45 protein-coding genes and 1 tRNA gene (1 of these 46 running past the window's edge) are annotated in these 57671 nt (G+C 44.5%); 26 read left to right on the top strand and 20 right to left on the bottom strand.

Annotation, left to right across the window (positions count from 1 at the left end; translation table 11 throughout):
* From nuoE to ACYVRA_RS17105, 4 genes are all read left to right on the top strand, one after another.
* Nucleotides 1–218 carry the 3' end of an NADH-quinone oxidoreductase subunit NuoE gene (gene nuoE / locus ACYVRA_RS17120; protein ID WP_461253949.1) on the top strand. 277 nt of this gene lie to the left of the window's left edge, so only the last 218 of its 495 coding nucleotides appear in the window; its start codon lies beyond the left edge, outside the window; the stop codon is at nt 216–218.
* Nucleotides 219–225: 7 nt separating this feature from the next.
* A complete protein-coding gene (locus ACYVRA_RS17115) occupies nt 226–2028 on the top strand; it encodes an NADH-ubiquinone oxidoreductase-F iron-sulfur binding region domain-containing protein (protein ID WP_461253948.1) in 1803 nt (600 codons plus the stop codon).
* Between the two features lie 9 nt (nt 2029–2037).
* Entirely contained in the window at nt 2038–4200 is a 2163-nt protein-coding gene (locus ACYVRA_RS17110; RefSeq protein WP_461253947.1) for an FAD-dependent oxidoreductase, read from the top strand.
* 669 nt (nt 4201–4869) lie between these two features.
* Nucleotides 4870–5055: a DUF6440 family protein gene (locus ACYVRA_RS17105; RefSeq protein ID WP_461253946.1), complete on the top strand. Its 186-nt coding sequence runs from the start codon at nt 4870–4872 to the stop codon at nt 5053–5055.
* Nucleotides 5056–5125: 70 nt separating this feature from the next.
* Here ACYVRA_RS17105 and ACYVRA_RS17100 read toward each other — a convergent pair.
* Nucleotides 5126–5199, bottom strand: a tRNA-Ala gene (locus ACYVRA_RS17100).
* A 304-nt stretch (nt 5200–5503) separates the two neighbouring features.
* Between ACYVRA_RS17100 and ACYVRA_RS17095 the strand changes: the two genes are divergently transcribed.
* Entirely contained in the window at nt 5504–6325 is an 822-nt protein-coding gene (locus ACYVRA_RS17095; protein ID WP_461253945.1) for an Rpn family recombination-promoting nuclease/putative transposase, read from the top strand.
* A 23-nt stretch (nt 6326–6348) separates the two neighbouring features.
* Here ACYVRA_RS17095 and ACYVRA_RS17090 read toward each other — a convergent pair whose 3' ends face one another.
* A complete protein-coding gene (locus ACYVRA_RS17090) occupies nt 6349–6531 on the bottom strand; it encodes a hypothetical protein (RefSeq protein ID WP_461253944.1) in 183 nt (60 codons plus the stop codon).
* Nucleotides 6532–6708: 177 nt separating this feature from the next.
* Here ACYVRA_RS17090 and ACYVRA_RS17085 point away from each other — a divergent pair, with 177 nt between their 5' ends.
* Both ACYVRA_RS17085 and ACYVRA_RS17080 read left to right on the top strand, forming a co-directional pair.
* Nucleotides 6709–9504 carry a formylglycine-generating enzyme family protein gene (locus tag ACYVRA_RS17085; protein ID WP_461253943.1) on the top strand — a complete coding sequence of 932 codons (2796 nt, stop codon included), beginning with the start codon at nt 6709–6711 and terminating at the stop codon, nt 9502–9504.
* Nucleotides 9505–9520: 16 nt separating this feature from the next.
* Nucleotides 9521–11899, top strand: a complete 2379-nt coding sequence (locus ACYVRA_RS17080) for a leucine-rich repeat domain-containing protein (protein WP_461253942.1) — start codon at nt 9521–9523, stop codon at nt 11897–11899.
* Between the two features lie 275 nt (nt 11900–12174).
* On the opposite strand, the gene ACYVRA_RS17075 is transcribed toward ACYVRA_RS17080, so the two are convergent.
* Together ACYVRA_RS17075 and ACYVRA_RS17070 are read right to left on the bottom strand one after the other, a co-directional pair.
* Complete coding sequence (locus ACYVRA_RS17075; protein ID WP_461253941.1) at nt 12175–12561, bottom strand: type II toxin-antitoxin system VapC family toxin; 387 nt, start codon at nt 12559–12561, stop codon at nt 12175–12177.
* Nucleotides 12562–12777 (bottom strand): DUF2281 domain-containing protein, encoded by a 216-nt coding sequence (locus tag ACYVRA_RS17070; protein ID WP_461253940.1) that lies wholly within the window; start codon nt 12775–12777, stop codon nt 12562–12564.
* A gap of 518 nt (nt 12778–13295) precedes the next feature.
* Here ACYVRA_RS17070 and ACYVRA_RS17065 point away from each other — a divergent pair.
* Genes ACYVRA_RS17065 through ACYVRA_RS17045 form a run of 5 tightly spaced genes read left to right on the top strand, consistent with a single transcriptional unit; the run spans nt 13296 to nt 21525 of the window.
* Complete coding sequence (locus ACYVRA_RS17065; RefSeq protein ID WP_461253939.1) at nt 13296–16700, top strand: formylglycine-generating enzyme family protein; 3405 nt, start codon at nt 13296–13298, stop codon at nt 16698–16700.
* 59 nt (nt 16701–16759) lie between these two features.
* Nucleotides 16760–18730, top strand: coding sequence for an adenylate/guanylate cyclase domain-containing protein (locus ACYVRA_RS17060; protein ID WP_461253938.1), 1971 nt, complete (start codon nt 16760–16762; stop codon nt 18728–18730).
* On the top strand, nt 18727–19560 hold the full coding sequence (locus ACYVRA_RS17055) for a hypothetical protein (protein WP_461253937.1): 834 nt from the start codon (nt 18727–18729) through the stop codon (nt 19558–19560). Before ACYVRA_RS17060 ends, ACYVRA_RS17055 begins: the two co-directional genes overlap by 4 nt.
* Nucleotides 19512–20633 carry a hypothetical protein gene (locus tag ACYVRA_RS17050; RefSeq protein ID WP_461253936.1) on the top strand — a complete coding sequence of 374 codons (1122 nt, stop codon included), beginning with the start codon at nt 19512–19514 and terminating at the stop codon, nt 20631–20633. The genes ACYVRA_RS17055 and ACYVRA_RS17050 overlap by 49 nt, the downstream gene beginning before the upstream one ends.
* On the top strand, nt 20623–21525 hold the full coding sequence (locus ACYVRA_RS17045) for an autotransporter outer membrane beta-barrel domain-containing protein (RefSeq protein WP_461253935.1): 903 nt from the start codon (nt 20623–20625) through the stop codon (nt 21523–21525). The genes ACYVRA_RS17050 and ACYVRA_RS17045 overlap by 11 nt, the downstream gene beginning before the upstream one ends.
* 152 nt (nt 21526–21677) lie before the next feature.
* On the opposite strand, the gene ACYVRA_RS17040 is transcribed toward ACYVRA_RS17045, so the two are convergent.
* Together ACYVRA_RS17040 and ACYVRA_RS17035 are read right to left on the bottom strand one after the other, a co-directional pair.
* A complete protein-coding gene (locus ACYVRA_RS17040) occupies nt 21678–23093 on the bottom strand; it encodes a bifunctional folylpolyglutamate synthase/dihydrofolate synthase (protein WP_461253934.1) in 1416 nt (471 codons plus the stop codon).
* 23 nt (nt 23094–23116) lie between these two features.
* A complete protein-coding gene (locus ACYVRA_RS17035) occupies nt 23117–24532 on the bottom strand; it encodes an MBL fold metallo-hydrolase RNA specificity domain-containing protein (RefSeq protein WP_461253933.1) in 1416 nt (471 codons plus the stop codon).
* Between the two features lie 98 nt (nt 24533–24630).
* Between ACYVRA_RS17035 and ACYVRA_RS17030 the strand changes: the two genes are divergently transcribed.
* The 4 genes from ACYVRA_RS17030 to ACYVRA_RS17015 all read left to right on the top strand — a co-directional run bounded on the left by ACYVRA_RS17030 (nt 24631) and on the right by ACYVRA_RS17015 (nt 28926).
* Nucleotides 24631–26043: a mechanosensitive ion channel family protein gene (locus ACYVRA_RS17030; protein WP_461253932.1), complete on the top strand. Its 1413-nt coding sequence runs from the start codon at nt 24631–24633 to the stop codon at nt 26041–26043.
* 74 nt (nt 26044–26117) lie between these two features.
* Complete coding sequence (locus ACYVRA_RS17025) at nt 26118–27770, top strand: peptide ABC transporter substrate-binding protein (RefSeq protein WP_461253931.1); 1653 nt, start codon at nt 26118–26120, stop codon at nt 27768–27770.
* On the top strand, nt 27767–28243 hold the full coding sequence (gene ispF, locus ACYVRA_RS17020) for a 2-C-methyl-D-erythritol 2,4-cyclodiphosphate synthase (protein ID WP_461253930.1): 477 nt from the start codon (nt 27767–27769) through the stop codon (nt 28241–28243). The genes ACYVRA_RS17025 and ispF overlap by 4 nt, the downstream gene beginning before the upstream one ends.
* Nucleotides 28243–28926 (top strand): endonuclease III domain-containing protein, encoded by a 684-nt coding sequence (locus ACYVRA_RS17015; RefSeq protein WP_461253929.1) that lies wholly within the window; start codon nt 28243–28245, stop codon nt 28924–28926. Before ispF ends, ACYVRA_RS17015 begins: the two co-directional genes overlap by 1 nt.
* A 48-nt stretch (nt 28927–28974) precedes the next feature.
* Here ACYVRA_RS17015 and ACYVRA_RS17010 read toward each other — a convergent pair whose 3' ends face one another.
* Complete coding sequence (locus tag ACYVRA_RS17010) at nt 28975–29268, bottom strand: HigA family addiction module antitoxin (protein ID WP_461253928.1); 294 nt, start codon at nt 29266–29268, stop codon at nt 28975–28977.
* A 57-nt stretch (nt 29269–29325) separates the two neighbouring features.
* Nucleotides 29326–30210, bottom strand: coding sequence for a histidinol-phosphatase (locus tag ACYVRA_RS17005; RefSeq protein WP_461253927.1), 885 nt, complete (start codon nt 30208–30210; stop codon nt 29326–29328).
* 69 nt (nt 30211–30279) lie between these two features.
* Here ACYVRA_RS17005 and ACYVRA_RS17000 point away from each other — a divergent pair, with 69 nt between their 5' ends.
* A complete protein-coding gene (locus tag ACYVRA_RS17000) occupies nt 30280–32409 on the top strand; it encodes an adenylate/guanylate cyclase domain-containing protein (protein WP_461253926.1) in 2130 nt (709 codons plus the stop codon).
* Nucleotides 32410–32426: 17 nt separating this feature from the next.
* Here the strand turns inward: ACYVRA_RS17000 and ACYVRA_RS16995 are convergent, their stop codons facing one another.
* From ACYVRA_RS16995 to ACYVRA_RS16965, 7 genes are all read right to left on the bottom strand, one after another.
* Nucleotides 32427–32630, bottom strand: a complete 204-nt coding sequence (locus tag ACYVRA_RS16995; RefSeq protein ID WP_461253925.1) for a hypothetical protein — start codon at nt 32628–32630, stop codon at nt 32427–32429.
* A gap of 23 nt (nt 32631–32653) precedes the next feature.
* A complete protein-coding gene (locus ACYVRA_RS16990; protein WP_461253924.1) occupies nt 32654–33070 on the bottom strand; it encodes a PIN domain-containing protein in 417 nt (138 codons plus the stop codon).
* Nucleotides 33067–33390 (bottom strand): hypothetical protein, encoded by a 324-nt coding sequence (locus ACYVRA_RS16985; protein ID WP_461253923.1) that lies wholly within the window; start codon nt 33388–33390, stop codon nt 33067–33069. Before ACYVRA_RS16985 ends, ACYVRA_RS16990 begins: the two co-directional genes overlap by 4 nt.
* Before the next feature lie 39 nt (nt 33391–33429).
* Entirely contained in the window at nt 33430–34566 is a 1137-nt protein-coding gene (locus tag ACYVRA_RS16980) for a small ribosomal subunit Rsm22 family protein (RefSeq protein ID WP_461253922.1), read from the bottom strand.
* A 7-nt stretch (nt 34567–34573) separates the two neighbouring features.
* A complete protein-coding gene (locus ACYVRA_RS16975) occupies nt 34574–36853 on the bottom strand; it encodes a polysaccharide deacetylase family protein (protein WP_461253921.1) in 2280 nt (759 codons plus the stop codon).
* A 17-nt stretch (nt 36854–36870) separates the two neighbouring features.
* Nucleotides 36871–37158: a hypothetical protein gene (locus ACYVRA_RS16970; protein WP_461253920.1), complete on the bottom strand. Its 288-nt coding sequence runs from the start codon at nt 37156–37158 to the stop codon at nt 36871–36873.
* Nucleotides 37159–37317: 159 nt separating this feature from the next.
* Nucleotides 37318–38598, bottom strand: a complete 1281-nt coding sequence (locus ACYVRA_RS16965) for a peptidoglycan DD-metalloendopeptidase family protein (RefSeq protein ID WP_461253919.1) — start codon at nt 38596–38598, stop codon at nt 37318–37320.
* Nucleotides 38599–38646: 48 nt separating this feature from the next.
* On the opposite strand from ACYVRA_RS16965, the gene lepB reads away from it, so the two are divergent.
* From lepB to ACYVRA_RS16950, 3 genes are read left to right on the top strand one after another with little or no spacing between them, the layout of a single operon-like run.
* On the top strand, nt 38647–39024 hold the full coding sequence (gene lepB, locus ACYVRA_RS16960) for a signal peptidase I (RefSeq protein ID WP_461253918.1): 378 nt from the start codon (nt 38647–38649) through the stop codon (nt 39022–39024).
* Entirely contained in the window at nt 39025–40851 is a 1827-nt protein-coding gene (locus ACYVRA_RS16955; protein WP_461253917.1) for a penicillin-binding protein, read from the top strand.
* A gap of 29 nt (nt 40852–40880) precedes the next feature.
* Complete coding sequence (locus ACYVRA_RS16950) at nt 40881–42818, top strand: motility associated factor glycosyltransferase family protein (protein ID WP_461253916.1); 1938 nt, start codon at nt 40881–40883, stop codon at nt 42816–42818.
* 80 nt (nt 42819–42898) lie between these two features.
* On the opposite strand, the gene ACYVRA_RS16945 is transcribed toward ACYVRA_RS16950, so the two are convergent.
* The 4 genes from ACYVRA_RS16945 to ACYVRA_RS16930 form a co-directional block, all read right to left on the bottom strand.
* The gene (locus ACYVRA_RS16945; RefSeq protein WP_461253915.1) at nt 42899–45019 is read right to left on the bottom strand and encodes an adenylate/guanylate cyclase domain-containing protein; all 2121 of its coding nucleotides are present in this window, start codon (nt 45017–45019) and stop codon (nt 42899–42901) included.
* A gap of 419 nt (nt 45020–45438) precedes the next feature.
* On the bottom strand, nt 45439–45870 hold the full coding sequence (locus ACYVRA_RS16940; protein ID WP_461253914.1) for a PIN domain-containing protein: 432 nt from the start codon (nt 45868–45870) through the stop codon (nt 45439–45441).
* Nucleotides 45854–46096, bottom strand: a complete 243-nt coding sequence (locus ACYVRA_RS16935) for a hypothetical protein (protein ID WP_461253913.1) — start codon at nt 46094–46096, stop codon at nt 45854–45856. The genes ACYVRA_RS16940 and ACYVRA_RS16935 overlap by 17 nt, the downstream gene beginning before the upstream one ends.
* Nucleotides 46097–46188: 92 nt before the next feature.
* Complete coding sequence (locus tag ACYVRA_RS16930; RefSeq protein WP_461253912.1) at nt 46189–46521, bottom strand: helix-turn-helix domain-containing protein; 333 nt, start codon at nt 46519–46521, stop codon at nt 46189–46191.
* 222 nt (nt 46522–46743) lie between these two features.
* Here ACYVRA_RS16930 and ACYVRA_RS16925 point away from each other — a divergent pair, with 222 nt between their 5' ends.
* Nucleotides 46744–47436: a FecR domain-containing protein gene (locus ACYVRA_RS16925; protein WP_461253911.1), complete on the top strand. Its 693-nt coding sequence runs from the start codon at nt 46744–46746 to the stop codon at nt 47434–47436.
* A gap of 28 nt (nt 47437–47464) precedes the next feature.
* A complete protein-coding gene (locus ACYVRA_RS16920; RefSeq protein ID WP_461253910.1) occupies nt 47465–51373 on the top strand; it encodes a beta strand repeat-containing protein in 3909 nt (1302 codons plus the stop codon).
* Between the two features lie 189 nt (nt 51374–51562).
* On the opposite strand, the gene ACYVRA_RS16915 is transcribed toward ACYVRA_RS16920, so the two are convergent.
* The gene (locus ACYVRA_RS16915; RefSeq protein WP_461253909.1) at nt 51563–51802 is read right to left on the bottom strand and encodes a hypothetical protein; all 240 of its coding nucleotides are present in this window, start codon (nt 51800–51802) and stop codon (nt 51563–51565) included.
* Nucleotides 51803–51859: 57 nt separating this feature from the next.
* On the opposite strand from ACYVRA_RS16915, the gene ACYVRA_RS16910 reads away from it, so the two are divergent.
* The 4 genes from ACYVRA_RS16910 (at nt 51860) to ACYVRA_RS16895 (ending at nt 57534) form a co-directional block, all read left to right on the top strand.
* Entirely contained in the window at nt 51860–52294 is a 435-nt protein-coding gene (locus tag ACYVRA_RS16910; RefSeq protein WP_461253908.1) for a hypothetical protein, read from the top strand.
* A 53-nt stretch (nt 52295–52347) separates the two neighbouring features.
* Complete coding sequence (locus ACYVRA_RS16905; RefSeq protein WP_461253907.1) at nt 52348–53493, top strand: hypothetical protein; 1146 nt, start codon at nt 52348–52350, stop codon at nt 53491–53493.
* Between the two features lie 238 nt (nt 53494–53731).
* The gene (locus ACYVRA_RS16900) at nt 53732–55906 is read left to right on the top strand and encodes a methyl-accepting chemotaxis protein (protein ID WP_461253906.1); all 2175 of its coding nucleotides are present in this window, start codon (nt 53732–53734) and stop codon (nt 55904–55906) included.
* Between the two features lie 116 nt (nt 55907–56022).
* Nucleotides 56023–57534 carry a transposase gene (locus tag ACYVRA_RS16895; protein ID WP_461251302.1) on the top strand — a complete coding sequence of 504 codons (1512 nt, stop codon included), beginning with the start codon at nt 56023–56025 and terminating at the stop codon, nt 57532–57534.
* Nucleotides 57535–57671: the final 137 nt, after the last annotated feature.

The raw sequence follows: 57671 nt of genomic DNA, 5'->3' as shown, positions 1-57671 counted from the left end.
GCGCGGAAACGATAGCGGACGCGATATGCAGGGAGCTTGGCATAGAGCTTGGCGGAACGACAAACGATAAGCAGTTTACGGTAGAGTCAGTCGCCTGCCTCGGGTGCTGTTCTCTTGCCCCCGTCATCATGATAAACAGCGAAACTCACGGAAGGCTGACGCCTGATACCGGTCGAAGCGTTATCAGGGAATTCGCAAAACAGGAAATAAAGGAATAACGATAACATGAGAAAAATAATAATCGGACTTGGTTCCTGCGGTATCGCTGCCGGCGGACTAAAAGTAAAAGAAGCTTTAAAAACTCTTATCGAAGAATCAAAACTTGATATTGAGTTAAGCGAAACCGGTTGTATGGGAAAGTGTTACAAAGAACCCATGATAGAAATTGCGGAAAGCGATGTTCTATCCGGCGATGGCCCGCCTGGCGAACAGACAATAACAAGAACAATTTACGGCGATGTTGACGTAAAAACGGCGAAGAAAATTTTTGAAAGCCATATCATCAACAACAAGCCTTTAACAGAAAACATCGTTTTAGATTTCAAAGGCGGCGGCTCGGAAATAGATTTTATGTCACGTCAAGAAAGAATTGTTCTGATGCGTTGCGGTCATATAAACCCTGAATCGATAGACGACTTTTTAAAAACGGACGGTTACAAGGGACTGGAAAAAGCGATTAAAACCATGACTCCGGCGCAGGTAATTGAAGAAGTGCAAAAATCGGGATTAAAGGGCAGAGGCGGCGCGGGTTTCCCAACCGGCACAAAATGGAAATTCGCGGCGGATAGCAAAGCCGATCAAAAATACATTATCTGCAACGCCGACGAGGGGGATCCGGGAGCGTTCATGGACAGAAGCGTCCTTGAAGGCGATCCGCACAGTGTGATAGAAGGGCTAATTATCGGCGGTTACGCGATTGGCGCGACAGAAGGCTACGTTTACGCGCGCGCCGAATATCCCATCGCCATTCGCAGGTTAAAAATAGCCATCAAGCAGGCGGAAGAGCGCGGCTTTTTAGGCAATAACATTTTAGGCACAGGTTTAAAATTTAATTTGCACATTAAAGAAGGGGCGGGCGCGTTTGTCTGCGGCGAAGAAACCGCTCTAATTGAATCTATCGAAGGACACCGAGGTATGCCTCGTATACGTCCGCCATTCCCAGCAGTCCGAGGGCTTTTTGGAAAACCGTCTAACATCAACAATGTTGAGACATTGGCAAACATCGGCTGGATAATTAGAAAAGGATACGCCGCTTTTGCCGCCTTTGGAACGGAGCAAAGCAAGGGAACAAAAGTGTTTGCGTTAGCCGGAAAAATTAAAAAAGGCGGATTGGTAGAAATACCGATTGGAATGACTATTAAAGAAGTAGTCATGGACATAGGTGGCGGAACCAAATCGGGCAAGGCGTTTAAAGCGGTTCAAATGGGCGGCCCTTCCGGCGGTTGTATTCCGGCAAGCAAAATGGACACAATCATTGATTATGCGCCGTTAGCTGAAACCGGGGCTATTATGGGTTCCGGCGGCATGATTGTCATGGACGAAGACAACTGCATGGTTGATATTGCGCGGTACTTTTTAAATTTTACGCAGTCCGAGTCGTGCGGCAAATGCACTTTCTGCAAAATCGGCACAAAACGGATGTTGGAAATACTGGAAAGAATTACAAGCGGCAAGGGCAAAGACGGCGATGTGGAAAAACTGGAGATGCTTGCCCATCAAATAAAAACAAACTCTTTATGCGGGTTGGGACAAACCGCTCCAAATCCCGTGCTTACAACGATACGCTATTTCAAAGATGAGTACATCGCCCATATAAGAGATAAAAAATGCCCGACTCATCATTGTAAGGCGCTTATTAAGTTTCAGATAACGGATGAGTGTACGGGCTGTACCTTGTGCGCGAAAAAATGCCCTGTAAACGCTATCAGCGGCAAAGTAAAAGAAAAGCATACTATTGACGAAAGCAAATGTACAAAATGCGGAATATGCAAATCCGCATGTAAGTTTAAGGCTATTTTAGTGGATTGAGGTTTTAACATGAATTTAAATATAACGATTAACGGAAAAAAATGCGAAGCAAAAAGCGATCAGTCGGTTTTGGACGCTTGCAAGGAAAACGGCGTCATTATTCCAACACTGTGCCATGATCCGCGCTTAAAGCCGTTCGGTTCGTGCATGATCTGCAGAGTAGAGATTCAAGGGGAACGGGGCGTGCCGCTCTCCTGCGGAGCGCAGGTTAGGGACGGCATGGTCATCACCACAGAATCTGACGCGATAAAAACATCAAGAAAAACCTGTCTTGAACTTTTGCTCTCACAGCATTACGGCGACTGTACCGCTCCCTGTGTCCTGGAATGTCCCGCTCATACCGACGTTCAAGGTTATATCTACCATATCGCTAACGGCAGATACGATGAAGCGTTAGAGTTGATTAAACAGACAAATCCCCTGCCAGTTGTCTGCGGAAGAATTTGTCCAAGACCGTGCGAAAAAAAATGCCGCAGAAATATTTTTGAAGGCAAAATAGGCATTGCAAATTTAAAACGCTTTGCCGCCGACATTGATTTAAGTAAAGACGCTCCCTACCTTCCCCCAAAAAAATCAGCTACCGGAAAAAAAGCGGCTATTATCGGCGCGGGGCCAGCAGGCTTGACGGCGGCTTGGTTTCTGGCGCAGGAAGGTCACAGCGTAACAATTTACGAAAAGCATGAAAGTCCCGGCGGAATGTTGCGTTACGGGATTCCCTCCTATCGCTTGCCGCGTGAAACGCTCGATGAAGAAATAAACGTTATTAAATCGCTTGGCGTAGAAATTATTTACAACAAGGAATTCGGCAAAGACATTACCGTAAAAAGCTTATACGCCGACGGTTTTAACTCGATTCTTTTGGCAATTGGTTCGCAAAAGGGGTATCCGTTAGGTGTTGACGGCGAAAGCAATTGCCCCCATGTATTAATTGGCGTGGATTTCCTCGGCTCCGTAACAAGGGGCAAACAACCCGACTTTAACGGCAAAAAAATCGCCGTTGTAGGCGGCGGCAATACCGCGATGGACTGCGTAAGAACAGCCGTCCGTCTTGGCGCTGAAAATGTCAAACTTGTTTACCGCAGAACAATCGCCGAAATGCCCGCCGATGAAGCGGAAATTGAAGAAGCCCAATTAGAGGGCATTGAATTTTTAGTGTTGAATAACCCGTTAAGCGTATCAGAGAGCGGCGGTAAGGTGACGATGAAACTTACCAAAATGGAACTTGGCGAAAGCGACGCCTCCGGCAGAAGATCGCCCCGTCCCATTGCCGGATCGGAGTACAATATCGAAGTTGACTATGTAATTTCCGCCATCGGGCAAACTCAGGATTTGTCTTTTATAAATAACGACTGTAATGTTTCAACTAACCGCGATTGTTTGGTTATAGACAAGAATACTACCATGACCGGCATTGACGGCGTGTTTGCCGCAGGTGACGGCGTAACAGGGCCAAAAACCGCCATCATGGCTATAGCCGGCGGCAAAAAAGCGGCTATGGCTATGTCCCAGTATATGTTAGGTGAAACTATCGCCGTGGAAAAAGAGCCTTATTATCATGTTAAAGCAAAAGATTATAAAGACATTGATCCCGCTTCTTTTGTAAATGAAAAGGGAAGCAGTGTAGAAAAAATTGAAAAAGTGCAAATGCCCATGCTTACTAAAGAACAGCGCAGCAATAATTTTAAAGAAGTTGAATTGGGATTCACCGAAGAACAGGCAAAGATAGAAGCGTCAAGATGCCTTTCCTGCGGTTGCGCTGATGCCGATGAGTGCAAACTGCGCCGGTATGCGGCAGAATATGGCGCGGATCAGGACGCATTAAGCGGAGAGCAGACAACACACCCCATTGACGACAGTCATCGGTATATAGTAAGAGACAGAAACAAGTGTATCCTGTGCGCCCGTTGCGTGCGTATCTGCATTGAATCGGGAAGCGGCGTATTCGGCTTTGTAGGGCGCGGTTTTGACACGACGGTAGAGCCGCCGTTCAGCCTGCCGTTAGGTGAAGATAAAAACTGCACAAACTGCGGCCTTTGCGTTTCCACCTGCCCCACTGGAGCGCTTACCCCGCGCAAAGACGCAAAGCTTCCCACAACGGCATACACCGACAGCGAAGATGTCAGGCTAACGCCCATTAAGGACGCGGTGGCGCAGGTAGGGAAAAAAGATTAGTACTCTGTAACAGTTAAATAATTACAAAGAAGACCTCTCGCAAAGGCGCAAAGGCGCAAAGTTGTTGTTTGTGAGATTATCGTTTTTCCTTCAAGATTTGTAGTTAAACTAATATATCTAGATCAATAATGAGCTATAGGACAAGAGCTTCGCGTTCTTTGCGCCTTCGCGCCTTTGCGAGAGAAAATTTGGGAATAATGCATTGTAATTATACTTTTCTACAACGATTACATCCCAGCACATGAACATGGTTCTTAGCGAACGGTCGTTTGAACATACGCGCAACAAGAAAGTCCTCGACAGTTAGTTCTGCTTTACATACTGGGCAACGCCGAGGCACATTGTTATTAAGGCAGATATAACAGCCCTTAATATACATAAGGCGGTCTATACTGCTTTCAGTTGCCGGAGGAAAAACGACAGTTTTTATCAAATCTCCTTTTAACAAAAGCGTAGAACAAACAGGACAAACCTTAGCGCTGCCGGTGTTGCCTTTAAATTTTTTCTTTTTACTCCAGGGAAGACTTGGATAGAACGGGGAAGGCGGGCCGAAAAACATATAAAAACCGAACCAGAGGAGAACAATGCCGCAGATTATCAATAATAAAACGTGCATGAATTGTAGCATTATAAATAAGATTATGATAATATACAATAGGAGGTAAAATTATGGCAACAGATCAACGTTTTGAATATAAGTATGAACAAGATATGGATGGTAAGGTAGGTTGTGATTCGAAGTATTATCCCAATACACGTATAATTCGTGATAAAAAAACAGGTGTTCAATATTTAATATATCAATCGTCAGTAACAGTTCTTGTTGACAAAGATGGAAAGCCTCTTCTCACCTAATAATTAGCCCACGGCTATGTTTAATGGATTAAAATTCTCAATCGTGTGGTAAAAAGATGTAAAGATTTCCTGGAGGTGAGGGGAATTGAACCCCTGACCTCTTGAATGCCATTCAAACGCTCTAGCCAACTGAGCTACACCCCCGGAAGTTCCTTTACTGTATATAATTAATATAGATGTGTCAAGTGGCCTTTTCGGTTAAATTTTATTCGCAAGATTTTCACACTAAGATCACAAAGATACAAAGATCACAAAGGGGGAAGAGGGGTTTTTGTCCGAGGGCTAGGTATGAGCTTCACGATAAGATAACGGACAAAGACCTCTGATTCTTCTTTGTGTTCTTCTCTTTCTTTGTGTTCTTGGTGTGAACTCTTCTGGATGTAATTATGAGAAGAAACAGCATATAATTATGATTGCTTTTATCTGTTTTTTTTGCTATGCTTTTCTTATGGACTTTAAAATTCTTCCTCCTACGGACGACTGGATTTTTAAGCTTCTCTTTGGCGATGAACGCAATAAAAGTATGCTCATCGACCTGCTTAAAGCCTTTGTTGAACTGCCGCAGGAAGAATACGAGTTGAGTTTTCTTGACACTTCCCTTAAACCGGAAAACGAAGATGACAAACTGGGCATTTTGGACGTGAAGGTAAAAACAAAAACCGGAAAAGTGATTGATATTGAAATCCAAGTAAATCCTGAAAGAAACATAGGGCAAAGGCTTTCGTTCTATAAATCAAAACTTATAGTGGAACAAATAGGCAAGGGCGAGATGTATCATGTCATCCAAAAAGTAATATGCATTTGTATAACCAATTACGAATTGTTTCCGGAAACAAACGAATACGTAAACATTTTTAGGTTTACTAATAAAAAAAACGGACTTATTTTTGAAGTGATCCCTGAAGAGATATATACCTTGGAATTACCGAAGGTTCCCGCGTTAAGCGACGGGAGTGCGGGCTGGGAATGGATGCAATTTCTGCGAGCTAAGCGGAAGGAGGAATTTGAGATGGTAGCGGTAAAAAATCCTGAGATACGGAAAGCGGTAGACACCCTGTACCAATTAAGCTCTGACGAGCAGGTACAGGCGGAACACGAAAGGCGGCTAAAAGCCTGGCGGGATCGCGCATCCCAGCTTGAAGGTTCCTATCTTGATGGTAAGAAGGATAAAGCCATTGAAACTGCCAGAAAGATGAAGGCAATTAATCTGTCTGTAGACCAAATAGTCGAATGTACCGGTCTTACTGAAGAGCAGATAAAGAGTTTATAGTTTTTTATTTGGGGATTACTAATTTACCCCTTGCCATTCTTGTTTTCTCTTAACTTAAATAATTTTATTATATCCTTGATCATTTTGCGGTCATCTTTATTTAATATTTTAAAATCATGAATTAATTCTTTGATTTCATGACTGTGAGATATTTTAACGGGTGTTTTTTCATCGCCGGTTACAAGGTACTCTACCGTGAAATCCATAATAATATTAGGCTAATTAACTTATATTTAAATAAAATTGTACAAATCTATATATTGACAAAATTAACCTAATGGCTGTATAATAAATTTATGTTATTCCGTTTATTAATACGAAAATTTTTACTTATTTTATTTATATTTATACTCTTTTCCTTTAACGCCTGTGAAAACCCAATAATGGTAATGTTATTGGAGCCTCTTGCCCCTAAAAATGGAAGTGGCAACGACATCTCAGTCACCTTCAACAGCGTTACCGCCAACGGCTCTTCAACGCAGACCACAACCCAGCTAATCTTGACTTTTGACAAGGCGATTACCGGGCTTACCGCAGATGACATCACATTGAGCGGCGTGTCAAACGTAAACAAAGGGACGCTGAGCGACTCCAATCCTTATACTCTGCCGATAAGCGGCTTTACTACGGGTGGAATATTAACTGTGGAGACCGCCAAATCTGGCTATGCCATAATTGGTTCGCCGAAGACAGTAAGTATAGCTTATCATAGCCTCGTTGAAATGGTGCAGATACCCGGCGGCAGTTTCCAGATGGGGAAAGAACTGGGAACCGACGGGTTAGGCGACGTAATGCCGGTACACACGGTAACGCTGAGCGGCTTTTACATGGGCAAGTATGAGGTAACGCAGGAGAAGTATCAGACGGTAATGGGAAGCAATCCTAGTTACTTTACCTCTTCACCCGCGTCTGGGGAAGTACAGGGCAAGCGTCCTGTGGAAAGAGTAAGCTGGTATGACGCGCTAGTATTCTGCAATAAATTGAGCATGATGGAAGGGTTAAACCCGGCGTACAGCATATCTGGCAGTACCAATCCGGCGGCATGGGGAACAATACCAACAAGCTACGATGCTCCTAATAGAACGACATGGGACGCAGTAGTAATTGTGAGTGGTTCCAATGGTTATCGTTTACCGACTGAGACGCAGTGGGAATATGCCGCAAAAGGAGGGGACGGCTCGCCTGGGAATTACACGTATTCAGGGAGCAACAATGTAGGCGATGTGGCGTGGTATTCAAGTAACAGTGATAATAAAACGCATGAAGTGGGAAAGAAGGCACCCAACGGTTTGGGGTTGTACGACATGAGCGGGAACGTGTGGGAATGGTGCTGGGACTTGTACCCTGGAGCGGACTATAGGTTCCGTATGCTACGCGGTGGGGGTTGGGATATGTCGGCAAGTTACATTCGTTCTATTTCTTGGTACAGGGACTACCCGTATTATGGGTATGGCAAGATCGACTACTGCGGGTTCCGGCTGGTGTGCCCCGATGACGGCAATGGAAGTGGCAACGACATCTCTGTTACCCTCAACAGTGTTACCGCCAATGGTTCTTCAACGCAGACCACTACACAGTTGACATTGACTTTTGACAAGGCGATTACCGGGCTTTCCGCCAACGACATTACTTTGAGCGGCGTCTCAGGCGTAAGCAAAGGTACGCTCAGCGGCTCCAATCCGTACACCCTGCCGATAAGCGGTTTTACATCCGGCGGAACCTTGAACGTGTCGGTTACAAAATCCGGCTACAACATAAGCGGTTCGCCAAAGGCTATTTATATTTATGTTCCTGTCAGTTTCGAGATGGTCTCAATCCCCGGCGGCAGTTTCCAAATGGGTGATGTCAAAAACGAAGGCTACAGTAGTGAAAAACCGGTACATACGGTAACGCTGAGTGCTTTTAAAATGGGCAATTATGAGGTAATGCAGGAGCAATGGGTGGCGGTGATGGGGAACAATCCGAGTTCTTTTACTTCATCACCAGCGTATGAGGAAGTACAGGGTAACCTGCCCGTGGTAGGGGTAAGCTGGTATGACGCTTTAGTATTCTGCAATAAGTTGAGCATGAGGGAAGGGTTAAGACCTGCGTATATAATATCTGGGAGTACTGATCCCACAGTATGGGGAAGCGTACCTACAAGTAATAACTCGACGTGGGACGCTGTACAAATAGTGGACGGTTCCAACGGTTACCGGTTGCCTACCGAGGCGCAGTGGGAATATGCGGCTAAAGGAGGAAACGGCTCGCCTGGGAATTACACGTATTCAGGGAGCGACACTGTAGGCGACGTGGCGTGGTACAGTGATAACAGTGACAGTAAGACGCATGAAGCAGGGAAGAAGGCTCCCAACGGATTGGGGTTGTATGACATGAGTGGGAACGTATGGGAGTGGTGCTGGGACTGGTACGGGGATTATTCAAGCGGGGCGCAGAACAATCCCACGGGAGTGGGCTTTGGGTCTAGCCGTGTGTTACGCGGTGGGAGTTGGCACAGGTCGGCGGAGGATGTTCGTTCCACTTATCGGACCGGCATCTACCCGAACAGCTGGAGCGACTCCCTCGGCTTCCGGCTGGTGTGCCCCGTTGGAGATGGCGGCGGCAATACCACAGTTACCCTCAATAGCGTTACTGCCAACGGTAGCACAACTCAGACTACGACGCAGTTGACATTGGCTTTTGACAAAGCACTTGCTGGGCTTACCGCCTCCGACATCACATTGAGCGGCGTGTCCGGCGTAAGCAAAGGGACGTTGAGCGGCTCCAATCCGTACACCCTGCCAATAAGCGGCTTTACGTCCGGCGGAACCTTGACTGTGTCTGTAGCCAAAGTTGGCTATGTCGTAAGTGGTACGCCAAAGACAGTTACCATAAATTATATTCCTGGAGATTATTTTAATCTTTCCTTTTACGGCCCCACCGAAAAAATCATCACCGTACAAAAAACCACCACCAATGATTTCTCAAAAAGTAGTGGGGGATCCATCAGCCTGAACATCGGGGAAATTTTTGATGAGTACGAATGGTTTGTCGGGGAAACGATGGTCGCAAGCGGAAAGAGCGTTACACTTTATGCAAGCAACGCGGCTTTTGTGCCGGGGCATAACTGGATAACGGTTGTGGTATATGAAGGGACGACGCCCTATTCAGGCGAATTCTTGGTCATGGTGGCCGATTAGAGATGATGAGGGAATAATGAAAAACGAGAAATTAGAAATGATAAATGAAAAGAAAATGTGGGGAGCCGTGATGAATTACGCGGGCAGGATATTGGTTTGTCTTGGGCTGGCGGCTTTGCTGGCGGGGTGTTTCAATTTGGTTAATCCGCCGCTGGAAGGCACGTCATCAACTGGCACTGGCAGAGTGATACTCTCCGTATCGGAAAGCGGCAGCCGTACTATTCTACCGGGAGTGCCTGTATTTGTCAAATATGAATTTGCATTTGAAGCCCTGGACGGGCAGGGAGGGCATGACAAGGTGACTGTTACCCCTGACGGTTCTTACGTCCGCGTCGAACTGGCACAAGGGAGATGGAACATCATCGCCAAAGGTTATGTCCGTATAAGCGGCATTGACGGCATCGCGAATGGGGACTACCGCGCCGCCGAGGGAAAAGTTGAGAATTTAATGCTGCACACTGGAGCAATTGAAACCATTTCCATAAACCTTAGGAGCAGCGTACAAGTCGGCGAAAAAGGCATTTTAAACTGGGATATAAATTTTCCCGATAATGCCGATAGCGCGACTATGACAATAAGAACCATTGGGGGCGAATTAATAGCGGAGTTAGATGTCAAGGCGCAGCCGCAGGGAAAAATGGCTCTTGAAGCCGGCTACTACCTTCTGACTTTAAAGTTAGATGACGAGCGGCCTAAAACGGAAGTACTCCACATTTACAGCGGCTTGATCAGCAGTGTGGAGCGGCTTTTGTCCAGGGTTCCGACCTTTAACAAGTTAAGCGATTTGGAGTATTATCTCGGCACTGTCCCCGCCAATACTGCTGATACGCCTTATGACATTATCCTGTACGGTCAGATTATTGAAGACAGTTACTATAACTTAGGCGGGCTATATGGAGCATTGAATGGGAAATATGTGAATCTAGACATGGACGCTTGTCAAGTGCGAACGATAAGTAGGAATGATTCTGTATCAAATACAGATAAAATTGTCTCTATAATTCTGCCTGAGGGACTCACTTCCATTGGGTATGCTGCTTTTTTGGGTTGTAGCGGTCTTACCGGTACGCTGACCATACCCAACGGCGTAACCAGCATTGGGTCTTACGCTTTTACCGGTTGTAGCGGGCTTACTGGGTCGCTGACCATACCGGACGGCGTAACCAGCATTGGGAATTTAGCTTTTAGCAACTGTAGCGGGCTTACTGGGTCGCTGACCATACCCGACGGTGTGACCAGCATTGGGTATCAGGCTTTTTGCAACTGCACTGGGCTAACCGGTGCGCTGTCCATAGGAAACGGCGTGACCAGCATTGGGAATTTAGCTTTTACCTTGTGCAGTGGGCTTACCGTAATAAATGTTGATCCTGCTAATGCCGCATACAGTTCACAAGACGGCGTATTGTACAACAAGGAAAAAACCACGTTAATTACCTGCCCGGGCGGAAAAACAGGTTCGTTTACCATACCCAACAATGTTACCAGCATTGGGGATCATGCTTTTGCATACTGCAGCGGTCTTATCGGTGCGCTGACCATACCCGACGGCGTAACCAGCATTGGGGATGAGGCTTTTTACTTCTGTAGCGGGCTTACTGGGTCGCTGACCATACCCGACGGCGTGACCAGCATTGGGTCTGACGCTTTTGTCTGGTGCAGCGGGCTTACCAGCGTAACCATAGGAAATGGCGTAACCAGCATTGGGTATAGTGCTTTTTTATACTGCAACGGGTTTACCAGCGTAACCATAGGGAACGGCGTAACCAGCATTGAGGAACGGGCTTTTTCCAGTTGCAGTATGCTTACCGAAATAAATATTGATCCTGCCAATGACACATATTGTTCACAAGACGGCGTACTATATAACAAAGCCAAAACAGCTTTAATTGCATATCCAGGAGGAAAAACATACAGTAATTATATAATACCGGACGGCGTAACCAGCATTGGGGAGTACGCTTTTTCTGGCTGTAGGCTTACCGGGTCACTGACCATACCCGACGGCGTAACCAGCATTGGAGATAGTGCTTTTTTATACTGCAGCGAGCTTACCAGCGTAACCATAGGGAACGGCGTAACCAGCATTGGGGAAAATGTTTTTTCCTGGTGCAGCGGGCTTACCAGCGTAACCATACCCGACGGTATAACCAGTATAGGGTTGGGCGCTTTTTTCCAGTGCAGCGGGCTTACCAGCGTTACAATACCCGCCAGCGTAACCAGCATTGGTGGTTACGCTTTTAATAGCTGCTACTGGCTTATCAGTGTAACCATACCCGCCAGCGTAACTAGCATTGGGTCTGATGCTTTCCCCAGAGATTTGCGAGATAAATATTATGCGCAGGATGGAGGGGCGGGAACCTATGTTTTGGTTTCTGAAAGTTGGGAAAAATCATAATGTTACCAGATGGGGAGTAACAGCGGTGATAGTGAAGTAACTAGAAATATAATTAATGAGGTGAGAAACATTTATAATCCAAGAAAATAATTCATCTGTCATTTTAAAGGAGGTTAAAAAAACGTTTCATGGTTGTTTCAAGAGAAATTATATCATTATATGATAATTCCGCTATCTTATTCTTTAGACGACTTTTATCCGCGCTCATAATCTGGTCTGTCATACCGGATGTACCGTCTTGGAACAAAGAGAATAAACTCTGTGGAAAAATGAAGTTACCAAAGCAGCGGAACGTCGTATTGTGTGATATTTTTGTCGGCGCTAATAAAGGTCATCTGTTCAGAAATGGCTGTTGCGATAAGCAGACGATCAAAAGGGTCGCGGTGAAACAAGGGCAAAGATTCAAAGGAGCTAAGATGAACAGTCTCAATCGGGACGATTGTAATGTCGTTGGTTTGTGCAGCTGTCATAAAACCAACAACATTGCCAGGGAAACGCAGTTTGCCTATACTGATTTTTATTGCCAATTCCCAAGCGGAAATCACGCTCAAATATACGCGATTAGTTCTATTGCGAATAATTTGCTCAGCGGTTGGGGACAACAAGGTATCGCCAGTAAAAAACCATATCGCGGTATGAGTGTCAAGGAGATAGCCGTTCATTTACATATAGTCCTTAAAATCATCAAGAGGTGCATCAAAATCATCTGCCATCCAGTAATCCCCTTTTACGCAACCGAATTCACGTTCTTTCAACTGCTCCAGTGCCGTAGCTTTGGGGGTAAAGCTAAGGATAACCGGTCCCATCGGTATTTCGCGGGGTACTTCAATTGTCAACCTGCGGCTGGCTGGTACTTCTACAGTTTGTGTAATGCTCATAAGGAAAATATAGCATGAAAATCAATAACTATCAAGGAAAAGGTTCAAAAAATTATTATGAAACTTAACCTCCCTCCCCAAAACAAAATAATCTTCTCAATCTAAACAAAGCTAATCACGCTCATCTCCATACATAGTAATCATTTCTTTAGTCTCAATCACCGCCCTTGTCTAATGGCTGCTACCCAAAGATTTAAGAATAACCACCATATAATAACCGCAACATACCCGCTCCTCTTTGTGATCTTCTAACCTTTGTGCTCTTAGTGTGAAAAATTTACAAGTAAAACTTTTGATGAAATTTCTGCGTTTTAAACAAATTTAGCATTAAAATTCATTAAAATAATCTAAAGCAAATTAACTTATATTTGAATAAATTTATGCAAATTTGTGTATTGACAAAATTAAACTAATGGCGGTATAATAAATTAATGTTATTCCGTTTAATAATACGCAAATTATTACTTGTTTTATTCATATTTTTACTCTTTGCTTTTAATGCTTGTGAAAACCCAATAATGGTAAAGTTATTGGAACCGCTTGCCCCGCAGAAGGAAAATGGCAACACTGATAAAACCAAGACACCTTCAACACCTCTCACGCCCCCGATATTTGTTCCTGACCCAGCGGCAACTGAAATTGCCGTTGTATTTGGCACCGGCGCTGGTCAGACAAGGGTAACAACAAAAAGAGAAGACGGTACCCAAGCCGGAACAATTACATATTCAAATGGCGGTTATACGTATACATATGGTACTACAAACGCTAATTATTCAAATGCGATTGTCAGGTTCAAGGTTAATTTGGGTACTTTCCGCTTAGGTGACTACGGCGGCGTTTCATTTAAATGGACGGGGATTTCCGGAGACGCAGGGTTAAGCAATTTGGAAAGCGCTCATCCGGAATACACTAAAAACCTTTTTATACTGGCTTCAGGCGATGAAGGCGATTTAACGCCGTGGAAAGATGACGGCTCCATTAAATCGGTTATTGTTAATACTGATTATTATTATAGTAATCCTAGCGAGCCATTATATCATGGAGCAGTAGGCGTACCAGCGGTAAAAGGGCAAGCTGGTTATCCTACGCCGAATTATTCTCTTGAGCCTTATGAAATAGCAACACCAATTGTTAGACAAAAAGAATTAACCGGAGAAGTATGGTTTTCTATTTATATCCATGCAAATGACGGCTCATATAAGGTAAGCGATTTCAAACTTATACCCGCCGCCAAGTTTATAAAGAAAGATCCGCCTCCGTCTCCAATTTCTTATGTTCCTAACCCAGCGGCAACTGAAATTGCCGTTCCATTTGGTACTGGTGCTAACCAGACAAGGGTGACATCAAAAAATTATGATGGCACCCAAGTCGGAACAATTACATATTCCAATGGCGGTTATATGTATACTTATGGTACTACAGACTCTAATTATGGATGGGCGGTAGTCAGGTTCAAGGTTGATTTGAGTAATTTCCGTTTAGGCGACTATGGCGGTGTTTCATTAAAATGGACAGGGATTTCCGGAGACGCAGGACTTAGCTCGGCAAATCCAACATACTATAAAAACCTTTTTATACTGGCTTCAGGCAATGAGGAGGGGATAACACCGTATGTATCTGACTATACTATTAAAGCACTTATCGTTAATACTGATTATTATGATATTAATCCTAACGCAGAATTTTATGCCAGTAATGTAGGCACACCTGCGGTAAAAGGACAAGCTGGTTATCCTACGCCGGATTATTCTCTTGAGCCGTATGAAATAGCAACACCAATTGTTAGACAGAAAGAATTAACCGGAGAAGTATGGTTTTCTATTTATATCCATGCAGAAAACGGCTCATATAAAGTAAGCGATTTCAAACTTATACCCGCCGCCGCTTTTATAAAGAAAGATCCGCCTCTGCCTCCACCTCCAATTCCTTATGTTCCTATCCCAGATGCAACTGAAATTGCCGTTCCATTTGGTACTGGCGCTAACCAGACAAGGGTGACATCAAGAAATTATGACGGCATCCAAGCCGGAACAATTGAGTATTCCAACGGCGGTTATACTTATACTTATGGCACTGTACCAGACTCTGTTTATGGAAATGCGATTGTCAGGTTCAAGGTTGATTTGGGTAAATTCCATTTAGGGGACTATGGCGGTGTTTCATTAAAATGGACTGGAATTTCTGGAGATGCAGGGTTAAGCAACATAGACGCTAACCATCCGGAATACACTAGAAACCTTTTTATACTGGCTTCAGACGATGAGGAGGCTATAACCCCGTGGAAAAATGACGATGATATTAAAACGCTTGTCGTTAATACTAACTATTATGATAGTAATCCTAGTGCGCCATTATATGATGGTTCAGCAGGTGTACCCGCGGTAAAAGGACAAGCTGGTTATCCTTCGCCGGATTATTCTCTTGAGCCGTATGAAATAGCAACTCCAATTGTTAGACAGAAAGAATTAACCGGAGAAGTATGGTTTGCTATTTATCTCCATGCATATGACGGCTCATATAAAGTAAGCGATTTCAAACTTATACCCACCGCCGCTTTTATAAAGAAAGATCCGCCTCCGCCTCCTCCTCCAATTGGTCCTCCTCCTCATATTACTGAAATGCCCGCAGGATATAGTTCATTCTATGTGGATCTTAGCGACTGGAAAACAGCCGGAACCAATGAAGGAGGTCTCAATTCTAATGTACCGACAGGATCGTTTGCGAATGGCAAATTAACTGTTACTTTTACAGAAAATAATCAAAGAGTAAACTTCAAATTAAAAGACTGGCAAGTAGAAATGTTAAAAAACAGAAATGAAACCAGTAATGTTATTTTTATTATTGATGTCATAGTTGTAACAGATAGCGATCCTTCTGGTGCCCTTTTCCGTTATCATATAGGCGACCCAATGAGTCCATCTAATTGGAATGCAACCAATAGCATCTATCCATATTCAGAAAAATTAGAAAATATACTCGGAAGAGAGACTTCATTCAGAAATGATGCCTACAATGAAGATAACCTTCGTTATTTCATCCTTCAGCACAGAAATGAATATACCATTAAAATAGAAATCAGTTCAATCCAAATTGGCGTGATAGCTGGAATAATAGAAACACCACTTTCTCCACCAGAAATGGTTTATATCCCCGGCGGCAGTTTCCAGATGGGTAGTGAAGAAGGAGATGTCAATACAAAGCCGGTACACACGGTAACGCTGAGCGGTTTTTACATGAGAAAATACGAAATAACGCAGGCGCAGTACCAGGCGGTAATGGGAAATAACCCCAGTTACTTTAACTCAAATCCAGCGTCTGGGGAGGTACAGGAGAACCGTCCGGTTGAAAGTGTAAGCTGGTATGATGCGATAGTGTTTTGCAACAAGCTTAGTATGCTGGAGGGATTAAGCCCCGCGTACAGCATATCTGGCAATACTGATCCTTCGGTATGGGGAACCGTACCTACCAGTAGTAACACGGCATGGGACGCGGTAGTAATAGTCAACGATTCCAACGGTTACCGATTACCTACTGAAGCGCAATGGGAATATGCCGCAAAAGGAGGGGACGGTTCGCCTGGGAATTACATGTATTCAGGAAGCAACAATGTAGGTGACGTGGCTTGGTATGCAACTAACAGTGACAGTAAGACGCATGAAGTAGGAAAGAAGGCACCCAACGGTTTGGGATTGTACGACATGACCGGGAATGTGTATGAGTGGTGCTGGGACTGGTGGGGGATTTATTCAAGCGAAACACAGACTGACCCTGGAGGTGCGGACTTTGGGGAGAACCGTGTGAGACGCGGGGGGGCTGCTACCACTAATGTGTATTACGTTCGTCCCTTTACGCGAGGGGGCGCCTTCCCGTACAGCAGGGACACGAGTCTCTGCGGCTTCCGGATTGTTCGCCCCTTAGATTAATAGGCTTAAATAAGGAAGAAAAATGCCAATGCCTGAGCAAATGGAGAAAAGGAATTATTATGAAGCTTAAAACTTCGCCACAAGACAAAATACGCTTCTCAATCGGGACAAAGCTAATCACAATCATTTCCATTATCGTGATCATTTCTTTAGGCTCAATCACCGCCCTTGTCTCATGGATGGTACGCGAAGATTTAAAAATCGCCGCCGAGGAAAACAACTTTGAGGCGAACAGGAGGGCGGCGCAAGAGGCAGAAGACACTCTGGCAAATATGCGGATATCATCAGCACAGCTAATGTACACGATAAACGCCCTTGAGGTGCTCTCTGATTCTGTCGCTTCGACCACTTCGACAAACTCAGTGGCCTCAGCGGCATTGATGGGTGCGAAGATGCAGGAAGCGGCGGATTTTTTCTTTGCTCAGAATAACCGCGCCGTGGCGTTTGCCTATATGCTCAAAGGGACGCGCAATGTTTTGGTGAACAGGGAATTCTTTCTCTCACGGGGCATAGACCAGTCGCTTGCCGAGACTTATTTTAAGGATAATGAATTTTCCCTGTTACGCGCTACAAGGGGGGAGACGGTACTGTTAAACGCCGCTCCCGTTCTTGAAAGGCCGGTTCTCGCGCTGTTCTTCCCGTTGCATGGGACGGATGGACAAAGTGGAGCGGGAGGAGTTTTAATTGCCATTGAAAAATTAGTTGACAGTTTTGGTTCCGGCGCGAACCAGTCGTTTTTGATAAATGACAAAGGCGATATTTTAATACATTCCGATTTTTCCCTGTTAAAAGAAGGCGCGAATATCGAGAACTTTGATTTTATCCATAAAATACGTGAAGAACCGGATCGCAACAAACAAGAACTGATAAATGCCGATTTCAATTTTAACGCTGATGTCTCTGCGCCGCCACAGTCCGTTTTGCATTATACGGCGTTTAACAAATTGGCTTATGGCGGCTGTATCGTAATCACAAGCATAGAGTACGAAAAAGTTTTCGAGGGCATCACCGCCACGACGCGGCGCAACATCTACCTTACCGCCGCCGTTTTGTTCATCTCTGTAATGTTTATCTGGTTTTTTTCAAAAACAATTTCAAGCCCGCTTAAGGATTTGGCGGCGGCGGCAAAGAGCATAGAAGGCGGTCAATTTGAATTGCAACTGCGGCCTAAAGGCCATGATGAAATTGGGTTGTTAGGCGCAAGTTTTCAGAAAATGTCTGGCGCGTTACGCATATTCGGCAGATTCACAAATCGCGAAATCGCGGTAAAGGCAATGCGGGGCGAAATAAAACCGGGGGGCATGCCAAAACATGCAACAATCTTTTTTTCAGATATACGGGGCTTTACCGCGCTGTCGGAAAATTTTACAAAAACTTTTGGGAACGAAGCGTCGGACAAAATCGTCTTCTGGCTTAACAATTACCTTACAAGCATGGTCGAGTGCGTAGAAAAAACGGGCGGCGCAGTGGACAAGTTCATAGGAGACGCGGTAATGGCTCATTGGGGCACGGCGTACACGGCGGGCAGTCCGAGGAAAGACGCTTTTAACTGCGTCAAGGCGGCTATTATGATGCGCCATGCGCTGATGGCGTTAAACAAAAGTCGTAATGCCAATGACGCGGGCAACCCGCCCATTAGAATCGGCTGCGGTATTAACACGGGGATTGTCACCGCAGGACAAATCGGAAGCGATCTGCGTATGGAGTACACGGTAATTGGCGACCCTGTGAATCTCGCTTCCCGCGTTGAAGCTCTGACCAAACCTCTTGCGACTGATATTCTAATTACCGAAGATACGTGGAAACTTATCGGAGATAATTTCATTACAGAGGAAATGCCGCCGGTTACTGTAAAAGGGAAGGCGAAGCCGGTGCGGTTATTTGCGGTCGTAAATTTTGTCGAGGCGAAAGCCGGTCCGCGCACCCTTGCGGAAGTCAGAAAAATACTGGGCGTTGAAGCGCCGGAGCTTTCAACCGTCAATCTTGACGCGGAAGAAAAGAAATACAAAATCGGCGGCGAAAAAAAATGACACCGATAAAAGTTATAACAAAAAATGTTATCTCGAAAGAAACAAACCCGATGGAAAGCGGCAAATCAAAAGCGGATGCCAATCAGCCGCAAAAGCCTCGTCCGCGTAAATGGTTTGCCGATGTATTTGTAATAATTTTTTGCGTATCCGGTGCGGTATTCAGCTTAAATCTGTTCAGACTTGATCTGTTTCAATCAATCGCCTCCCTTAACAAAAAACCAATGGGGACTGTTACTGTTAAGTATAACAATGTCCAGCGCCGCTTTTCGGATCGCCTTTTGTGGAGCCGTCTTGCCGTTGAATCGCCCGTGTACCTCGGCGACATTATTCGCGTGGCGGAATATTCAGCCGCGACCTTGCGTATAAATGACGATGTTATCGACATAAACGAAAATTCCCTGATACGCATACGCGCCTCCGTAGACGATGAAGGCCGCATTGTAATTGACATGGGTTCGGGAAGTTTGAGCGTCTCAGGCGGCAAAACCGGCGCGGTGAATAGCGGTGTGGCTTTAAAAATTATGGGTAGCGTAATTGCACCGGAAGCTGGAACAACGTTGAGCGTGTCTGCCGGGGAAAGCGGCATGACGGTACAGGTGAACGAGGGAAGCGTACTCATCACAAAAGAAGACGGGCAGAGCAGTGTCCTTGTCACAGGTGAAAATTTAACTCTGGATACTGACGGCGTTGAACAGGCGGTTCCATCAGCAGTGGTTACACTGCCGCGTCCAAACGCCCGCTTCATTAAAAGTAACGTTGAGCCGCTTAACGTCCGCTTCGCGTGGAATACGGCAAATATCGAGCAAAAAAACCGTTGCGTTTGGAAATAGCCGCTGCTCCTAACTTTACGCGCCTTACGCAAACAGTCGAAGGCGTTGATTCTGCCAACGCCGCCCTTAGCGCCGGGAATTGGCATTGGCGACTGTCGTATCAAGGTACTGTTTTGAGCATGGGGCAATTTACCATTGTAGACGCGGCGGTGTCAACATTGGTAAGTCCGATTCAAGACAGCATGTTCCGTTGCCGGGAAAATTTGCCCGCCGTCCGTTTTGAATGGCAGCCGGTAGAAGAAGCGTCCTATTATGTTCTGGAAGCCGGTCTTGCGCCGGATTTGTCGGGCAATTTAATTACAAGGCAAACCGCCGTCGCTTCTTTTATCGAATCGGTTCCTGAAGCGGGAACATGGTATTGGCGGGTAAAGCCTATTTTTTCTTCTATATATGAAGGCAGTTCCGTTTACTCTCCGGTCGCGTCTTTCAAAATAGAACAGATTGACGAGCCGGTGAAAGCCGTATCTGCTGACAATCTTGAAGGGCGGGATTCCTCCCCTGTAATTGCCGCCGCTACGGTTGCAAACAATTTTGAAGATCGGGGTTCTTCCCCCGCGACTGAAGCTGTACCTGCGTTAGTTGAAATGCGGATTTCTTCTTCGGTTACTATGGTGCTGCCTGAACCTGCGCCAGAACAGAAGCCGGAACCGGTAAAGGCGGCAAAGACCGCTAATCAACCGGCTCCGGTTTTTTTGCCGGAAGTAAAGAATCTTTTGCCTGCCGCCGAAAAGAAAATTCAATTTGAAGATTTGCGGAAAACGCGCCGGATTGATTTTTCATGGTCGCCTGTGAATGGGGCCAATGCGTATATCTTTACTTTGTATCATAAGGGCGATAATGGAAGACGGCGGCGTGTCATTCAAACGGAACCGCTTAAAAAAACAAATTGGACTCTTGATAATTTTGCCCTTTTGGATCGCGGGACTTTTATATGGCAAGTGGAAGCGGTTACCATTAACCGCAACGGTAAAATTGAACAGAGGGGTAATGTAACAGAAAATACATTTATCATAGACATTCCAGTTTCCAGTGTTCCGGAGATAGAAGATATAGGAGTCCTCTATGGTAATTAATTTCCGCAGCTTGTTTTTTGTATTGCTATTTTTATGCTTTATAAATGTTTTATTTTGCCAGGAAGATGACGCGGGTAATAAACATCGTATCGCGTGGACAAAGGACGATTACGCTTTGCGGTATGAAGTATTAATTGAAAAAGAAGAGAATAATAAATATTCTAATTTCTTGCGTGAATTCACGGAAGAGCCTTTTATTTATATTTCACTTCCGCCTGGGAATTACCGTTTGCGCGTAATACCCTATGACTTTCGCGATGTTCCCGGTAAAGGGACAGGATGGAAAAATTTTAAAGTCTTAGCCGTTACAACGCCGGATTCAGAATCTGAACCGGAATCACAGTTGGTAATGGAAGACCCGTCGCCGTCATTCCCTGAGCAGGAAGAAGTCCAAACGCCGCAACAAGCGGAAAATAAAACGCCGAAAGAAAATGTAACAGAAAAAATAACGGAAGACGCGGATTTAACAAAACCGGAAAAACAAAAAGATTTATTTGTCGCGCTTTTTGCTGAAGGTGTAGGTTATTCCCGTAAAAATGGCGCGCTTGGAGGCGGCATTGTATTTGGCGGAAGTTTGGACGGCAAGGGAATTGGTTTGCGTCTGCTTTACGCGCAGGATGCGGAAAACTTTATCTTTTTAGAAGCTCTTGCCCATGTACGCTTTTACTTGTCACCCAAAAAAGACAATACGGGTATTTTCTTGCAAGCGGAGGGAGGCATAGTTTTTTTCTCATATGAAAAATTTCAGTTCACAGGTTATCTTTCTCCCGTTGGCGGCATAAGCGCAGGCTGGCGTTTCATGATGAATAAAAATTGGTATATAGAACCTTTTGTCCGAGTAGGCTACCCCTATATTTTCGGCGCAGGTTTCTCTACTGGTTTTAGATTTTAATTCGCAATATCTCTCACAAAGATCACGAAGATACAAAGATCACAAAGGGGGAAGAGGGGGTTTTTGTCCGAGGACTATACTTGAGCTTCACGATAAGATAACGGACAAAAACCACCTGATTTCTCTTTGTGATCTTCTCTTCCTTTGTGTTCTTAGTGTGAACTCTTAAAAAAAACTTCTCTAATCTCCGCTACTAAATAAAAAGACCCCGTCCCAAGCACCGGCAGAATTTTTCCGTCTCTGCTAGAATTCTTTGCGAATAAAACCGCCTGCCTAACCGCTTCCTGCGTATCTTTAACAAGCGCCACTTTCTCACGCCCCGCTATTTCTGCGAAAGTTTCGTAAACTTTGTCAGGATCGCTTGCTTTAAAAGTTCCGGGAGTGGTGATAAATATTTTCGCGAAGTGCGGACACGCTATCTCCGCCATTGCCGCGGAATTTTTGTCGGCGGCGCAGCCGAAGAGAAGAACGCCGCCTTCGCCGTAGAGCAGGCAAAAAGTTTCTACGCACAGGGCAAGGCTTTCCGGGGTGTGGGCGCCGTCAATGATGAAAGGCGGCGTGTCGGCTCCTGTCATTTTTTCAAAACGGGCGGGGATTTTTAACTTTTTAAGGCCGCCGCGGATAGCGTCCTCCCCAATCTGCGGGAATGCGATTTTAAGCGCGGCAATGGCGAGAGAGGCGTTTTCCGCCTGCACTTTTCCGGGTATTGGTATGGAGAGTGATAATGGCGATGTATGCGCTATGTTTTTATCAGTGTTAAAAGAAAGGGTAAAATCAGTGCCTTGCGTAGTTATTTTTATATTGGAAAGATTAGCGGTTTGCAGAAAATAAATTAACGGGCTATTTTTCTCCCGCGAGCTTTCTTTAAATACATTTAACGCTTCATCGCATTGTTTTGCCAAAACCAATGGTTTGCCCTTTTTTATAATACCCGCTTTTTCAGTGGCAACCGCTTCTATTGTGCTGCCTAAAAAACTAGTGTGTTCCAATTCGATTAATGTTATTACGCTAACCAACGGGTCAAGCACATTGGTTGAATCAAGCCTCCCGCCCATTCCTGTTTCAACTACCATCACATCGCATTTTGCTTTTTTAGCGCAGAGGAAAAAAAGGAGCGTTAAGAGTTCCCAAAAAGTAGGTTCGCATCCGTCAGCGAATGTTGGAGAAAAAAGCGAAGCCGCGTTTGACTGCGTTTTTACAAGGGCGGGAAGACGCTCTTCTACGATGTTTTTCAGTTCGTCGCCCGCAGAACAGTAGATGTCATCGCTAAAATATAAATCGCCAAGACAGATGCGTTCCCTTATGTCGGTTACATGGGGCGACATATAGCGAGCCACGCGGAAACCGGCGGCTGTCAACATGGCGGATAACATGCTTGTTACAGAACCTTTGCCCTTAGAACCTGCGATGTGAATGGAAGGAGCGCAGAGCTCAGGATGATCCGCCAATTCCGCTAAAACTTCCATCCTCTCTATTCTGAAACTTTTTGGCTTTTGTCCCCGCTCAAGATTAATAAAATCGGATAACCAATTAAAAACACTTTCAGACGATCTAAAATATTCTTCCATTTATTGTGGTTCGTGGTAAAAATTTAGACTTTCATATCGTATGGTATGTCGAACTTTACAATCTCGACATCCGGGTAACCGTTTTCTTCAAGATATTTTTTCAAGTGAGCCTGCGCTTTCTTTTCGCCGTGAACGAGGAATATCTTTTTAAGGCGGGAAGTGTCCACCGCTTTAAGCCACTCAAGTATTTCAAAATAATCGGCGTGGGCGCTGAAAGCGTTTATCTCCTCTACCTGCGCGTTTAGTTTGTACCAATCACCGAGGATTTTTACTTCTTTTTCGCGGTTGCGTATGCGCCGCCCCAAGGTGTTTTCCGCCATGTAACCGACCGTCAAAATTGTAGTGTTTGGATCCTGAATGTTTTGTATAAGATGATGCTGGATGCGTCCGGCTTCGCACATTCCATCGGCTGAAATTATGATAAACGGTCCTTTATAATCGTTTAACGCTTTTGATTCCTGAACGCTGATGGTAAAATGCAGGCTGTTAAAACCAAACGGGTTTTTATGGTGTTTGATAAACGCCTCTTTTATTTCCTCACTGTAACATTCGGGATGAACTTGGAAAATTGTCGTCGCGTTAGTTGCCATCGGCGAATCGACAAAAATCGGCACTTCGGGAATGGTGCCGTCGTCTACAAGAAGATGGAAATAATAGACAAGCTCCTGGGTGCGTTCAATGGCAAAGGAAGGAATCAGTATTTTTCCCTTGTTCTCAATAGTCCGCTTTGCCATGATTGCGAGTTTTTCTATCGCTTCATCGGTTGAATCGTGCCTTCGGTCGCCATAAGTGCTTTCAAGGATAATGTAGTCGGGAACTGTTTTGGGAATTGCGGGGTCGCGTATAATCGGTTTGCCCTTGCGCCCTAAATCGCCTGTGGCAAGTATGTTCATCTCCTCGCCGTTTTTCTTAATTTTTATTTCAGCGAGCGCAGAGCCAAGAATGTGCCCCGCATCGTAAAATTCAAGACTCACTCCATCGCCGATAAACATGGGTCTGTTATACGAAACCCCAACCATTTGTCCGACCGCCCCTATCGCGTCATGTTCCGTAAAAAGGGGAGTCCATGTAAATTTTTCTCCCTTTTTTTTGGCTTCCTTTTGCAGGAATTTCGCGTCGTGAGCTTGAATATTGGCGGAGTCCATCATAATCAAACTTGCTATGTCTCTTGTCGCGGGGGTAGCGAAAATATTTCCCTTGTAGCCCTGTTTTGTCAAAAGCGGTAAAAGACCGCAATGATCAAGATGACCGTGAGTCAGTATAACGCTGCTGATTTTATCAGCCGAAATGCCAAAGTTTCTGTTTTTACGATCCGCGTCCGCCCTGGAGCCTTGAAATGCCCCGCAATCGATCAAATAACTTTGCCCGTCAATCTCAAGCACATGCTTGGAACCTGTTACCTCTTCGGCCGCGCCGAGAGATTTAAATACTGCTTTCATAAGAGAATTGTATCATGAAAAACCGCCAATGTCATCTATATTTTAATAATTTTATACTATTAAATTTTTAAGCAATAATTTATAATATTAGATATAGTATGAAAAAGATATTTTTTGTTATTTTCCTGTTAATAACCTTAACATTTTCTTTTGCCCAAGAAAGCGAATCTGACGCGTCTGAAGCTGTTTCCGCGGAAAATGTTCCCGCCGAAACAGTTTCCTCTGAAGATGTTTCAGCAAAAAGTGTTTCTACTGAGGCTGTTTCTACTAAAGAAAATGAAGAAAAAGTAACAGAAACCGAAGCTGAAACGCCGAACCCCCAGGTTTTATCGGATGGCGCGAAAAAACCTAAAAAAGAACTGCATTTTCTATACAGGCTGGGAATCGCGATTTTAATAGTTGCCGCGCAGATTTTATTTATTAAGTTAATTTGGTTATTGTTTAAGCGTCTGGATAAAAAGATTGAAGAAGCGGAAAACGAAAAAATAAAAGCTTTATATGTCAATAAATTCAGAGTTCTTACGGCAAAGCACGTTACTCAGGCAATACAGATTTTTTTCAAATTGATAAAATACCTAATCACCGCAATTCTGCTTTTTCTTACAATTCCGATTATTTTCAGTTTGTTCTCCGCTACAAAGAATATTGCGTCGAAATTATTCGGTTATATACTAAACCCGATAAAGAAAATCCTTATGGGCGCGGTTGAGTACATTCCGAATCTTATTACAATTATAATCATAGTTACAGTTACCCGTTATGCGCTAAAAGCGCTTAAATATTTCGCGTCTCAAATAGAAAAGGGCAAACTGAAGCTTCCCGGATTTTTTCCGGATTGGGCCGCGCCTACGTTAAGAATCGCGCAGGTTCTTCTGTGGGCGTTTACCATTGCGGTTATTTATCCTTATTTGCCCGGCTCCGATTCAAAGGCATTCCAGGGAGTTTCGGTTTTTATAGGTATTATTTTCTCACTTGGTTCGACAAGCGCGATTGGAAATCTTGTCGCGGGACTTGTAATTACATATATGCGTCCTTTTAAATTAGGCGACCGCGTTCAAATTAAAGAGATAACTGGTTTTGTTGTAGAAAAAAATCTGATGGTAGTCCGGTTAAAGACGCATAAAAATGAATATGTAACCTTTCCAAATATGATTATTTTAGGATCAAATATTATTAATTACAATACGTCGTCAGATGAAGATGAAGAAGGTTTAATTATTTACTCGGAGATTACATTTGGCTACGCGACTCCCTGGCAGACGATACATGACATATTAATAAAAGCCGCGCTTAATACCGAGTATGTTCAGAAAACCCCCAAACCTTTTGTGCTTCAAACTAAATTAGATGATTTCTACGCAAGTTATCAGATTAACTGTTACACGAAAGAAGTAAGCAAGATTCCTAGTATTTTCGCGGCGCTTTACGCGAATATTCAAAACGGTTTTCAGGAAGCCGGACTTGATATGACTGCGGCTCATTATAGGGTTATTACTACAAAGAAGAGTTAAAAGGTTGTATTAGCCTTTACGCTCTGGTAATAGGTATACTTGTGTTTTGAATGTTTGTATGTTATAATAGATGTATGAATAAATACTTAAAAAATTTACTTCTTTCATTCTGTGTGCTGTTAGTGGCCTCTTGTCAGAGCCAGCAAATACAAAAACCGCAGGAACCCGAGAGCGGGGAATTTGCGGAAATGCGTCCCGGAGTCCGTAATCTTGACGAACTTACAGCCACGTTTACAAGTCTGGAAATGGAGCTTGATTTTCGTAAATCTTTCTTTGCAAGCGAAGCGCAGATTTTTACGGCGATATACGAAGGGCTTTTTTCCTATCATCCTCTTTCTTTGGAGCCTGTTCCGGCGTTAGCTGAAAGATGGTCACTTTCCGAAAACAAAATGCAGTGGACTTTTACTCTGCGCCGTAACGCGCGTTTTTCCAACGGCGATCCAATACGGGCGGAAGATTTCCGCGCCGCGTGGCTTTCTCTTCTTACTCCCGGTCTTGAATACCCTTATTCAAGTTTTTTTGACGTTATCGAAGGCGCAAAGGATTACCGTAACGGCGTTTTAAAAGACCCGGATAAAGTCGGCATACAGGCGGTTGATCAAAGAACCCTTGTCGTAAAACTCAATTCTCCCGCGTCTTTTTTTCCGGCTATGCTGTGCCATCATTCGTTCAGCCCGATTCATCCTTCTATGTTAGATAAAGATGATTGGTCTCCTTATAAGGCTGGAAAAGACTGGACTCCTCCTGTTTCCAACGGGCCGTTTCAAATCATTTCAATGGATACTGAAAGTATTGTTATGAAAAAATCGGAACAGTATTGGGATTCCCAGCGCGTCACGTTAAATAAACTTATTATTAAATTTACGGAAACCGCCGATCAAGCCGCGCATCTTTGGAATTCCGGAGAGGCGCGCTGGATTTCCGGTGATGTGGACATAGATTCGCTGACGGACCGTTCTGGGATTCAAGTGAATGTTATGTTTGCCACTCATTATTATTATATCCGCAGCGCCGAAAAACCCTGGGACGATTACAGGGTCCGCAGGGCAATGACCCTTGCGCTGCCCTGGGAAGAAATACGCAGTAATTATTTTCTTCCGGCTGAAACCTTGATTTTTCCCGTTGCCGGATACCCCGAAGTCGAAGGAATATCAGAAACAAATTACGAAGAGGCTCTAAGTTTAATGGAAGAAGCCGGATATAAAGACGGCGCGGGAACGCCCGTTCTTGTTATTCGCATAACGCCGGGGCGCGATGCGGAGCGTGTCGGTTCTTTAATGGCTCAGGCATGGAAAGAAAAATTGGGTTTAAATGTGCGCGTAGAGGTAATTCCCTATAACAGATATTTTCAATCCATGAAGGAAAACGGGTATACAGTCGGTTCCATAACATGGATTGGGGATTTTGCCGATCCTTACGCTTTTCTGCAGATGTTCAGGCGCGATTCAAATTTAAATGACGCGCGTTTGGATGACCCTGACTATGAAGCGTTAATTGAACAATCCATGGTGGAAGAGGGAAAAACCCGTTTGGAAACTTTGTCTAAGGCGGAAAAACTTTTATTGGACAGGGGGGTTGTGCTGCCCGTCTTTTTTAATCCCGCGGTAAATATTATTGATACCGGCGAGATGGACGGATGGTATCCTAACGCGATGGACATTCATCCGTTTAAATATATGGCTTTTAAGGCATTCCGCCCCCTGCCCGGCGTCGCTCTTATAAAATGATAAAAACCGGTCTTGGATACGACATACACCGCTTAAAAAAAGGGCGACGTTTTCTCCTTGGCGGCGTTGAAATTCCTTTCTCAAAAGGGGAGGACGGCCACTCGGACGGAGACGCTCTTGCCCACGCGGTATGCGACGCCATTCTTGGCGCCGCCGCTCTTGGCGACATTGGCGAATTATTTCCGCCTTCCGATCCCGCGTATAAAAACGCCGATTCCATGAAACTTTTGCGTAATGTTTTTACGCGAGTAAAAACATCGGGCTGGAAACTAGTCAATCTTGATTGCGTAATAATCTGTGAAAAACCGAAAGTGCTTCCCTTCCGCGACGCTATCCGAAACTCGCTCGCCAAGACTCTGGAAGTCCCCCTAGATTGCGTCTTTGTTAAAGGAAAAACCGCGGAGGGTTTAGGTTCCGTAGGCAAGGGCAGGGCAGTCGAAGTTTTAGCGCAATGCCTGCTTGAGAAAATTTAATGAGCGGCTCCAAACCAAAATGGGACAAAATTTTTTCCGCCCTTGAAAAATGGCGCGAAGAAATTATTACCGTAAAAGGAGCGGAAGATCCTTCCGTTACAACCGTAGCACAGCAGTATCGCCGCGATCCGTGGGCTGTGCTTGTTTCTACTATTTTAAGCCTGCGTACCAAAGACGAAGTAACCCTTGCCGCGTCAAAGCGGCTTCTTGAAAAAGCTGGCAATCCCCAAGCGTTAAGCGCGATAAAAGAGGAAAAACTCGCGAAACTAATCTATCCTGTCGGGTTTTACCGTAATAAAGCGTCTTCATTAAAGAAAATCGCTTCTATTTTGATTGTGCAGTACAACGGCGAAGTGCCTTCGTCAATGGAAGCGTTGCTTGCCCTTCCCGGGGTCGGCAGAAAAACAGCCAATCTTGTGCTTACGGAAGCTTTTGATCTTGACGGTTTATGCGTGGATATACACGTTCACCGTATTTCCAACCGCTGCGGGTGGCTAAAAAGCAGAAATCCTGAGGAAACAGAAATGACATTAAGAGAAATTTTACCGCTCCATTATTGGAAGCGAATTAATTATTTACTAGTTCTTTACGGACAGAAATTATGCCGTCCTGTAAGTCCATTTTGCTCACAATGCGTAATAAAAAAACATTGTTCGCGTAACGGTGTGGATAAATCAAGGTAAAATAAAACAACAGGAATGAAAAACCACAGACTTCTCATTCCTTATTGTTCATTTTTTAACCGCCTTTGAAATACCCTTAAGCGCTTTTATCAATGTTTTGTTATTAGCCGCTTTTTTAAGATCGTAATCCATCTGCGCTAATAGCCAAAATTCCGGCTTTGTGCCGAAATATTTCGCCAGACGCACGGCGATGGATGTTGTTATTCTGCTCTTGTCAAGGCTGATAAGCCTTAATGCAGTCTGACTGCATTTAATATCTTTTGAAACTCTGTTGCAATTTAATTTGTACTTTGCAATAAGATCCAAGAGCAATGTTCCTGGTGATTGTTTGGTTCTTGCCATTATAACTCCTCTTGTTTAAATATAATATAAATGCAATATATAGTCGAGTACTTTTTATTATTTTTTAATAATTTTTTCTACTTGCCAAACTGCCCTTTTATTATTTTTTCCTGTAAAAAGCAAATGTTCATTTATTCCCGCTGATTCAAGCGTGCTTAACGCAATATCGTAATTTCCAATAATATCTTTCGCACAGTGAGCGTCTGCTGTAATTATTACAGGAACTTTAAACTTTTTGATAATTTTAAGAAAAGCAAGTGAAGGATAAGTTTCTTGTATTTTATTCCGATTTATTCCGCCTGTGTTTATTTCAAAAACTAATCCGGCTTTTGCCGCCATTCGCGCGATTTCACTTTGTCTTTTTGCTTCTTCTTCCTGCGCCCATAAATTTTTTCCATAAGTATTTTTTTTAATCAGATCGGCGTGTCCGATTATATCAAAGCCTCCGCCGTGAATCATCTCGGCAACCGCGTCATAATACGCGTGCATCAATTTTTGCGCGTCACCGTTAAATCCTTCTTTAAGCCCATTTTCAAATTCTTCCAGAGAACCGTCAACTGTAAATGGCTGCGCTCCGTTTTCAGGAAAAAGATAATGTACGCTGCCTATTATATAATCAAGGTTTAATTTGATTATATCGCTGTCAAGTGGAGAACGCTTTCCCTTTATATAATCCACTTCTAATCCCAAAAAGACGTTTAATTTTCCGCGCCAGTTATCTTTTGCTACAAGAACTTGTGAGGCGTATTCTTCTGCAAGAGTACTTTTCATGTTCCAGTCGGTACTAAATCCAAGCTGTTTGTCAACTGGAGCGTGAGAGCTGAATCCAATCGCGAAAAGAGATTTTTCATAAGCGGCGCGGCACATTGTTTCTATGTCGTCTTTTCCATCGCAAAATTTAGTATGTACGTGCATACTGGAAAATAGCGGTTGTTCTGTCATTTTCCCTCCAAAAGCTATTATACACCATTAACGCTATACACAAAAAGCTATATTATGGTATTATAATGTATGTCTGCTTATAAAAAAATATATCAAAATATTAAATACGTTGTTTTGCTTCTGCTATTGACCGCCACGCAAGTTTTTGCACAAAACAACCGTACAAACGATACATCCATTAGTTCCCCGTGGAGGCGAATCAGAGATTCGCAATTTTCTTCAAGTGTCGTATCCATCAAACTTGATAAATTCCTCCTGTATGTCGGGAATCAGTCTGAAATGACCGAAATGACGGCGAATGAATTTGATATGCCGGGATTTGAACCGTACTACGGAGGGGACTTGCCCGACCCTGCGGGTCATAGTGAAAATTATTATGTTTTTAAAACTACATTTTCCGTCAGCACTGATTGCAAGGACAGGAATATTTCTCTGTACTTTAACCCGCTGTACACGCCGTTTATTATTCGTATCAATAATACTGTAGTCTACCAATCAGGCATATACTCAGGCGGAGTGTACAGTACTGGAACGGCTCTCGCCGCCCATGTGCCGCTTGCAGACGGATTGATTTTTTATTCAGATGATGACGCCCCAATTGAAAATGTTCTTGTAATCGAAGCGTTTCCTGAATACGAAAAAAACCCGCTGCCTGAATTTTCAATAGCCGAATTTTCTGTTAATGAAAGGAAAGCGTTCATAAAGAATCTCCTGACTTCCCACCTGGTGCTTATGGCTCAGGTTCTTTCTCTGCTTATCGCCATTTATCATTTCTTCCTCTTTTTCTCCAGGGGCCGCAATATAAAGTATTTGTATTTTTCGCTATTGTGTTTTTCATTTTTCCTTGCCTACGCTAATGTCGGTTTTGTCTATTCCTCGGCGCATTATACGTTGCTCGAGAAAGTAAGCCGTATCTTTCAAGTGTTATGCTTGCCATTTTTTGCCGCGTTTATACTGGAGTCGGTTGGAATATTCGGGAATAAAAAAAAGTATATTGCCGCCGTTCTTCTTGTCTACAGTCTGTTATGCGCTTTATTCATAGCCCTTCAAAATACAAAACAATCGGTAAACGAGATGTTTGGCGTTATGACAAATATCAACACAATCCCGATTCTTGCGGGCAGTATTATTATTCTCTCTTACGTCGTTTTTTTCAGGAAAAACAACAAAGTTGTGCCGTTTTTTATCATCGCGCTTACAGTCGCCGGTTGCAGCCTGCGCGATCTTTTTGTCCTACAGAGCGGTTCTGTTCCGTTGTTTTGGGCGGCTCCTTACTCTTTCATGGTCATGGTAATTATAATTTACGCGATGCTGATGACCGAGGAAAATTTTATACAGAACGCGTTTTCCCGCTACCTCGCTCCTGAAATTATTTCCGAAATTATCAAAGACCCCGACAAGCTGAATCTTGGCGGCGAAAAGCGTGAGATGACCGCGCTATTTACCGACATACAAAATTTCTCGTCGATTTCCGAACAGCTTGATCCAGCTCATCTGGTCAAGCTTCTTAACAAGTACCTTACAACGATGAGCGATATAATCATGGAACACCTGGGAACCATAGACAAATACTGGGGAGACGCGATTATCGCGTTCTTTGGCGCTCCGTTGTTCAATGCCGATCACGGAGTCCTAGCCTGCCGCAGCGCCCTCGCGATTAAGGCGGCGGAGAGGGAGTTAAACAAAATAATAGCCAACGAAAAGTTAAGCCCTGTGCCGCTTTTTACCCGCATCGGAATAAACACGGGTGAAATGGTAGTGGGCAATATGGGCGCTGAAAAAAAGATGGATTATACCATCATGGGGAACGCGGTAAACCTCGCTTCCCGCATTGAAGGCGTAAACAAGCATTACCAAACAGGCGGCATATTGATAAGCGAATACACAAGGGCAAAAATCGGCGATGAGTTTATGTTTCGCCGTATTGACCGCGTAAGAGTGGTTGGGATAAACAGGCCGTTGCGCCTGTATGAATTACTGCCAACGGATACTGATAAAGGCATGGTGGAAATTTGGGAGAAGGCGATTGATTTATATGAGCGCATGGATTTTAAAGAAGCGCTGCCCTTGTTTTCTTCGCTGATGGAGCGTTACCCAAATGACAATGTAGCCAAGTTTTACGCGCGGCGTTGCAATGTCTTTGCAGAAACTCCGCCGCCGCCAGAGTGGGACGCGATAAAAAATCTGACGGAGAAATGAAATGCCTCGCCATAAATTCAGCCTTTGTAGGAATTACAGACATCAAACGGTAATATAAAATCAACCTTGTTTTCTTTTACGGTTATAAACTGAACAGCGTCCTTAAAATCATTCCAGCGCAGAGCCAATGCGGTGGAGATGGTTGTTTGAGTGATTGGAGCAACAGTATTCTGGAGCGGGTGTGTGAGCAGGCGATGTTGTGGGTACAAAGTTTCAGACAAAACTGTATTGTTCTGTGGAATACTTATTTTTCTGAAATGATTTTTAACAACGCATCAGGTTCTAACGCAGGTATGGATGAATGAACAAAGTCTGATGTATTACGAGTTACTATATAATCTACCGCAATATTTTCTCCTGTGGCGTATTGTACTGCATCTTCAAAATCATCCCACTCAAGAGATATAGCTTGTCGGATTGTATTACCAGTTACGGCGGCAATATCAACAATTGCTAATATATTTTTTACTAAAGTTATAGCAATTTCTTTGCTTTTCCGTTCACGACGAATTATATAGTATATATCAGTTATAGTGGAGGCTGAAAGAAATAGTTCTATTCCTCCCTTTGATAAACCTAAAACTTTAGTACCTGCGCTACAAAATGGCTGCCTTTCAAGTAGCACATCAAGGGCAATATTTGCATCAACAAGTATCTTCATACGCGATATTTATCCGCAAGCCGCTGCTCTCGAATATCATTTATACTTATGTCAGACGGTAGATTCGTTCCGGCAAGCGCGCCAACAAGAGTTTGTATTTCAAAAGCTTTTGCCCATTCATCAATTTGAGCCAAAGTCAGCTGAAAAGGTTTTTTTTGAGTCGAAAACGGTATCTTTTCTGTTTCTTCATCTGCCGGAAATAAAACCACTTCAATTTTTCTATTTTGTAAAGTTGGAGGTAAATCAAAGATACTTGTTAGAACGTTAGAATCAACAATTTTTCGAAGCGCAGTCATTTTTCCTCCTGTTTGTTTTTCCACTGTTGTAATCATATACTATTTTTTAGCTTTTATCAATATCTAAATGCAACTTATCATCGCGCCGCTTTTTTCATCATGTTGACCTGTTACCGCAAGTTTTACAATACTGCCTGAAACCGCGTTTTCAATGCGGTCTCTTTCTCCGGTAACTAGCACAAGGCCGCGCTCGCAACAGGCATAGCGGCCAAAGCGGTTGTATGGCAGTGGGAACGCGTCGGAAATAATTCGCGCTTCTTCTTTTTTCGCCGAAGGTGTGCCTGTTAATAGAAAACTGAAAACCAGCCTCTCTTTGGGAAGTTTAGCGGCGGCGGAAAGTTTGCGAAGCTCCTTCGGCGCGTCTGCAGTTTCGTAGGCAAAGTGGCACCAGCGTTTTTTTGTGTCGATCCAATTCCGCCCTTTAATCATTTTTGTCGCGCCACCTGATAGGGGGCAGGCGCCGGTGTGCGTACATGGCGAAGAAGGGGGATGCCCTAACTTCATAAGCGCGTCCCGCAGAAAAGAAATAAATTTTCCCGATTGCGGGACACCCGGCTCCACAGTTAAAATGTAGGCGTTTTTCGCCGCTTCGCTATTCATTGTCTGCGCGGCGTTTTTTGCCATAAGCCGCAGTCCCTCAGCGTTTTTATGTGGCAGATTTTCATAAATTTCATTAAACATGTTTACCGCGCAGACAAGAGCGGCAGGCTTTCTTTTTTTCGCTCCTTTTACCTGCCTTATATCAATATCTTCTTTTATAAGATTTATTTTCCAAGAGCCACTTTTACAGCCTGAATCTTCGCAGAGAGCGAGAAAAAACTTTTTTCCGGCTTCAAGGGCTGGGCCGCTTCGGTCTATGCAGTTAAACTCCAGCGGCAGGTTGCGAATATCTGGACGCGAAATCCAAAGCGCCGATGTTAGGGTTAAAGGGCCGCAGCCTAAATCTGTGATTGAATTGCCTGCTTGCAAATTTATGTTTAAGGTTGGCAGTAAGAGGCAGAGACGGTAGAGATTCCACGGTAAAAAATAATGCAGATAGGCGGAAAGAAAATTGGGGCGCGTCAGATAGGAAAGTGATCTGCTCCCCCGGTTGTTTGTTAGGAGACGGGAAAGTTCCGCGATATCAGACGGCAGTTTGCTTTTGAAACGTCCCGGTATGGGGAATGTTTTTTCTATTAAAGAGGGAATTGTCTCAAGCATTTTTTTGTTATCTGATAACTGATGATACCGGGACTATTTCGTACCCTGAACGGATCAACGCGTCAAGTAACGCCTCTATCCGCTGAAACAGATATTCGTCTCTGCCGCCGGGAAGCAATCCAAGCCGTATTGGGATAATTGCGCCGGATTCCCTTTTTTGAATAATTTGTTCGATCATTTCAGCAGGCGGGATTTGCCGCAGGTTTAGCCTTAGCGCGTCTTCCCTTGACATCCAGTCTCCGGGATCGATGTTTCTGTTAATGGTGGTGTATCCTGCGGCTGCCGCGGCGGCGTTTACGGTGTCGGAAGTGCGATAGAACGGGGGGTGCCAAAGGATAGAGAGTTCTTTTCCCGTGGCTTTGTTGAATTCGTCTTCGTTACGCGCAAGCCCACGGGCGATAAATTCATTGGTAATGCGGTAGCGGGTATCCGACAGATCAATCGGAGTGTAAAAAAGAGATGCGGTTTCATGCCCGGCTTTAACGATAGCCGCCGCCGCCTGTGGACTGCGGCGTATAAATTCGCCGTTTAAAAAGAAAGTCGCTTTTATTTTTAACCGGCTTAACGCGGCTAACACCTGCGCCAAGCCCGTATCGTCGTCGTAAAGATCAAAACAAACAGCGATGGGCATGGTACGTCCAAGAGTGTACGATTTATTTACGGTATAACTTGATAAAAGAGATGAAGTGCCGGTAGATTGCATATTGCGTATCATGGGAATATTGACGTAATGCCCTGAAGACTGAGGTTCAAGAAAAACGCGGTAATGATCCGAGTACAGAATCGGCGGCCTTAATTGCGTATTTGCCGCGATTGTCCACGCGTTTCTTCCGTCGCTTGAAAACCAATCGTTTCCTATTCTTGCGGCTATTTGCGACAGGCTTCCCGAACCTTGTACAAAACCAAATTCATCCGCCGAGGAAAGGCAAATTCTCCTGCGCGGGTAGGAAGAGCTTGAAATATTTATTTCTTCTATAAACCTTGAATTTCCGGCAAGCAATTGCCTGTCACTGATCCACGCGCAGGAAAAAACAGGAGTATTGTTCAATCTTTGAATTATCCGCCAGTTTGCGTAATCCCAGAGTTCAAGCCCGTTCTCGCCCCAGAATACCGCTTTTGTTCCATCCGGCGACAAAGCGCAATTTGACGCTAACGGAAAACTTTTATTAGGCAATAAATTAATCGCGCTTCCTTTAACTTCAAAACGTAAAACAAAAGTTTCGTCTTGTACCGTATAAATTACCGTAAGATTGCCTGAAGTTATGCCTCCTGAACGCGTGGGACTGCCCGCTCTGCGTTCCTGTACAATGGAAGGCCAAAGAACGTTAAAGTTTTCAGTTCCGTTGGGGGTAAGCGCGTGGGGAAGGATTGTCACAGGCGAGGCGGCGGCGCTTGCCTTATTTTCACCTAACAAAAAGAAAAATATGCCCTTACCGCCCTTATTTAATAAAATTGAGCCTGAGTCCGGCGCTATCCAATAACGGTCAAACCCTGAATCAAAATCCAGAGGAAGGACAGCGGCGACCGCGCCAATGGAAAGAAAATCACCGTAAATTGTCCTTGTAAAAAGTTCCGGATTTGTTACGCGATATAAAGTGTTTCCGGTCATGTAGTAAAAAACGCCCTGTTGATCCCATAACACCGATTCAATTCCGCCGGAACCAATCATTCTAAAACGCTCGTCTACCAATACCGACAAATCGCTTAAAATAGGAAAGTAAAAAAGCCTGCCGCCCTTTGAGTAAACAAAAAGCCGCGAGTCGGGACTCCATTTTACGGGGAATCCGGCGTTAGGCAATTCTATTTTTTCGCTGACAACTTTTTTTGTGCCGCTTAAAAGATCAACCATAACCAAATCCCCATAGCCGGGGCTTACAGGCTCTATGATAATAATCCAGTGTCCGTCTGCGGAAGCGGCTAAATCCTGAAGCCTGCCTTTTAACGGCGTATTGCCAGACGCGAAAGACGGATACACGGGAAGCGGAGTCGGAAGCCCTCCCAATACGGGAATACTTGCCGCTCCCAATCTGTTCAACGCGATAATGGTTTTTCCGTTATTTACCAAATACAGTTTTTCAGGGTGCATGGTAAGCTGCTGCATGGACAGATCGCTTAGCCTTGTAATAAATATGGCTTGCTGTCCCTCAAAATCGGCTCTGAATAAAAGCCTGTCATCGTTTGAGACGGTCAGCCCGCTGAAATTAACCGCTGAAAGCTGAAAAATGGGTATTAGTGAAACGATAAGGGAAAAAAAGATTTTATATGCTCTGTAAGCGCGTTTTTTCATTCTATTTCTCTAAGCGGCTACTGTTGTACGATTGCCGTAGGCTGTCGCATGGCTACCGCACCGCTGTCGCACGGCTGCAACGTCTTGGAAACGAGAAAATCATCCAGTTCGCGTTCCAATACGCAGAGTCGCTCTTCCATTTCCCGTATACGCCGGATTGAGTATTTTATCTGCCGATCTAACAGCCCTTTACACGCTTTGTCTACTACATCGCTAAAAACGTATAAACCAGCCTCCGGCATTTTTTGCTGTCCGGGCGAATATTCTCCCCCGGTTACAGCCGCAGATTTTTCACCAAGTATCATACATTATATTGTAGTATATTTTACCTGAAAATTTCCATAGTATTTTTAGAAGGTATTTCCCCGGCTTGAGCGGTCTCTAAAGCGCGGATTAACGTAAAAATCGCCAAAAACGCCAAAAGTATCAAAATTAATTTTTTCATTGGGCCTCACTTTCATATTTTAATTTAACAATTCCAGAGGATTGATCAATTTATTGTTCTTGTCATATATTCCAAAATGCAGATGGGGTCCAGTACTGTAGCCGGTATTGCCCGATTCACCTATTTTTCTACCCCTTGTCACCTTGTCACCCTGTTTTACGGAAAAAGCGCTTAAATGGCCATACATAGTCTTGTAGCCGTTACTGTGGCTTAAAATGATGTGTTTTCCGTAAAGCCAATTTTCGCCTGTAAAGGAAACAACCCCGTCCAACGAAGCAAGAACAGCCGTGCCTGTATTTGCCCTAAAATCAATGCCGGAATGGAAACTTAATGATCCGCTTATCGGGTCTTTTCTCATCCCAAAATAGCTTGTGATATGTTTTTTATTAAGCGGATACATAAATGTTTCGCCTAAACTTAACCTAAGATCGATATCATTCATCCTCGCTCCGGGGATAAAAAGCGTGTCTCCAGCCCTGATATTATCGTCTTTTATGTCATTTACATCTAAAATTACTTCCAGAGGCACTTTAAAGGACGCTGAAATTTTTGAAAGATTGTCCCCTTTTTGAATTTGGTATGGAATACCATCGATATTGGGTATTTTTAATACTGCTCCTTCTTTAAGTTTTCTGGCGTTGGTAATGTTATTTGACGCGATAATCGCTCCGATGGAAACGTCGAACTTTTTCGCTATAGCAGAAACAGAATCGCCTTTTTTAACTTTGTACTGTTGCCATTTAAAAGTGACAAGAGAACCGTGCGGGTTATCTGTCTGCGTATTTGTTTTCGCGTTTTCACCGGAAACTTCGCCGCTTGCAGTCGCGCTTAACTTGTCAATAACATCGGTAATTCCTGTGGTGGCGTATTGAATCACCCTTTGTTCCGCTTCCGTTTTTTCCGCAGGCGGGGTTATAGCGTAAATATCAGGAATTCCGATATTCAAATTTTCCCAATTAAACGCGGCAAGGGCAATTACTACAATTCCGGCGATAACGGCTATAGTTCCAAAAAGGGGGAGTGAAAAACTAAATCCGCTTGAATGATTACGCCCATTATCTGTATTTGCCCTTGATCCTCTTTTTCTCGATATTTTTAGCTGTGAGTCTCTTGTTTTTTGCCGTCTTGCCCTTGTAAACGCTTCAAACAGGGAAACATGACCTTTTTTCCTTATATGAGCAGGTTTTTGAGAAAAGTGGCTCATAAATTCCGTATTAACATTTGCCGATTTATAGTTGTGCCTGAAAGAAGACGTTTTTCGCCTTTTTACGACATGTTGTTTTTCTATTATTGGGGCCATATTAGGTTTATCGACAAAAAAAGCGATAAGGATTATATATGATATATAATGAAAGGAATAAAATCGGTTTTATTCGCTATTTTAGCAGCGCTTTTTTTAAAGTTGTTCATTTTTGATTTTATCATTGCCCGGGGACATTCGATGGAGCCAACGATTCGCGACGGCGCTGTTTTAGTTGTCAGCCGCATAAATTATGGATTGCAATTACCGTCAAATAAGTATCTGTTGCGCTGGGGGCAGCCAAAAAAAGGGGAAGTTGTAGTTTTCTACACGCCTTCCGGCGAGTTAGCGGTAAAACGCTGCACAATGTCGGCGGAAAACGGCATGTTTTATGCCGAAGGAGACAACAGCGTTGTATCCTATGATTCGCGTTCTTATGGTCCTGTTCTTACCGATAATATTATTGGGAAGGTTTTGGGGTATTAGATGAATTTGAAGCGGCGTTATATAGCGGTCTTTTCATTATTAGCGATTTTCCTTTTATATTTGATTATTCATTACGCCGTATTGATGATAAAGGGTGAGCTTCCTCCTCCCGCCCGCATGGATACAAGTCTTCCTGAACGCGGTTCTATTTTAGACAGAAATGGCCGCTTCCTTGCCATTCAAATCCGGTTTGCCGATGTCAGCGTTTGGCGGCCTTCGATTAAGGATATTGATGTTTTGTCGAATGAACTTGCCGCGCTTCTTGATATGTCTCCTACTGAAATCAGCGAAAAAATAAATTCGTCCGAGTCAAATTTTCTTTATTTAAGAAGGCATATCGATGACGGCACGGCGAGGCAGATTACCGCCATCCTTGAAGAAAAAAAAATTAGGGGCGTAATGCTTCAACCAATTGTAGGCAGGGTATATCCCGAAAGAAATCTCGCAAGCCAGATTGTCGGTTTTGTAGGAGACAGAAACGAGGGGATTGAATACGCCTTTAACAATGTTTTATCCGGCGTTGATAATGACGGCAAAGGTTCCAATGTCGTGTTGACGATTGACGCCTATATTCAGCATATTTTACGGCAGATTGCGGAAAAAACAATGGAAGAGACAAAAGCAGAGGCTGCGATTTTTGTAGCGATGGATCCCCGCACAGGCGATATTCTAGGTTCCGCGTCTTTGCCCGATTTTGATCCCAATAATGTCCGCGCTTCTGACGCGAACAGCCGTATGAACCGCCCCGCTATCTGGGCTTTTGAGCCAGGTTCCACTTTAAAAGTTTTTTCTATGTCTGCTCTTTTGGATTCAGGTGTGATTTCAACTAACTCGACTTTTATCTGTAACGGATTTTATACTACAAGCAGGGGCGTTCAGATTAAATGTGAAGGGCGGCATGGCAAAGTAACGGTAAGGGAAATAATTATTAATTCGTGTAACGCCGGAGCCGCCTATGCTTCGGATAACATCAGTTCAAGCAGATTTTATCAGTTGTTAAGCGATTTTGGTTTTGGCTCGCGCACCGGCGCCGGCAGTCCCGGTGAGACTGCCGGCTATCTAGTCCGCAGTGAAAACTGGTCTGAGCGCTCAAAACCGACTATCGCTTTTGGGCAGGAAATCGCGGTTTCCGCCTATCAGATACTGCAGGCCACTTCCGCTGTCGCAAATGACGGCGTTTTAGTTCCGCCGAGAATAGTTTCTAAAATTATTTCAGCGGACGGCAAAACGGAAACAGAGTGGAAAAGCGGGGAAAAACGCCGCGTTATCAGCGCGGAAACCGCAAGAGCGATGCGCTCTTACATGGCTGATACGGCTTCGAGTATCGGGACAGGCTGGAGAGCGGGGGTGCAGGATTTGTCCCTCGGCGTAAAAACAGGAACCGCGCAGATAATTGATCCCGTAACAAAAAAATATTCAGAGACCGATTTTATCGCAAGCTGCCTAGCTATTCTTCCCGCTGAAAATCCGTCTCTAATTCTGTATCTTGCCGTAATTAAGCCGCAGGGAGTAACATCAGGGGGCAGAATCGCCGCCCCCGCAATCCGCGAAGCCGCCGAATCGCTAATTGATTATCTTGGCATTCCGCGCGGACGCAATCCGCAGATTAACCACCCGCCTTCGGTCAGCATACCGGCGGGCCGTCTCCCCCCCGTTGAGACTCAAGTACCCGATTTTTCAGGGATAGCGAAAAGAACGCTTTTATCCCTCTTGTTACGCGACGATATTAACGTGGAAATTATCGGCGACGGCTGGGTGCGCCGTCAAAGCCCTCCCGCCGGAACGCCCGTCACGCCCGGCATGAAAATTATTCTGGAGTTGGAATAATATGGATAATATTAAAAAAGCGTTACGCCATGTCACATATTAAAAAAAATAAGGAAATCCTCCTTAATCAATATCCGGGTCTCTGGGAAGAAATTAACTCTAAAAATAAAGACGATGAATTTAAAGACATAATAACGGAAACGGCGCAAACAGGCGATCCTATATTGCGTATTAACGGCCTGTATATTCACTCTCCGCGCGATCCGTTACGTGAAAGTCAGCGTCTCGCGCAAGCCTGTGAGCAGGCGGCTGCCGGCAATGGCGAAAAAAGCTCGATTGTCATTTTAGGTTTTGGACTTGGCTATTCCGCGCAAGCCGCCGTAAAATTGGATCGCCCTGTGATTGTAGTGGAAAGGCATAAAAGCCTGCTTCTAAAAGCGCTTGAACTTAGGGATTTTAGCGAATTTCTTGGCAAAAACAGAATAATTTTTGTAATTGGCGGCAGTGGAGACGCTATAACAAGCGCCCTCTCAATGGCAAACGAATTAGTTTCCAGCGGTGACGCAAGCGCGAAAAAAATCGCCCCCTACATTATCAACAACAAAGCGCTGACAAGTTTTGACGAGCAGTGGTACAAACAGATAGAAGGAAAAATTCAGTCGTGGACGGCGAGAGACAGCGTAAACACAGCCACCCACAGGCGCTTTGGGCAAAGGTGGGTACGCAACTTTTCACGTAACATAAGCGCCATCTGCGATTACCCCGGAATTTCCCGCCTGTCAAATTTTGCGGCGGCGCAGACCGAAAGTCAGTCTCTTTCGGAATTTTCACCCTCCGCAGAAGCCACAAATCTTGCGGCGGCGCAAGCCGAAAATCAGCCACTTCCGGTATCAAAGCCAGCTAATCAACCTATTTCAGCCTCCGCAGAAACAGCCAATCAGACTCTTCCGGCACTTTCAGCCTCCGCAGAAGATGCAAATCTTGCGGCGGCGCATACTATAAATCAGCCTTTCCCCGTATTTCTTGCCGCCGCAGGGCCAAGTCTGGACAAAATAAAACCTTTGTTACGCGACATTTATGAAAGGTGCGTTATTGTCGCGGTAGACACAAACCTTCGCTTTTTCATAAAAAACGGTATTCAGCCTGATTTTGTCCTTGTAGTTGACCCGCAATTTTGGAACAGCCGTCATCTTGACCGTTGCGTCCGCGAAGAGGACAATTTACAAACCGCTCTGATAGCCGAGTCCGCCGTTTATCCGCCTGTCTTAAAACTGCCCTTTAAACATAAATTTCTTTGCGGTTCCATTATCCCGCTTGGAATGTTTATTGAAAAGCGCGTCGATCCAAAGACAAGGCTTGGGGCGGGAGGTTCTGTCGCTTCTACGGCATGGGATTTCGCGCGCTTTTTAGGTGCTCAGGAAATTTGGATAGCCGGTTTAGACCTTTCGTTTCCCGATTTAAAAACACACTTCCACGGCGCGCGTTTTGAGGAGATTTCCAACTCAAGCTCCAACCGCTTTAATCCCGCCGAAAAATGGGCAGTGCGCGCCCTGCGCGACGGCTTTCCTTTTAAAGCGCCTTCCGTCCTCGGCGGACAAGTTACCACGGACAAACGTCTTTCCCTCTACGCCGCATGGTTCGAGGCTCAATTTGCCCAAAACAAACAAATCCAAAACCACGCCCTCTTCCACGAAGGGTTAGCCATAAAAGGACTCCATGCGGCGGACAGCCAAAAATTTTTAACCCTGCCAAAGCGCCGCGATGAGATTAACCGCCGTATTCAGCTAACGTTCTCTGAAATAGAAAAAGAATTTAACGCTCCTGAAGAAAAGCGCGGCAGAGCTGAGAAGTATGAAAAAGCGGTTAACGCTCTAAAGCACGGATTAGAAAGTATTAAAAATGCCAATGAAGAAGGAGCGGGAGTTGTGTTGGAAAGCGAGGTTAAAGAAATAGCGGATTTCTTGTTAGCGTCTGTGGAGAAAGATTCGTATGATGCGTATTTAAGAGAAGTGATAAAGTTGTTTTAATCGCGTAACGCGCAATGGCGTTAATGGCGTTACTCTTTAAAAAATCTAAAAAGCATTAACATTTTTTCCGAACAACGCTATCATTTCTCTTTTAGATTTTTTACCGCGTCCCAATCCTTTGGCGGAGGAGTTTCAATAAACGCCTTGCACCTAAGCGCGTAAAACTTGGCCGCATTGTCATTCGGGTAACTTTTTACCAGCGAAACAAACAGGGCAAAAGCATCACTAAAATTCCTGTCTTCATACAAGTCAAGAGCCCTTTCCCAAATTTCCACCATCCCCTGTTTAGTATCCGTCGGCAGCAGTTCATACAGGCGCAATGGCGTGTTTATCCCAACCACCCTTACGCGGTCGATACGGCGAAGTATAAATTCATCGCCGATTTTTGCCTTGGTGTATTCGCTTATCAATATGCCGCCGGTATGGTATTGTTTATTAACTCCTTCAATACGCGACGCAAGATTTACCGCGTTCCCCATGATGGTATAGTCCATCTTTTTTTCCGCCCCCATATTGCCCACTACCATTTCGCCGGTATTTATTCCGATGCGGGTAAAAAGCGGCACAGGACTCAACTTTTCGCTGACTATCATTTTGTTTAACTCCCTCTCCGCCGTCTTAATCGCGAGTGCGCTTCGGCAGGCAAGGGCGCCATGATCGGCATTATACAAAGGAGCGCCGAAAAACGCGATTATCGCGTCACCCACGTATTTATCTATGGTTCCCAGGTGTTCAATTATGATGTTACTCATTTCAGTAAGGTACTTGTTTAAAAGTTGTACCAGATGAGCGGGGTCAAGCTGTTCGGAAATAACGGAGAAATTTTGTATATCGGTAAATAACGCGGTCATCTCCCGTTTTTCACCGCCCAAGTTCAGTTTATTAGGATCCTTGATAATTTCGGAAATAATTTCCGGCGCAAGATAACGGGAAAACGCATTCTGCAAAAAATTTTCATCGGTTATCAGCATTGCGTATGTTACAACTACCAAAAGTATGAAAGCATAAGGGGTCGCCCAGAACAGCGGCTCTATTCCGTTTTTCAGAATTAACAGATCGCGCAAGCTCGCTCCTGCGACTAAAAGCTCTATTATAAACAACGGCACAACTTTGATGTTTTTCCTGAAAAAAACAATGTATGCCATAATAAGAATACTGCCCGCAAGAATCGGTACCGTATTGAAATTCGTCATGATGTCATACATCGCGTTTATCGATTGCTTAGTTTTTTGAATGGCTATTAATAAAGTGAAAGACAGGCTGTAGACAAGAACGGCGGCAATGACATACTTCCTTTTATTCCCGAACATTCCCACCGATTCCAGAATAAACGAGAAAAAAAATGGAAAACAGAGCATTTGGAATATCCGGGTTACTTTCTGGACAAGCGTATCATGGGGCGAGCTATAGGCAAAACCAACATTGGAGTATGCAAAGAAAAATGAAAGGCACATAAGCGCAAAAAACAGGTACTTGGTATCCTTGCGGCCTCTGGAAAAAAAGAGGAAAAAAAGATAAGCGGCGATTAAAAATGAAAGAACTTGGGCGGCAAGCACCAGGTGGGAGGTTAAAAGGTTCTTTATAAAAACTTTTCTTTCATTAAAACTGTATTCGGATATTGAGAATTCAGGCAGCCTGTTTTTTTCATATTGTGGAAATGTTTCGATTACAAGAACATTTTCAATGGGAGAATCATCCTCTGAATAATTAATCAACCCTTTTGAAAGCGGCACATGATATGCCAGAGCCGTACCTGTACTGTAAGTCCCGTCTGAGTATAAGCCTGATTTATAAATTAAAATATTATTGACGCGTATAGTACACGGCATGAATGTAGGATCAATATACAGCGAAATATCGATGTCCTTGCAATCCGTACTGACGGAAAATGTGGTTTTAAACACATAATAATTTTTACTGTGGCCAGCGGGATCGGGCGTATCCCCTCCATAGTACGGTTCAAATCCAGGCATGTCGAATTTACTCGCTTCCATTTCCGCCATCTCTGATTGATTCCCTACATACAGGAGGAACTTGTCAAGCTTGATGGAAACGACGCTAGAGGAAAATTGCGAATCTCTGATTCGCCTCCACGGTGAGGCGATGGATGTATCGTTTGTTTGGTTGTTCTGCGCGAAAACTTGCGTAACGGTCAACAGCAGAAGCAAAACAACGCACTTAATATTTTTATAAGCAGACATACCCCATAATACATGATTACCGCTTTTTATGTATAGTGTGCCCTATTAAATAGGAGTTGTCAAGATAATTTTTACCCTTGACAATGCTGTCTAATACGGTTATATTTTAAGTACTTGGGTATATTTGGGCGGCGAATAGCCGTTACAGACCCGGGGAGCCGCCGGGTCATGAGGCCCGGTTTTTTCATTTTAACCCTTCTACTGTCCAATAAACCATTTTCCCTGTCTGCATAAGCTGATCATCTTTTATGTCTTTGCTAAGGTCAAGCCTTTTATTTGTTTTTTATAAACTGGCGATTACTCTTTATTGGGGGATTTTGGTCTTTGGCTGGAGTACTTTTACCGTTAGACGGCAAGCGGTTTATGCTGACGCGGTAATCCGATCCCATACCATTTCGCTGAAAGATCATCTATAGAGGTCAATCATTTTTTTCGTCTTGTTCAATAATAGTCAAAAAATCTGTAGGTGTAGCCGTAGTAATAGAACTATCAATATACCCCTTTAAATCTCTGGTAACAATATAATCCGCATGTATGTTTTCACCAGTGGAATATTGAACAGCGTCTTCAAAATCGCTCCAGTTTATTTCAACTGCACGATAAATTTCTTCTCCTGTAACTGACGCAATGTTTACAGTTTTTAACAATTTTTTGAGAAGATTCATACTCTTTTGTTTGTCCTTATATGTTGCGTTAGTAAGAAAAAAAATGTCTGTTATTGATGAGGCTGTTACATATCCGTCAATGATCTTTTTTTCTGAAAGTAACAAAACAAGAGCAGATTTTTCAAGAAACGGTTCCCGTTTCAGCAAGACATCAAGAACGACATTGGTATCAAGTAATACTGTCATATTTCTTGAGCCTTAAAGCACGAATTTCATCAAGGGTAATGTCAGAGTGAGGGATAGCCCCAATGAGAGATTGGGTAATTGAGCCTTCCATTAAATCGTTTAATTGCGTTTTTCGGTCTTGAACAGGAAAAACAATGATTTCCACTTTGTGGTTATGAAACGAATGGGGGAGAGAAAGCACATGATCCAGAACACTAGAATCTACAACTTTTCTTACAAATTCCATATAACTTATCATATTGTCTTAAAATCAATCTGTCAATGTCGCTCTTTTATTCCACTGGTACACTACCGAATTTCGGTAACAACTACCAATTACTAGCGTGAGCCAAAAAAATCGTTCAAACGGCGATCAATATCGGACTTCATCGTTTTGTAAAGTCGATCTATCAGATGAGGTTTAAATTCTTTTTTTTGGTTATTGCTGGCAATGTTTTTGGAGGGCGGACATAAAAGTTCATAAATCTCGACCTCAAGGGCTATGGAAAGGTTTTGAAGCGTTTTATCACTGACCCATGTGCGACATCCTTCAATGTCATGAATCATCTGATACGATACGCCAACGAGTTCGGCGAGTTTTTCCTGAGTGAACCCAAGTAAACTGCGTTTTTCTTTAATATTTGCAGCAAGAAGTTCCCTTGCGTTATCCATCTGTACTCTAAAATAGGTTAGTAAAAACAACTATAACAGTTGACATAAGTAACTATATATGGTATATATTACTAACCTAACATGATTGTCTTTATTTTATAAGCATGACATATTTTTGCGTACAAAAAGGGTATTTTTGGCGTTTTTTGAGTAGTTCTTTATGAAAAAGGCGTAAAACGCTTATTTTTCAAGATTATAAAGAAAATAACTAAGGGGGTTATTGTGAAAAAGGTAATTTTTGTAATTTTACTTGCGGGGCTAAGCGTTTGCGTTTTTGCCCAGAACGGAGTGATAAAAGAATTCACCGGAACGGTGGAATTAAAATACGCTGGAGCGGCCGATTATACAGCCGCAACTTCGGGGGCGCAGGTAAAGGCGGACACTATTGTTTCCACCGGATTTAAAAGCACCGCCTTGATTGAGGTGGGAAGCGTAATAATTGCCGTGCGTCCCCTTACCCGCCTGACCCTTACGGAGATTAGCGCTTCGGCGGGGACGGAAACTGTCAACATGAACCTCCAAGCTGGAAGAGTAAAGGTGGACGTGAAACCGCCCGCCGGAAGCAAAGCCGCGTTTACGGTAACCAGTCCTTCCGCTACCGCTTCGGTGCGAGGGACAAGTTTTTACTTTGACACGATGAATGTCAGCGTCAGCGAAGGGACTGTGGCTTTTAAAGGAAACTCCGGATACACGGTAATGGTAGGCGCCGGTTCCTTTAGCGGAGTAGGCGCTTACAGCATCGCAAGGGAGGCCAAGAGCAGTGACAGCGAGGGGCTTGTACTTCCCTACCCTGTAGGGTATGACCCAGCAACGACGGGAAACATCGGTAAAACGAAAGTAGTGAACACTCCATCCGCTTCTGGTACTACTGACAAGTCCAACGATGGTGATATTGGCATAGGTATCGAATATTAATTCAAAAAAACAAAGGAGGTTTTGTTTTATGAAAAACGCCATGACGAATAATATATTGTTGATTTTTATCGCGCTTGCCGCCTGTATTTTTTCAATCACTTGTCAAGAAGCCATAACGGCAGGGGAAGATGTTGCTGGGAATGGCGGCGGGTTAATCGCCATTTCCATTGGCGGAGGGAATGCAAGAACGGCTTATCTTCCATGGGCGGAAATCGACATTGCCCAACTTGACCACACCATAACCTTTACGGGCGGGCCGGGAGCGGACGTAAAACGGGAAGGCGTGAAGGCGGGGCAAACGGTTCAATTTTCAGTTACGCCGGGTCATTGGCTCATTACCGTGAAAGCGTACTTGGGTGATACGCTTGTAGCGGAAGGTTCTGCCTCCGTGGACATAAGGCAGGGACATAACGACACTGTTTTAATAACTATGAGGCAAGTGGAAAACAAAACGCCTGACGAAGTAATACCAGACCCTGAAGCGATAGTCATAGAAACTGTAAATATCAATATTCTTGTGCCAGTGAACGGTGATGAACCGCAAACAACCGTGGAAGAAGGCGAAGGCAATTTTACCGTAAGCGGCATTACATGGGTTCCGCCCGATAATCCGTTCCTCGGCAATGTGGCTTATAAAGCCACAGTAACGCTGACGGCAAAAGACGGATACACCTTTACAGGATTGAGTTCCGCTACTATCAACGGAAACAAACCAGCGGTAGTAGAGGACAACACAGGCACGACCGTCACTTTGTCCTACACCTTTCCGATAACAGACCCAAGAAAAGTTACGAACATGGTGATAAAATCACAGCCGACAAAAACGACCTACACGCATGGCGATCAGCTTAATTTATCAGGGCTTGTGGTAAAGCTGACCTATGATACCTACGAGATAGAAGATGTTGAAGCCGCAAATTTTGAGGCAAAAGGTTTAACCGCTACACCGGCTCACGGTCAACATTTGGTTCACTCATTGCACAACGGAAAGCCGGTAAAAATACAACACGGAATACACTTTGAGGAAGACACTGGCAATTTGACCGTAAGCAAGGCGGAACCTGTAAGAGACGATTTTGACATTACCGGAGACGTAACAGTTCATTATAATGGCGAGCAAAAGTCTGTTCACGTAACGCCAAAAGACGGAAAGTCTAACGGGGATATTAATATTTATTATGAAGGGACGGGCGATACAACGTATGCCAAAAGCGAAATAGCGCCGATAAACGCGGGAACATACGCCGTAACCTTTGATGTGGGGGCGGGAACAAATTATAACGCTTCCACAACGAGCTTTAGCGCAGGGACGCTGACAATTAACAAGAAAGTTGTTGAGCAGCCCGACATCTACGGCGTTACCGTCCCAACATTCAACAGAACTCCGGTTGCAGAAATCACCGCAACTGAGGAATACACTGGAGAGGTAGCATGGTCTCCGACAGTAACAAATAATAAATTCGCATACGGAACACCATACACCGCAACCATAACTCTAATCTTGAATGATAGCGCTAACTACACCTTTGCGGGCATAGCGACAGACTTCTTCAGGGTAGATGGAGCGAATTCAGTCATCTTCAATACAAATGACGACACTGTTACGGCGGTATTCCCAGAGGCACCCTTTAACGTCTCTACCACTGACGATTGGTCAGCCGTAAAAGCTGAAATCATAAGATTAGGCAACGGCTCTGTAGACAACATAAAGAACTACACCATCAACATAATCAACAGCTTTGAAACAGGAGGCAATACTAATGCAACCTTCGGCGGTGTTACATTTATTAACGTAACCATTACAGGGGACAAAACGATAACCCTTACAGGAGGAACTACCGGCTCATTGCTATATGTTGGATCGTACCAGAATGTCGTTATTCACGACACCGACTTTGAAGGGAACAGCAACAATAACACGTCTTTGATTTATATTGGCACTAACGCCAACTTAACAATGGAAGGTAATTCATCGGTATTTGGCAATACCTCAAGCGACAGATACGGTGGTGGGGTGTATGTTTACGGCACAGGCGCAACCGCAACCTTCACCATGAAAGACAACGCTTCGGTGCATGACAATAAGGTTGACGAAAGCCTCTACTACTATTTCGGCGGCGGTGTTTATGTGACTAACGCAACTTTTAACATGATAGGCGGTGAAATTAAAGGCAATAAAGCCGGCTCCGGAGGTGGTGTGTGTGTTATTGGCGCAACCTTCAACATGACAGGTGGGGAAATCAGCGGCAATACCGCTGGTACTAACGGTGGGGGGGTGGCTATAAATCCTTACACCGAAACCTCAAATCCTCCAGTCTTCAAAATGTCAGGAGGAACAATAAGCGGTAATACCGCCACTAACGGTGGCGGGGTGAGTGTCAGCGGCTCAAACGCAACCTTCCGCATGGAAACAGGGACAATTTATGGCACGGATGAAGAAGTCACAACACTGAAAAACAAGGCAACTACTACTGGTGCGGCTTTATATAAAATCGGCGGTACTTTGCAACGTGGAACCTTTGACAGTAACGGCGAATGGCAAAGCAAAGACGCTCTTGATAACTCAGCTACCACTCTTAAGGTAACAAACGGCGATTTGGCTGTTGTTTCTTTTAACGTTGCCAGTACCGAAGCTTGGTCAGCCGCAAAAACTGCAATCGCAAACAGCGGCAACAATAGGGACTACATCATCAACATACTTGCCGACATTCCCAATGCGGCAGGCACAACCGCAGCAACCTTCGGCGGCGTTACCGGGCTTAACGTAACAATTACAGGGAACCACACCATTACCCTTCCTTCTGGCAGTACCGGCTCATTGCTCTATGTCGGAGCGAACCAGGCCGTTGTTATTCACGACACCGGCTTTGAGGGGAACAGCGGCAATAACAGGTCTTTGATTTATTTATCTGGTAGTAACGCAAGATTGACAATGGAGGGAAGCTCATCGGTATTCGGCAACACTAGCACCGGCGATGGCGGCGGGGTGTTTGTTAGCGGCGCAACAGGCACAGGCGCAACCTTCACCATGAAAGACAGCGCCTCAGTGCATGGCAATAAATCTACAGGCAGCAGCGGCGGCGGCGGGGTGTATTTGTACTACGGCGTAACCTTCACCATGCAAGGCAATTCAGAGGTGCATGACAATACCTCAAGTGGCGGCGGCGGGGTGTATTTTAACGGCAACTCAAGCGCACCTTCAACCTTCACCATGGAAGGCAGTTCAAAGGTGCATGACAATACCTCTGCAGGTAGTAGCGGCGGCGGCGGGGTGTATGTCGATAGCAGCGTAGCCTTCACCATGAATGGCTACTCCTCGGTGCATGACAATACCGCTACCTCCGGAAGCGGCGGCGGGGTGTCTCTTAGCGGGAGCGCAACCTTCAACATGAATGACAACTCATCGGTGCATGACAATACCACTACCACCAATGGCGGCGGGGTGTATGGTCCCAATAGCTCCCCAGGGCCAACCTTCAACATGAATGGAAACGCCTCGGTGTATAACAATACAGCCGGAACTAGTGGGGGCGGGGTATATTTTAACGCCGGAACCATCAATATGAGAGGCGGGGAAATTTACGGCAATAACGCCACAGGAACTGGCTACAGCATAGGCGGTGGCGGGGTGTATTCACAAGCAACCTTCAACATGACAGGCGGGACAATCTATGGCAACACCGCTACCGGCAACGGCGGCGGGGTGTGTTTAAGCACCAATAACTCCTCAAAGTTCCAAATGGAAACAGGGACAATCAACGGGTCGAGTGGGGCGAACCCAAATACGGCAGCTAGCGGAGCGGCTTTATATAAGGGAAACAGCACTGCCCAATACGGAACCTTTAGCGGAGGCACATGGATCCAAACAAGTCCCGGCGGCACTCTTGATACCACAGCCAACACGATCAGGGTCAAAGACGGCGATATTGTGCCATAAGGGAAAGTAGTTAGTGGATAGCGGATAGTGAAAGCTAAATGCTAAAGGAAGTATGTAGAGGTTAGCGGATAGTATGTAGAGAGCGAGGTTTGCAAGCGAAGCGTTGGAGTATTATGCGCGGCTTACGGACAATGATGCTGAATACTATCCACTAAAAAAGGAGGAGAGAGAAAAAAAATGAGAGAGGGATTATATAGCGGCGGCGGCGACCCGTTCCTTCACCATTTCATCAATGATTTGGACGGGAGTTTTACGGTCAGCCGCTGCCTTCGTAAAAAGGTAATTGACAGTCATATTCGACAGCCCCAAAAGACGCAATTCCCTTTGTGCAAGCCAACCGGTTCCGTCAGGACCCAACTTGGGAACAGTACGAGTCAGTTCTTCATCAAGAGCGTCGTATTCTTCATCAGTCATGTCAGTGTATTCCATCAATTTCTCGGGAAAATATAGCATGAAAACCAAAAATTATCAATCTAGGAGCGATCAATGAAAAAAATCTTACTTTGTTTCCTACTATCCATACCAAGTTTGCTTTTCGCACAAACTGCGGCGGAATTTGAATCCCTATTGGCAAGCGACGCTCTGAGTTACGAGCAGGCGGCGTCCGTCGTGCTTAGAGCCGCTGACATAACGGCGGAAGGCTCAGCGTTCAGCTACGCCGTGGAACAGAAATGGCTGTCCGGCAAAATCGCACCTAACGGCGCCGCCACACTCAATGAAGTTTCACTCTTAATCATGGGAGCGTTCGGTATTAAGGGAGGTATCATGTATTCCGCCGTGAAAAGCCCCCACTATGCGTACAGGGAACTGGTGTATCAGGGCGTAATTCAAGGGAGAGCCGACCCCGAAATAGCCGTGTCGGGAAAACTTTTGTTTTTTATGATTGGCAGAATCCTCGACAGAACCGAAGGTGAACTATGAACAAACGAATCAAGTTTCTTTTTATTTGTTATTTTTTTGTTATCTGTCATTTGTTGCCGGCTTTAGATTTTGGCTTGCTTGTTAATCAGGACGCAGGATACGGCAACGTAGAGAGCGGCGCAGAAAGCGGCGCAAATTTTGACTATTCAATCGCCGTCGTGCCGAGGCTTTCCGGCTTGATTGGCGATAACGGCGATTTCATTGTTACCGCAGGTTTTGAGACGGATTACGACAAGGAATGGGGCTATGTGCCGGAACTGTTGAAGACGGAACTTTCCTTCCACCTCGGCAACTTGGTTTTTGAAGTTGGGCGGATATACCACAGTGACCCGCTTGGCTTTATCGCCGAAGGGCTTTTTGACGGCGTAAAAGTAGCGTATAACAGCGACATCGGGACGTTCAGCGTGGGCGCATTATACACGGGGTTGCTTTACAAAAAAAGAGCCAACATAGAAATGACGGCGAAGGAAATCAACGCCTACAACGCTCCCCTTAACTACGGCGATTTTTCGGCGACCTACTTTGCCCCACGGCGTTTTCTTGGCGTTCTGGCGTGGGAACATTTGGGCGGCGCCGTTCAAGCAAGAGCCGGTATTTTTGGGCAGTTCGACCTTTCCGCCGAAAAACCGCTTAACAGCCAGTATATGTCGGTAAAATTCACCATGCCGGTAAAAGCGTTTTTCTTTGATCTCGGCGGATGTTTTGAACTAATCCAAAATGACGGAGAATTCGGGACGGCGTTCGCGGCGGAAGCGGGAGTCGCATTTACGCCTCCCACCACGTTTAAAAACAGGCTTTCACTTTTGGCGCGTTATGCGTCAGGCGGCGGAGATGGCAAAACGGCTTTTCTGCCCCTTACAACCGTAATTCAGGGTGATATTCTTGAGGCGAAGCTTTCCGCCCTTTCGACAATTTCACTTGATTACGCAGTCCGCCTCCATCCCGCTTTTTTAGCGACTATTACATCCACTTATTTTATTCGCGGCGATTTAGAGACGTACAACGGGTATCCGTTAGGCGAAAACAGCGATGGCTATTTATTAGGGAACGAGTTTTTCGCGCGGCTTATATGGAACCCAGCGTCCGACTTGCAGGTAAATTTCGGCGGAGGGCTTTTTATGCCCTCTCTAGGCGACGCCGCGCCAAAAGCGGAAAATTTATGGCGCGTGGAAATTAGCGTGGTGTTTTCGTTGTTATAACGCGCAAATAAGTTATTCCTAATTCTTCATTGCTCACTGCTCATTGCTCATTGCTAACTGCTCACTGCTCACTGCTCACTGCTCACTGAATTCAAAATTCTAATAATTAAATTGTGAAGAATTAAAAAGTATACAATCAAATTGCAATTAATAACCTATACACTATTCATGCTTAGCATAAATTCCTGCTTTTAAAAAATTATCTATAGAATTGTACTCAATAGATAAGGAGTATTTTATGAGTCTTAAAATAAAATTAACTGTGATTATTCTTGGAATGATCCTGGTAACTGTCACTATTTTATCTGTGTTTATTCTTACCCGCTCGACAAGTTTGCAAACTGCCACAACCTTCGATTACGCCCACGAATTGGCGCAAAGCTCGTCAATTGAAATACAACGGCGTATCGAAGTTTACACGGATTACTCAAATATAATCGCCCAGTTATTCAGCGATTATGAAAACGTTCAGGAAAATTTACGGCGAACTAATTATGAGGAAATCCTGCAAAGCTCAATTCGGCAGAATTCTCAAATTATAAATATCTGGACGGCATGGCTTCCCAATACCATAGACAACCGTGATGTGCAATTGGGACAGTTTCAATTTTTTTACTCAAGACGTGACGGTCAAATTAAAGTTTATCCCGAAGGTTATGAAGGCTGGCAAAGTTATCTGGCGAATATGACTGATAAACCAACCATTTCAAATCCCGTGTGGAGGGATATAGCCGGTATGGGAAATGTTCCTATTATCGCGATCATGTATCCAATCAGGAACGGAGCCGGAAGGCCGATAGGTCTGGTCGGAGTGGATTTTGCAAGCAGAATGCAGGATATAGTCGATGATTTGGTGAAAGAGTTATACGATGGCAAGGGATTAGGCGGAGTATATACCAACGACGGCACGATACTCGCGCATTGGGATAAAACGCGCGTTACGGGAAATATCAAGACTGATTCATCAGAAAGGGATTTGCTCGGTCAAGATCTTAATCGGGTAACGCAATCAATTAAGGACGGAAAAATCAGCGTATTAACGCGGTATTCTAAGGCAAAGTTACAGGACTACCATCTCGTTTACTATCCTATCAATGTTACCGGTATTGATACCGCATGGTGTTTTTATTTGGGTCTCCCCATGGATGAAATAACCAAGCCGATTAGGGATATGACATTTATCGCGATAATATTCGCCGTCATCCTTCTGGTAATAGCGGCGATAATAACCATGTTTGTCGTCAATAGCATTGTCAAGCCGATTATCAACGTAACCAATACGTTAAAAGACATATCCGAAGGCGAAGGCGATCTGACTAAGAGAATAAACAACAACACTAAAGACGAGGTAGGCGCTTTATCCAACTATTTTAACCTTACCATGGAAAAAATAAAAAAACTTATTGTAATCATCAAAAATGAGGCTGCAACATTGTCCAATATTGGCAATGACCTTGCCAGTAATATGACCGAGACCGCTGCGGCGATAAACGAAATTACCGCAAACATCCGCAGCATTAAAGGCCGCGTCATAAGCCAGAGCGCCAGCGTTACCGAAACTAACGCCACAATGGAACAGGTTATCGCAAACATCAATAAATTAAACGGTCATGTCGAGCGCCAAAGCGATAATGTTTCCCGTGCGTCATCTGCCATTGAGGAAATGGTCGCCAATGTCAATTCGGTAACAGACACTCTGGTTAAAAACGCCGCTAATGTCCAGTCGTTAAAAGAAGCTTCCGAAGTAGGCCGCGGCGGATTACATGACGTAGCTTCTGACATTAAGGAAATAGCCCGCGAATCGGAAGGGCTGTTGGAGATTAACTCGTTAATGAAAAACATCGCCAGTCAGACAAACCTGCTTTCGATGAACGCCGCGATTGAAGCGGCTCATGCCGGAGAAGCGGGCAAAGGTTTCGCCGTTGTCGCCGATGAAATCCGCAAACTTGCCGAAAGTTCAAGCGAACAGTCCAAAACCATCGGCAATGTTTTAAAGAAGATAAAAAGTTCAATAGACAAAATCACTAAATCAACCGAAAACGTGCTTGAAAAATTCGAAGCGATTGATTCAAGCGTTAAGACGGTGGCGATGCAGGAAGAAAATATCCGTAACGCTATGGAGGAGCAGGGTGAGGGAAGCAAACAGGTTCTACAAAGCGCGGCTGGCATAAGCGAAATTACCCAACAGGTAAAGAGCGGCAGTGAAGAAATGCTTGAGGGCAGCAAGGAAGTAATGAGTGAAAGCCGTAACCTCGAAAAAATCTCGGTGGAAATTACCAACGGCATGAACGAAATGGCCTCCGGCGCGGATCAGGTGAACACGGCGGTAAACCACGTCAATGAGATAAGCGCCAAAAACCGCGCAGGCATTGAGACTCTGTTACAGGAAGTTTCAAGGTTTAAGGTGGAGTAAAGTGGGAGTTAATACAGTAATTTGACTATATAAGAGCTTGTAGAAAAACAATAAATATCGCATAACAAAATAAAAAATTGACATAAGAAGAAAAACCGCGATATAATAAATTTATTATGGCAAGATATAAACATAGCGAAGCGGGAAACGGGCAGGGATTATTTTTGTCTGTAAATCTTAAAGAACAACTTCTGCCCGGGACATTTGAGTACATGCTGAATGATCTAATAGGAAAAAGAATAGACATAAGCATGTTTGACAAAAACTACAAGAATGACCAAACGGGAGCGAAGGCCATACCGCCTGGAGTGCTGATAAAGCTCATCATATACGGATACTTAAAAGGCGTAAAAAGCTCGCGCGGGCTGGATGAATTAAGCAGGAATAATATAACGGCCAAAGCCCTCGCGGAAGACATGGAACCCCATTGGACGACGATAGCGGATTTCATATCAGGCAACGGCGTGCTGTTTGAGGAAACATTTGTAAAGGTATTAGCTTACTGCGCGGAATTAGGGCTTATAGGCGGACAGGAATTCGCGGTTGACGGACTGCGGCTGCCGTCGAACGCGTCGCTGGAAATGACCGGAAGGGCGGAAGAACTGGAAAAGAAACTGAAAGTGTATCGCCGTATGGCGGAAAAGCATGTGGCGAAACACCGTCGGCAGGACGAACAAGGAAAAGGGGACGAAGAAACTGAACGGCATTATCAAGAACGGCAGAAAAAACTGAACAGGCGGATAGAAAAGATAAGCGAGTTTTTGGAAAACATGGAAAAGAAAGAAGGGAAAAGAGGGAAAGAGACGAGGTCGAACGTGACCGACAATGAAAGCGCGCTTATTTACAGTTCCAAAGAATACATACAGGGATACATAGGTTTGGCGGTATCGGACAAAAAAGAACAAATAATAATAAGCGCGCGGGCGGTAGGCGACGCGCACGAAGGCCCGCATTTTCCGCGGATGCTGGACGGCGCGCTGGCTAATTTGAAAGAAGCGGGGGTAAAAAAAAAGAAGAGAGCAAAAATGATAATGCTGGCTGACAAGAATTATTTCAGCGAAGAAAATTTGAAAGCCTGCAAGGAGCGCGGGGTGGAAGCGGTAATAGCCGACTTGGAATACAAAAAAAGGCTTGAAACAAATGAGAACAGGAAATATAACGCGGATGAATTTAAATACAACAAAAAAGGCGATTATTATAAATGCCCGAACGGAAAGAAGCTTGCTTTTAAAAAAACTGATACGGTAGGCGGGCATGAAGGGAGAGTGTATAAAGCGAACGTGAAAGACTGCCGCGTTTGCCCGCTTGCTTCGAAATGCCTGAAGAGCAAAAAAGATCCAAGCAAATTAATCGGCGGGCGTGGGTTGTTTATATCCGAGCGCAACGGCAGCGGGAGCTTAATCCGGGCGTTGCGGAAAAAACTGAACACCCAGGAATATCAGGATCTGTACGCGTACCGGATACAAATAATCGAACCTGTGTTTTCTAATATCGCCTACTGTAAAAGACTGAATCGTTTTTCATTGCGGGGAACTGGGAAAGTAAACGGCCAATGGCAGCTCTATTGCATGGTTCATAATCTTGGCAAATGCCTGAAAGGGTACAACTTAATGAATGGATACGCGTAAGAAACGGATAAACCTTACCGGAAGTGGTAACGGATATTTAAAAATAATTGTGTAGAAGTTTAAACTTTCAATAACACCAATTTTTATTTCTTTGAAGGACTACAGAATCTGTGAGAAATGAGTTTTTCTACAAGCTC

Source organism: Treponema sp. R8-4-B8 (assembly GCF_054786175.1).
The sequence above is the reverse complement of the archived record's forward strand: the minus strand, read 5'-3'. Positions and strand labels throughout refer to the sequence as shown.

Coding starts and splice junctions, on each gene's coding strand:
- ACYVRA_RS17115 (WP_461253948.1), top strand. CDS start 226: ATGAGAAAAATAATAATCGGACTTGGTTCCTGCGGTATCGCTGCCGGC.
- ACYVRA_RS17110 (WP_461253947.1), top strand. CDS start 2,038: ATGAATTTAAATATAACGATTAACGGAAAAAAATGCGAAGCAAAAAGC.
- ACYVRA_RS17105 (WP_461253946.1), top strand. CDS start 4,870: ATGGCAACAGATCAACGTTTTGAATATAAGTATGAACAAGATATGGAT.
- ACYVRA_RS17095 (WP_461253945.1), top strand. CDS start 5,504: ATGGACTTTAAAATTCTTCCTCCTACGGACGACTGGATTTTTAAGCTT.
- ACYVRA_RS17090 (WP_461253944.1), bottom strand. CDS start 6,531: ATGGATTTCACGGTAGAGTACCTTGTAACCGGCGATGAAAAAACACCC.
- ACYVRA_RS17085 (WP_461253943.1), top strand. CDS start 6,709: ATGGTAATGTTATTGGAGCCTCTTGCCCCTAAAAATGGAAGTGGCAAC.
- ACYVRA_RS17080 (WP_461253942.1), top strand. CDS start 9,521: ATGAAAAACGAGAAATTAGAAATGATAAATGAAAAGAAAATGTGGGGA.
- ACYVRA_RS17075 (WP_461253941.1), bottom strand. CDS start 12,561: ATGAACGGCTATCTCCTTGACACTCATACCGCGATATGGTTTTTTACT.
- ACYVRA_RS17070 (WP_461253940.1), bottom strand. CDS start 12,777: ATGAGCATTACACAAACTGTAGAAGTACCAGCCAGCCGCAGGTTGACA.
- ACYVRA_RS17065 (WP_461253939.1), top strand. CDS start 13,296: ATGGTAAAGTTATTGGAACCGCTTGCCCCGCAGAAGGAAAATGGCAAC.
- ACYVRA_RS17060 (WP_461253938.1), top strand. CDS start 16,760: ATGAAGCTTAAAACTTCGCCACAAGACAAAATACGCTTCTCAATCGGG.
- ACYVRA_RS17055 (WP_461253937.1), top strand. CDS start 18,727: ATGACACCGATAAAAGTTATAACAAAAAATGTTATCTCGAAAGAAACA.
- ACYVRA_RS17045 (WP_461253935.1), top strand. CDS start 20,623: ATGGTAATTAATTTCCGCAGCTTGTTTTTTGTATTGCTATTTTTATGC.
- ACYVRA_RS17040 (WP_461253934.1), bottom strand. CDS start 23,093: ATGGAAGAATATTTTAGATCGTCTGAAAGTGTTTTTAATTGGTTATCC.
- ACYVRA_RS17035 (WP_461253933.1), bottom strand. CDS start 24,532: ATGAAAGCAGTATTTAAATCTCTCGGCGCGGCCGAAGAGGTAACAGGT.
- ACYVRA_RS17030 (WP_461253932.1), top strand. CDS start 24,631: ATGAAAAAGATATTTTTTGTTATTTTCCTGTTAATAACCTTAACATTT.
- ACYVRA_RS17025 (WP_461253931.1), top strand. CDS start 26,118: ATGAATAAATACTTAAAAAATTTACTTCTTTCATTCTGTGTGCTGTTA.
- ispF (WP_461253930.1), top strand. CDS start 27,767: ATGATAAAAACCGGTCTTGGATACGACATACACCGCTTAAAAAAAGGG.
- ACYVRA_RS17015 (WP_461253929.1), top strand. CDS start 28,243: ATGAGCGGCTCCAAACCAAAATGGGACAAAATTTTTTCCGCCCTTGAA.
- ACYVRA_RS17010 (WP_461253928.1), bottom strand. CDS start 29,268: ATGGCAAGAACCAAACAATCACCAGGAACATTGCTCTTGGATCTTATT.
- ACYVRA_RS17005 (WP_461253927.1), bottom strand. CDS start 30,210: ATGACAGAACAACCGCTATTTTCCAGTATGCACGTACATACTAAATTT.
- ACYVRA_RS17000 (WP_461253926.1), top strand. CDS start 30,280: ATGTCTGCTTATAAAAAAATATATCAAAATATTAAATACGTTGTTTTG.
- ACYVRA_RS16990 (WP_461253924.1), bottom strand. CDS start 33,070: ATGAAGATACTTGTTGATGCAAATATTGCCCTTGATGTGCTACTTGAA.
- ACYVRA_RS16980 (WP_461253922.1), bottom strand. CDS start 34,566: ATGCTTGAGACAATTCCCTCTTTAATAGAAAAAACATTCCCCATACCG.
- ACYVRA_RS16975 (WP_461253921.1), bottom strand. CDS start 36,853: ATGAAAAAACGCGCTTACAGAGCATATAAAATCTTTTTTTCCCTTATC.
- ACYVRA_RS16970 (WP_461253920.1), bottom strand. CDS start 37,158: ATGATACTTGGTGAAAAATCTGCGGCTGTAACCGGGGGAGAATATTCG.
- ACYVRA_RS16965 (WP_461253919.1), bottom strand. CDS start 38,598: ATGGCCCCAATAATAGAAAAACAACATGTCGTAAAAAGGCGAAAAACG.
- lepB (WP_461253918.1), top strand. CDS start 38,647: ATGAAAGGAATAAAATCGGTTTTATTCGCTATTTTAGCAGCGCTTTTT.
- ACYVRA_RS16955 (WP_461253917.1), top strand. CDS start 39,025: ATGAATTTGAAGCGGCGTTATATAGCGGTCTTTTCATTATTAGCGATT.
- ACYVRA_RS16950 (WP_461253916.1), top strand. CDS start 40,881: ATGTCACATATTAAAAAAAATAAGGAAATCCTCCTTAATCAATATCCG.
- ACYVRA_RS16945 (WP_461253915.1), bottom strand. CDS start 45,019: ATGTCTGCTTATAAAAATATTAAGTGCGTTGTTTTGCTTCTGCTGTTG.
- ACYVRA_RS16940 (WP_461253914.1), bottom strand. CDS start 45,870: ATGACAGTATTACTTGATACCAATGTCGTTCTTGATGTCTTGCTGAAA.
- ACYVRA_RS16935 (WP_461253913.1), bottom strand. CDS start 46,096: ATGGAATTTGTAAGAAAAGTTGTAGATTCTAGTGTTCTGGATCATGTG.
- ACYVRA_RS16930 (WP_461253912.1), bottom strand. CDS start 46,521: ATGGATAACGCAAGGGAACTTCTTGCTGCAAATATTAAAGAAAAACGC.
- ACYVRA_RS16920 (WP_461253910.1), top strand. CDS start 47,465: ATGAAAAACGCCATGACGAATAATATATTGTTGATTTTTATCGCGCTT.
- ACYVRA_RS16915 (WP_461253909.1), bottom strand. CDS start 51,802: ATGGAATACACTGACATGACTGATGAAGAATACGACGCTCTTGATGAA.
- ACYVRA_RS16910 (WP_461253908.1), top strand. CDS start 51,860: ATGAAAAAAATCTTACTTTGTTTCCTACTATCCATACCAAGTTTGCTT.
- ACYVRA_RS16900 (WP_461253906.1), top strand. CDS start 53,732: ATGAGTCTTAAAATAAAATTAACTGTGATTATTCTTGGAATGATCCTG.
- ACYVRA_RS16895 (WP_461251302.1), top strand. CDS start 56,023: ATGGCAAGATATAAACATAGCGAAGCGGGAAACGGGCAGGGATTATTT.